Source organism: Anaerotignum sp. (assembly GCF_051877975.1).
Taxonomy (GTDB): domain Bacteria; phylum Bacillota; class Clostridia; order Lachnospirales; family Anaerotignaceae; genus Anaerotignum_A.
Genome location: NZ_JBJEJK010000012.1, coordinates 1 through 57,671, shown reverse-complemented (window position 1 = coordinate 57,671; position 57,671 = coordinate 1). Strand labels below are relative to the sequence as shown.

Annotated in this window: 49 protein-coding genes and 3 tRNA genes; 47 read left to right on the top strand and 5 right to left on the bottom strand. The window is 44.6% G+C overall.

Features of this window, described 5'->3' with window-relative positions; genetic code table 11:
* Positions 1-45 precede the first annotated feature (45 nt).
* The 7 genes from yabP (at position 46) to ACI39P_RS01925 (ending at position 2,246) form a co-directional block, all read left to right on the top strand.
* Positions 46-327, top strand: coding sequence for a sporulation protein YabP (yabP, locus tag ACI39P_RS01955; protein ID WP_439719034.1), 282 nt, complete (start codon positions 46-48; stop codon positions 325-327).
* Positions 328-339: 12 nt separating this feature from the next.
* Complete coding sequence (yabQ, locus tag ACI39P_RS01950) at positions 340-849, top strand: spore cortex biosynthesis protein YabQ (protein WP_439719033.1); 510 nt, start codon at positions 340-342, stop codon at positions 847-849.
* Positions 850-871: 22 nt separating this feature from the next.
* On the top strand, positions 872-1,174 hold the full coding sequence (locus ACI39P_RS01945; protein ID WP_439719032.1) for a septum formation initiator family protein: 303 nt from the start codon (positions 872-874) through the stop codon (positions 1,172-1,174).
* Between the two features lie 77 nt (positions 1,175-1,251).
* Positions 1,252-1,325 (top strand) — tRNA-Met (locus ACI39P_RS01940).
* Positions 1,326-1,345: 20 nt separating this feature from the next.
* Positions 1,346-1,417: transfer RNA gene (locus tag ACI39P_RS01935), tRNA-Glu, on the top strand.
* 124 nt (positions 1,418-1,541) lie between these two features.
* Positions 1,542-1,614: transfer RNA gene (locus ACI39P_RS01930), tRNA-Val, on the top strand.
* Between the two features lie 134 nt (positions 1,615-1,748).
* Positions 1,749-2,246, top strand: a complete 498-nt coding sequence (locus ACI39P_RS01925; RefSeq protein ID WP_439719031.1) for a lysoplasmalogenase family protein — start codon at positions 1,749-1,751, stop codon at positions 2,244-2,246.
* Here ACI39P_RS01925 and ACI39P_RS01920 read toward each other — a convergent pair.
* Entirely contained in the window at positions 2,222-2,968 is a 747-nt protein-coding gene (locus ACI39P_RS01920; RefSeq protein WP_439719030.1) for an acyl-[acyl-carrier-protein] thioesterase, read from the bottom strand. The two genes, ACI39P_RS01925 and ACI39P_RS01920, sit on opposite strands and share 25 nt — an antisense overlap.
* 11 nt (positions 2,969-2,979) lie before the next feature.
* The gene (gene cls, locus ACI39P_RS01915) at positions 2,980-4,449 is read right to left on the bottom strand and encodes a cardiolipin synthase (RefSeq protein WP_439719029.1); all 1,470 of its coding nucleotides are present in this window, start codon (positions 4,447-4,449) and stop codon (positions 2,980-2,982) included.
* A gap of 220 nt (positions 4,450-4,669) precedes the next feature.
* Between cls and ACI39P_RS01910 the strand changes: the two genes are divergently transcribed.
* The 8 genes from ACI39P_RS01910 (at position 4,670) to ACI39P_RS01875 (ending at position 13,148) form a co-directional block, all read left to right on the top strand.
* Entirely contained in the window at positions 4,670-5,143 is a 474-nt protein-coding gene (locus tag ACI39P_RS01910; RefSeq protein WP_439719028.1) for a hypothetical protein, read from the top strand.
* 603 nt (positions 5,144-5,746) lie between these two features.
* Complete coding sequence (locus ACI39P_RS01905; RefSeq protein WP_439719027.1) at positions 5,747-6,619, top strand: radical SAM protein; 873 nt, start codon at positions 5,747-5,749, stop codon at positions 6,617-6,619.
* A 21-nt stretch (positions 6,620-6,640) separates the two neighbouring features.
* Positions 6,641-7,441 carry a hypothetical protein gene (locus tag ACI39P_RS01900; RefSeq protein ID WP_439719026.1) on the top strand — a complete coding sequence of 267 codons (801 nt, stop codon included), beginning with the start codon at positions 6,641-6,643 and terminating at the stop codon, positions 7,439-7,441.
* 81 nt (positions 7,442-7,522) lie between these two features.
* Complete coding sequence (gene spoIID / locus ACI39P_RS01895) at positions 7,523-8,422, top strand: stage II sporulation protein D (RefSeq protein WP_439719025.1); 900 nt, start codon at positions 7,523-7,525, stop codon at positions 8,420-8,422.
* 44 nt (positions 8,423-8,466) lie between these two features.
* Entirely contained in the window at positions 8,467-9,162 is a 696-nt protein-coding gene (locus ACI39P_RS01890) for a peptidoglycan DD-metalloendopeptidase family protein (RefSeq protein WP_439719024.1), read from the top strand.
* Positions 9,163-9,326: 164 nt separating this feature from the next.
* Positions 9,327-9,842 carry an O-acetyl-ADP-ribose deacetylase gene (locus ACI39P_RS01885; protein ID WP_439719023.1) on the top strand — a complete coding sequence of 172 codons (516 nt, stop codon included), beginning with the start codon at positions 9,327-9,329 and terminating at the stop codon, positions 9,840-9,842.
* Positions 9,843-10,434: 592 nt separating this feature from the next.
* Positions 10,435-10,980 carry a ribosome hibernation-promoting factor, HPF/YfiA family gene (gene hpf, locus ACI39P_RS01880; RefSeq protein ID WP_439719022.1) on the top strand — a complete coding sequence of 182 codons (546 nt, stop codon included), beginning with the start codon at positions 10,435-10,437 and terminating at the stop codon, positions 10,978-10,980.
* A 173-nt stretch (positions 10,981-11,153) separates the two neighbouring features.
* Entirely contained in the window at positions 11,154-13,148 is a 1,995-nt protein-coding gene (locus tag ACI39P_RS01875; protein ID WP_439719021.1) for a carbohydrate-binding domain-containing protein, read from the top strand.
* 51 nt (positions 13,149-13,199) lie between these two features.
* Here ACI39P_RS01875 and ACI39P_RS01870 read toward each other — a convergent pair whose 3' ends face one another.
* Positions 13,200-14,537, bottom strand: coding sequence for an MATE family efflux transporter (locus ACI39P_RS01870; protein ID WP_439719020.1), 1,338 nt, complete (start codon positions 14,535-14,537; stop codon positions 13,200-13,202).
* Between the two features lie 187 nt (positions 14,538-14,724).
* Between ACI39P_RS01870 and ACI39P_RS01865 the strand changes: the two genes are divergently transcribed.
* From ACI39P_RS01865 to ACI39P_RS01790, 16 genes are all read left to right on the top strand, one after another.
* Positions 14,725-15,312 (top strand): thymidine kinase, encoded by a 588-nt coding sequence (locus tag ACI39P_RS01865; RefSeq protein WP_439719019.1) that lies wholly within the window; start codon positions 14,725-14,727, stop codon positions 15,310-15,312.
* Positions 15,309-15,872 (top strand): HD domain-containing protein, encoded by a 564-nt coding sequence (locus ACI39P_RS01860; RefSeq protein WP_439719018.1) that lies wholly within the window; start codon positions 15,309-15,311, stop codon positions 15,870-15,872. The genes ACI39P_RS01865 and ACI39P_RS01860 overlap by 4 nt, the downstream gene beginning before the upstream one ends.
* Before the next feature lie 68 nt (positions 15,873-15,940).
* Positions 15,941-17,290: a TrkH family potassium uptake protein gene (locus ACI39P_RS01855; protein WP_439719017.1), complete on the top strand. Its 1,350-nt coding sequence runs from the start codon at positions 15,941-15,943 to the stop codon at positions 17,288-17,290.
* 17 nt (positions 17,291-17,307) lie between these two features.
* Positions 17,308-17,955 carry an NAD-binding protein gene (locus tag ACI39P_RS01850; RefSeq protein WP_439719016.1) on the top strand — a complete coding sequence of 216 codons (648 nt, stop codon included), beginning with the start codon at positions 17,308-17,310 and terminating at the stop codon, positions 17,953-17,955.
* Positions 17,956-18,202: 247 nt separating this feature from the next.
* Positions 18,203-20,797, top strand: a complete 2,595-nt coding sequence (secA, locus tag ACI39P_RS01845) for a preprotein translocase subunit SecA (RefSeq protein WP_439719015.1) — start codon at positions 18,203-18,205, stop codon at positions 20,795-20,797.
* Positions 20,798-20,839: 42 nt separating this feature from the next.
* Positions 20,840-21,460, top strand: a complete 621-nt coding sequence (locus ACI39P_RS01840; protein ID WP_439719014.1) for a C39 family peptidase — start codon at positions 20,840-20,842, stop codon at positions 21,458-21,460.
* A 98-nt stretch (positions 21,461-21,558) separates the two neighbouring features.
* A protein-coding gene (gene prfB, locus ACI39P_RS01835) for a peptide chain release factor 2 (protein ID WP_439719013.1) occupies positions 21,559-22,663 on the top strand; the annotation gives its coding sequence in 2 pieces (ribosomal slippage) (positions 21,559-21,633 and positions 21,635-22,663; 1,104 coding nt in all).
* A gap of 18 nt (positions 22,664-22,681) precedes the next feature.
* Positions 22,682-23,656, top strand: a complete 975-nt coding sequence (locus ACI39P_RS01830) for an RluA family pseudouridine synthase (RefSeq protein WP_439719012.1) — start codon at positions 22,682-22,684, stop codon at positions 23,654-23,656.
* A 24-nt stretch (positions 23,657-23,680) separates the two neighbouring features.
* Positions 23,681-24,415: a sugar phosphate nucleotidyltransferase gene (locus ACI39P_RS01825; protein WP_439719011.1), complete on the top strand. Its 735-nt coding sequence runs from the start codon at positions 23,681-23,683 to the stop codon at positions 24,413-24,415.
* 296 nt (positions 24,416-24,711) lie between these two features.
* Entirely contained in the window at positions 24,712-25,689 is a 978-nt protein-coding gene (prmA, locus tag ACI39P_RS01820) for a 50S ribosomal protein L11 methyltransferase (protein WP_439719010.1), read from the top strand.
* A gap of 5 nt (positions 25,690-25,694) precedes the next feature.
* Positions 25,695-26,420, top strand: coding sequence for a 16S rRNA (uracil(1498)-N(3))-methyltransferase (locus tag ACI39P_RS01815; RefSeq protein WP_439719009.1), 726 nt, complete (start codon positions 25,695-25,697; stop codon positions 26,418-26,420).
* A 14-nt stretch (positions 26,421-26,434) separates the two neighbouring features.
* Entirely contained in the window at positions 26,435-27,583 is a 1,149-nt protein-coding gene (locus tag ACI39P_RS01810) for an aminotransferase class V-fold PLP-dependent enzyme (protein WP_439719008.1), read from the top strand.
* A 319-nt stretch (positions 27,584-27,902) separates the two neighbouring features.
* Positions 27,903-29,078 carry a tRNA uracil 4-sulfurtransferase ThiI gene (gene thiI / locus ACI39P_RS01805; RefSeq protein WP_439719007.1) on the top strand — a complete coding sequence of 392 codons (1,176 nt, stop codon included), beginning with the start codon at positions 27,903-27,905 and terminating at the stop codon, positions 29,076-29,078.
* A gap of 116 nt (positions 29,079-29,194) precedes the next feature.
* Positions 29,195-29,374 (top strand): DUF896 domain-containing protein, encoded by a 180-nt coding sequence (locus ACI39P_RS01800; RefSeq protein ID WP_439719006.1) that lies wholly within the window; start codon positions 29,195-29,197, stop codon positions 29,372-29,374.
* Positions 29,374-29,619 (top strand): hypothetical protein, encoded by a 246-nt coding sequence (locus ACI39P_RS01795; protein WP_439719005.1) that lies wholly within the window; start codon positions 29,374-29,376, stop codon positions 29,617-29,619. The genes ACI39P_RS01800 and ACI39P_RS01795 overlap by 1 nt, the downstream gene beginning before the upstream one ends.
* A 100-nt stretch (positions 29,620-29,719) precedes the next feature.
* Positions 29,720-30,622: a stalk domain-containing protein gene (locus tag ACI39P_RS01790; RefSeq protein ID WP_439719004.1), complete on the top strand. Its 903-nt coding sequence runs from the start codon at positions 29,720-29,722 to the stop codon at positions 30,620-30,622.
* A gap of 48 nt (positions 30,623-30,670) precedes the next feature.
* Here ACI39P_RS01790 and ACI39P_RS01785 read toward each other — a convergent pair whose 3' ends face one another.
* A complete protein-coding gene (locus ACI39P_RS01785; protein ID WP_439719003.1) occupies positions 30,671-31,780 on the bottom strand; it encodes an alanine racemase in 1,110 nt (369 codons plus the stop codon).
* A gap of 198 nt (positions 31,781-31,978) precedes the next feature.
* Between ACI39P_RS01785 and ACI39P_RS01780 the strand changes: the two genes are divergently transcribed.
* From ACI39P_RS01780 to ACI39P_RS01750, 7 genes are all read left to right on the top strand, one after another.
* Positions 31,979-32,788 carry an MBL fold metallo-hydrolase gene (locus ACI39P_RS01780; protein WP_439719002.1) on the top strand — a complete coding sequence of 270 codons (810 nt, stop codon included), beginning with the start codon at positions 31,979-31,981 and terminating at the stop codon, positions 32,786-32,788.
* 12 nt (positions 32,789-32,800) lie between these two features.
* Complete coding sequence (locus ACI39P_RS01775; protein ID WP_439719001.1) at positions 32,801-34,054, top strand: amidohydrolase; 1,254 nt, start codon at positions 32,801-32,803, stop codon at positions 34,052-34,054.
* 154 nt (positions 34,055-34,208) lie between these two features.
* The gene (locus ACI39P_RS01770; protein WP_439719000.1) at positions 34,209-36,605 is read left to right on the top strand and encodes an S-layer homology domain-containing protein; all 2,397 of its coding nucleotides are present in this window, start codon (positions 34,209-34,211) and stop codon (positions 36,603-36,605) included.
* Between the two features lie 210 nt (positions 36,606-36,815).
* On the top strand, positions 36,816-37,634 hold the full coding sequence (locus ACI39P_RS01765; protein WP_439718999.1) for an amino acid ABC transporter substrate-binding protein: 819 nt from the start codon (positions 36,816-36,818) through the stop codon (positions 37,632-37,634).
* Positions 37,635-37,745: 111 nt separating this feature from the next.
* The gene (locus ACI39P_RS01760; protein WP_439718998.1) at positions 37,746-38,396 is read left to right on the top strand and encodes an ABC transporter permease subunit; all 651 of its coding nucleotides are present in this window, start codon (positions 37,746-37,748) and stop codon (positions 38,394-38,396) included.
* A 16-nt stretch (positions 38,397-38,412) separates the two neighbouring features.
* Positions 38,413-39,174 (top strand): ATP-binding cassette domain-containing protein, encoded by a 762-nt coding sequence (locus ACI39P_RS01755; RefSeq protein ID WP_439718997.1) that lies wholly within the window; start codon positions 38,413-38,415, stop codon positions 39,172-39,174.
* A gap of 12 nt (positions 39,175-39,186) precedes the next feature.
* Positions 39,187-40,008 (top strand): hypothetical protein, encoded by an 822-nt coding sequence (locus tag ACI39P_RS01750; protein ID WP_439718996.1) that lies wholly within the window; start codon positions 39,187-39,189, stop codon positions 40,006-40,008.
* A 147-nt stretch (positions 40,009-40,155) separates the two neighbouring features.
* Here ACI39P_RS01750 and ACI39P_RS01745 read toward each other — a convergent pair whose 3' ends face one another.
* Positions 40,156-40,596, bottom strand: a complete 441-nt coding sequence (locus ACI39P_RS01745; RefSeq protein ID WP_439718995.1) for a hypothetical protein — start codon at positions 40,594-40,596, stop codon at positions 40,156-40,158.
* Positions 40,597-40,942: 346 nt separating this feature from the next.
* Between ACI39P_RS01745 and ACI39P_RS01740 the strand changes: the two genes are divergently transcribed.
* The 9 genes from ACI39P_RS01740 to ACI39P_RS01700 all read left to right on the top strand — a co-directional run bounded on the left by ACI39P_RS01740 (position 40,943) and on the right by ACI39P_RS01700 (position 57,323).
* Positions 40,943-42,082, top strand: coding sequence for a hypothetical protein (locus tag ACI39P_RS01740; protein ID WP_439718994.1), 1,140 nt, complete (start codon positions 40,943-40,945; stop codon positions 42,080-42,082).
* 71 nt (positions 42,083-42,153) lie between these two features.
* Positions 42,154-43,131 (top strand): DUF6017 domain-containing protein, encoded by a 978-nt coding sequence (locus ACI39P_RS01735; protein ID WP_439718993.1) that lies wholly within the window; start codon positions 42,154-42,156, stop codon positions 43,129-43,131.
* Positions 43,132-43,188: 57 nt separating this feature from the next.
* A complete protein-coding gene (locus tag ACI39P_RS01730) occupies positions 43,189-44,004 on the top strand; it encodes an AAA family ATPase (RefSeq protein ID WP_439718992.1) in 816 nt (271 codons plus the stop codon).
* Complete coding sequence (locus ACI39P_RS01725) at positions 43,961-44,893, top strand: ParB/RepB/Spo0J family partition protein (RefSeq protein WP_439718991.1); 933 nt, start codon at positions 43,961-43,963, stop codon at positions 44,891-44,893. Before ACI39P_RS01730 ends, ACI39P_RS01725 begins: the two co-directional genes overlap by 44 nt.
* A gap of 112 nt (positions 44,894-45,005) precedes the next feature.
* Positions 45,006-45,647: a YodL domain-containing protein gene (locus ACI39P_RS01720; protein WP_439718990.1), complete on the top strand. Its 642-nt coding sequence runs from the start codon at positions 45,006-45,008 to the stop codon at positions 45,645-45,647.
* A 12-nt stretch (positions 45,648-45,659) separates the two neighbouring features.
* A complete protein-coding gene (locus ACI39P_RS01715) occupies positions 45,660-53,594 on the top strand; it encodes a helicase-related protein (protein WP_439718989.1) in 7,935 nt (2,644 codons plus the stop codon).
* Positions 53,595-54,040: 446 nt separating this feature from the next.
* Complete coding sequence (locus ACI39P_RS01710) at positions 54,041-54,619, top strand: type III toxin-antitoxin system ToxN/AbiQ family toxin (RefSeq protein WP_439718988.1); 579 nt, start codon at positions 54,041-54,043, stop codon at positions 54,617-54,619.
* A gap of 53 nt (positions 54,620-54,672) precedes the next feature.
* Positions 54,673-56,670: a DEAD/DEAH box helicase gene (locus ACI39P_RS01705; protein ID WP_439718987.1), complete on the top strand. Its 1,998-nt coding sequence runs from the start codon at positions 54,673-54,675 to the stop codon at positions 56,668-56,670.
* A complete protein-coding gene (locus ACI39P_RS01700; protein WP_439718986.1) occupies positions 56,667-57,323 on the top strand; it encodes a hypothetical protein in 657 nt (218 codons plus the stop codon). The genes ACI39P_RS01705 and ACI39P_RS01700 overlap by 4 nt, the downstream gene beginning before the upstream one ends.
* The last annotated feature ends 348 nt before the right edge of the window (positions 57,324-57,671 follow it).

Here is a 57,671-nt window from a genome sequence, read left to right as displayed (position 1 = left end):
TTTCTTTTCTGTCCGCATATCCTTGGAACAGAGGGGGCGTTTTTTATGGCAGAAGAGAAAAAAAGAATAAGCAGACATACATTGAATATGGAGGAGCGGGAAAAGGTGCGCATTGGCGGGGTGTTGGAAGTGCTGTCCTTTGATGAAGAAGGCATTATGATGGAGACGACCTGCGGTCTTTTGATGCTGAAAGGGGCGGGCATGCATATCGGCAAGCTGGATTTGGATGCGGGGGATGTGGTGATAGACGGCAGCATCGACAGCATCACTTATTCTGACGGCACGCTGGCAGAAAAACATTCTATTTTAGGCAAGCTGTTTCGATAAGGGGCGGGTGTTATGATCCTTTCATTACATGCACAGGCGAGCCTGTTTCTGCTGACCATTTTTATGGGCGGCGCCATGGGCTTGCTGTATGATGGGCTGCGGGTTTTCCGCCATGCCCTGCATCATAAGCCCTTTTGGGTACAGCTGGAGGATGGATTGTTTTGGTTGTTGGCGGTGTTTTTGGTGTTCAGTATTATGCTCCAAGCCAGTGCAGGGGAAATTCGCTTTTTTACTATCCTGGGGCTGTTCGGCGGCATGGGGCTTTATTTCCTGACCCTTAGCCGATTTGTTATTGCCGTCAGCGATCAGATCATTCGTTTGGTAAAATATACGGCAGGTCTTTTCTGGCGCATTGTTACCACGCCCTTTCGTCTGTTATATCTCCTTTTTCATCGTCCTCTGGAAAAATTTGGTCGGTTTTGCGGTAAACAACAGAAAAAACTATTGCAATCCTGTAAAATTTGTGTGAAAATGAAATTACATCATCTCCGACTGGATTGGAGAATGCTCCGCAGAAAATAAGAACATGGCAGGGAGTTTTTTTATGAAGCAGAAAAAAAGAACCAAAAAATCCAGAAAAGCATCCAGCCTTTTTTTGCGGGTGTTCTTGTTTGCATTTATTGTCGCAGTTTCTGTAGGCATTGGCAGGCAGTTTATCCATTATCAGGAATTGCAGGAGGAACTCACCATCGTTACGGCGGAGATTGAAAAAGAACAGCAAAAGCAGATGGAATTTGAAACCCGCAGGGAATATTACACCAGTGACAGCTATATTGAGCAGGTGGCACGGGAACAGCTGGGCATGGTGAAGCCAAACGAGATCCTCTACATCAACCGCAGCGAATAAGCAAATTTTTGTAATATTTTTGCGAAAAAGCCTTGACAAAATCTGAATGAAACGTTATACTGACTAAGTCAGCTTGTGGCGGAGTAGCTCAGTTGGCTAGAGCATGCGGTTCATACCCGCAGTGTCGGGGGTTCAAATCCCTCCTCCGCTACTCTACTACTTACTACTTAAGGCCCGTTGGTCAAGCGGTCAAGACGCGGCCCTCTCACGGCTGAAACAGGGGTTCGATTCCCCTACGGGTCATCCGTGGAATTTCAACTTGATACGTTAAAGATATGGAAGTTTAGCTTATGCCGTGCATTTCGCAGAAATGTAGCCCTCTAGGGTGGAGGAGAGCATTTGCCGGAATTGAATAGGTTAAAAACATGGAAGTTTAGCTCAGCTGGGAGAGCATCTGCCTTACAAGCAGAGGGTCACAGGTTCGAGCCCTGTAACTTCCATTTTTTATGCTCAAAAACAGGGCTCATCCGTTCGAGTCCCCCGAAGGTGGAATCACCTCCGAGACATTCCATTTTTTTATTTCTGAAACAAAAAACCACCTTTTGGGAAGGATACCCGAAGAGGTGGTTTTTTTATGATGGATGGGCTTCGGTTTTTGTGGATCATTTTTTGCTTTTTGCTTTCTTTTTGGAATGGGCTGCCCATTGCAGCTCTGTTTACCCTATGGGGAGATTTTTTTCTTCTTTTTACGGATATTTATACCATAGGAGTTTCCTTTTTTCTTTTTGTTCAGCTGGCATATCTCTGCAATCTGCAAGGGCGTGTTTTTCCTTGGCGGGCGTTGGTTTTTCTTCCTATGGGGATAGTTCTTTCATTGCTTTTTCTTGGAATTTTATATACAGTGTTGTTTTTTTGCCATTTTTTCTTGGCTCTTCAAAAAGAAAAGGCACAGCCTTCGGTTTCCCGAAAGCTGTACCTCTTAGGTCTTGTGTTATTTATCTGCTGCGATATTGCCGTGGCGTGGGGATATTTTTTCACGCCTATCCCTTGGCTGATCTGGCTTTTTTATGCCCCCAGCCAGCTTTTGCTGGCGCTGACTGCCAAGACTTACGCCCAGAAGGTGATGACCTGAGAAACAACGGTTTCCCCCTCATATAGGAAGGATTCCACTTCCTTGCCGCCTTCTGTATCTTTCAGAAAGGTCTTTACGGTCACAGTATCCCCCCGCAGGCATTCCTTGCGGTAAACGATGCGGATATCCTTCAATGCCATATCCTCATAGATTTCATCGGGGATATCATCCATGACCCATTCCAAATATTTCACATTATTGGCGTGACCATTGGTATCGGTATCCCGTCGGGTCACGATGATATCTCTGGTACAGATCAGTTCTCCGGAAGGGTCTTTAGGCATCAGAAATTTTTCTCCTTCAATGGCAGATTCCTGCCCGGCGTGGTATTTTTCTGCCATGCCCTCGGGTACATTCGTAGGTCTGCGCTTTGCCAGATCCATAAAGACCCAGCGGGAAACACCATCCAGCAGTTTGTTGCCTGCTTCATCAAAAACAAAAAAACTTCTGTTTGCCTGAAAACGGGCAAATTTATCATTCCATGTCTGCAAGGTGATTTTCTCACCGTATTTAGGCATACGATACAGCTTCAGATGCCAGTTCAAAACAGACCAGAACCAGTTATGTTCCAAAGTGTAATCGATGGTATAGCCCAATATATCAGAATGGGTGATAGCCATTTCCTGCAGACTGGAAAGCAGGGCAGCCGGAGTCATGCAGCTGTTGCTGTCAATCTGGAAAAAGCGAACCTTCCGTTCTTCTTCATATCCAATTCTATCCATGGTTTTCCTCCTTATAACATAGGCGAAATCAGCCTTGCGATGGATTCATGCACCCGGAACCACCATCTTCTGCGGTGATACCATTCCTTTGTGATCTCTACACAGGAGTGCAGGTCGTTCCTGAAATCATCTTCCAATATTTTTGTCATTTCTTCATCATACATAAATGCATTGACTTCAAAATTCAGATCAAAACTGCGGATATCCATATTTGCGGAACCCACAGAAGCCACTGTGCCGTCGATGGTCAATACCTTCGCATGGATAAAGCCTTTTTCATATTGATAAACCTTTACGCCGGCCTCCAGCAGTTCTCCCAAATAGGACATGCTGGCCCAATAAACGAAGAAATGATCGGGATTGCCGGGGATGATGATACGTACATCCAGCCCGGAAAGGGCAGCCACCCGCAATGCTTCGAAAATGCCGTCATCAGGCACAAAATAAGGGGTCGTCAGGTAGATATGGCTTTCCGCTTCGTTTATCATTTTAAAATAACCGTTTCGGATATTTTTCCATTGGGTATCGGGCCCGCTGGAAACGATCTGCGTCCGTATGCCGTCGAATTGCAGCCGTTTGGGGAAGTATTTCTCATTCAGCTGGATGATACCATTTTTGGCTGTGAAATTCCAGTCCTTGATAAAACGCATCTGCATCTGGTCGATGGCATCTCCCTGAAAGCGCAGATGCGTATCCCGCCAGGGGCCGTAGCGTTTCACGATCCCCAGGTATTCATCGCCTACATTAAAACCGCCGATATAGCCGATTTCCCCGTCGATGATGGCCAGCTTGCGGTGGTTGCGATAATTCAGCCGCACCACAAAGCGAGGCAGGAAAGCCGCTGTATAGCCCCCTGCAGCATGGAGCTTGTCGAAGAAATGCTTTGGCAGGCGGGAATTGCCGATGCCATCATATAAAACCCGGACCTCGACCCCTTCTGCGGCTTTTTTTGCCAGTTCTTCCGTCAGGCGGGTTCCCAGCCGGTCGCCCCGCCAAATATAATATTCCAGATGGATGAACTTTTTGGCATTGCGGATATCTTGCACCAGGGATTCAAATTTTTCTTTTCCGTTGTTCAAATATTCCACTTGGTTGTTGAAGGTCATCCAGTTGCCGCTGTTCAGATGGAGATGGGCAAGGTCGGTGACATAATCTGCTTCCACCAGTTTTCCTTTGTTTTCAATGAATTTCTTTTGCTGCTGCACCTTTTCCGCGGAATGAACATCATGGAAAAGATATTTATAGTAAACTTCCTGATCGTATTTTTCTTTTTCCCGAAACATTTTTTCTCGCTTGCTGTTTCTGCCGAAAATCATGTAGGCAATGAAGCCTAGGATTGGTATGAACAGCAGCACCAGAAGCCAGGCCCATGTGCTGGCGGGGTTTCTGCGTTCAAAGAATACGACAAGACCGGAAAGGATGACATTGATGATCAGAACAATCAGGGCAAACAGGGTGATCCCAAGAAATACACCATCCATAGATATCCTCCTTTCTCCGAAATTACGGTAACAAATCTATATTCTAGTAGTATACTATATCTTTCCAGTGGGTTGCAACTGCTCCTTTTATGAAAAAAATCGAAAAAAATCGAGATTTTCTCTTCCCTAAAGTGAAAATCGATGGTAAAATAGTAAGACCGTGAAAAATTACGGCAAAATGTTTATCATTTTGCGTGCTAGTGATAAAGGAGGAAATATTTTGAACGTTTCTGATATTATGATCATCGTCATCGTTGTTTTGGCGCTGCTTTGTGCAGGGATGTATTACCTGAACAAAAGAGGCATGAAGAAAATGATTCAGGCGCAGGATTTTATTGACCAGAACCGCACCACAGTGCAGATCTTCGTCATCGATAAGAGACAGGAAAAACCCTCTTCTTCCAATATGCCCAAGGCTGTTTTTGAACAGATGCCCAAGACGGCAAAGATGCGCAAAACAAACTTGGTGCGTGCTAAAGTAGGCCCGCAGATCGTTACATTGATGTGCGATAAGCCTGTTTATGAAGTAATCCCCGTAAAGAAAACCATAAAAGTGGATTTGGCTGGTATGTATATCGTGGGTATCACAGGGATGAATCTGGAAGATAAAAAGAAAAAGACTCTCTCTGAAAAAGTTGTGACAAGCGCAAACCGTACTATGAAAAAGCAGAGCGAAAAGAAAAAAGAAAAATAAGCAAAATAAGAAAAAATAAGCAAAGAAAAGCCCCTTCGATCGAAGGGGCTTTTTTTCGGCTATATTCGACTATAAAAGAAGAGGGGCGGCGTGGGGGGATTTGGAAAACCTGCGGTTTTTGTTCCTTATGTCTGTTGCCGTATATTTGCGTACGCTTATGTGCAATGCGGCAAATAAATTTCCTGCCTGACATATATTATTTTCCGGCTGCAAAAAAAGAGGCGACAGAGCAAAGCCCTGCCACCATGTTTTTTTAATAAAGCCAATGATGTCGCTTTGGAAAGATTTGGAGAATGGGTGTGTGCCTGCCGAAGCAGTTCCGCTTCCTTCCGCCGAATCACCGCCCTTTGGCACCGCCAACAGCAGACGAAAAGGAACAGCCGGCCGAGCAGCCACCCCTCTGCATCTCGCGAAGGAAATGTCTCTGTTTGATGAACAAAGGCTATATTAACGTAAAAATACAGGGTATATTATAGACAAATTTCGACGACTTGTCAATTAGAAAGAAATAGGTATTGATAAATTCGCCTATTGACCTGTATAATAGAAAAGATAGCTCCTGATGAGGAGTGTGGAAAACAATATTTGGAAGGAGAGATACCCATGAGATATGAAGGTACTGTTTACAGACCCCCCAGTGAAGCAGGCAGTCTGATCATCCAGCTGACCATTGGCTGTGCCAGAAATACCTGCACATTTTGCAATATGTATAAGGATAAAAAATTCCGCATCCGCCCCTTGGAAGAAGTGGTGGAGGATCTGGAAATGGCAAGAAAATACTATAGCCGCATTCAGGTGCGCCGTATTTTCCTGGCGGATGGGGATGCCCTGATCGTAAAGACAGAGGATCTGCTGTATATCATCGACAAATGTAAGGAGATTTTCCCTGAGGTGGAACGGATTTCCGTATATGGCGCCCCCAAGGATATCCTGCATAAAACGCCGGAAGAGCTGCGCCGTTTAAAGGAAGCAGGCTTGGATATGGTCTATATGGGCTTGGAATCTGGTGCGGATGAAGTGCTGAAATTTGTGAAAAAAGGCGTAACTTCCGATGAAATGATTGAAGCGGGTCAGAAAGTAAGAGCGGCCGGTATGATCGTTTCTATCACAGTTATTTCTGGTTTGGGCGGCAAAAAGCTCTGGAGAGAGCACGCCTTGGGCAGTGCCCGGGTCATTTCCGCTATCAAGCCTGAATATGTTGGTTTCCTGACACTGATGATCGAACCCGGTACAGAAATGTACGATCAGTATAACAGAGGGGAAATCGAATTGCTGACACCCCATGAAGTGTTGGATGAAACAGAACTGTTTATCCGCAGCGTGGATGCGGAAGGCACTGTGTTCCGTTCCAATCATGCCTCTAACTATATTCCTTTGGGCGGCACGCTGAACGGGGAAAGAGATAAGATTTTGGAGCAGATTGAAACGAGCAGACAGAGAAGCAAATTCCGCCCTGATGTTTTCAGAGGCATCTAAAGTTTTAAGGAGTATGGTAGTATGGCGTGGCTGGGTTTTGTCACATTGATAATAATATATTGGTGTCTTTTCCTGGTTGTGACCACGGGCCGATGGGGCTGGGGAATTTTGACAGGCTGGCTTTTGCCCATCCTTGCCATGGCCATCAGCTTTCAGGAAGGGATGCGGGTTAATGGGCTGATGGTGCTCATTTGCTTTATCTTGTTCCTGCTCTGCCGCAAAGGGCTGACAGAAATCCGCGGCTGGAATATCAAACAACGGAAAAGGCATCCGGTGTTGTTCTGCGTTTTGTATATTGTCATTTTCCTGCTGATGTTTTACAGTGTGGCGCAGGCGCAGATTCAGGGTTATATCCTGAATATTCAGGGCTGGGGCAGTGAAAATATGCCTTACCTGCGTATGCTGCTGACGATCCTTCCCCTGCTGGCGCTGAATTATTTTTATACAGAACAGGTCTATACAGGCATCGACCGGTTCAGACAGAAGAAATGGGAATTGATTTTGCTTTCCTGCCGCTGTTTCGTTTCCCATGAAAGCGGTGCGGAAAAGATTGCCAAACAGGGGCATTATCTGGAGGGCATCAATAATGGTGTGACTTACCATTTCCAGCTGACGAAGCGCACCTTCCAAATGCTGAAAAAAGAAAAGACTCTGCGGCTGCAGATTGGAACAGGTCTTTTCGGCGGTTTGTATATCACAGAATTGGAAAATCCCGATTTCTTCAAACGTGTCCGCCGTATGGATCGGAAATATGCCAAAGGCGGTATCTTTTTCTTCCTGCTGGTAGTGGCATTGGGTGTGTGGCTGTTCTGGTTCCGATGAATAAAAATTTTAGCCTTAGACGAAAGTCTAGGGCTTTTTTATTTTCATTCTTCATATCCTAAACAGAAGGGATGTGGCTGTATGAAAAAACTCCTTGGCGTGGTGCTTTTATATATCATATTGGCGGTACTGCTCCTGCCCCTTTTGGTGACGGCTCTTTGCGGTGGTTTTCGCAGGGAATTGCCCCAACAGGCGAAGGCTCTCTATGGCTTGGCAGACCTGGCCCCCTTGGATTCAGAGCTGGAGGAATACGTGGCAGGGGTGGTGGCGGCGGAAATGCCGGCGGCTTTTCCGGAGGAAGCCCTGAAAGCCCAGGCTGTTGCCGCTCGCACCTATCAGGTGCGGCAGATGCAGGCGGCAGGCAGCGATGCTGTCCTTTATGATGTGGGACAGGCTTATATCACCCCGGAGGAACAAAAGCAAAAATGGGGGGAGAATTATGCTTTTTATGCCGGGAAAATACGCAATGCTGTCCGTGCCACAGCGGGGGAGATCATGGTTTATGAAGGAGAACCCATTCTGGCGGCCTTCCATGCCCAAAGTGCGGGAAAGACGGAGGATGCGGAAAATGTCTGGAACAGTTCTGTGCCTTATCTGAAAAGCGTGGACAGCAGCGGGGACAGAAACGCTCCGGATAACGAAACAACAGTGACTTTTTCTGTAAAAGAGATTTCAGAGAAATTGGGATGCGAAGCCAAAGAAATTTCTGTTCTCGGCCGTACGGATGCCGGCTATGTGACGGAGGTACGGGCGGGGGGCAAGGTTTTTACGGGAAGAGAACTGAGGGAGGTTCTTGGGCTCCGCAGTACAAATTTTACGGTGGAAAAGAAAGGGGATATGTTTCTGTTTACCGTATTGGGCTATGGACATGGGGCTGGGATGAGCCAGTACGGTGCCGCTTTTTTCGCAGAAGAAGGCATGGAATATCATGAAATTTTGCGGCATTATTATACGGACATTGATTTTCGAAAGATTGCATAAAAGCTTTCCGGGCTGGCAACAATAGCATCGGAGGTGCTATTGACATGAAAAAGAACGAGGAAAAAACAGCCAGAAGGATGCAGACCATTGCAATCTGCGGTTGCCTGTGTCTGCTGGCAGTGGGGGCAGGGGTAACGTATCGTGCCCTGGACAGCAGGCCTGTGGAATCAGCGGATTTCGCAGAAGCGGAACAGCCTGTGACGGCGGTGCAGACCCCTGCCATCGATACAGCGCTCTTAAACCGGAACAAGCAGAGCGATGACCCCGGCGAAGCCCCCGATGCAGAGGAAAACACACCGGTAAAGCAGACAGAAGAAAAAACTGCGAAGCCTGTATTTGCTTACCCTGTGGAAGGGGAAATTCTGCTGCCCTATAGTATGGATCATGCTATTTATGACCCTACGTTGGATCAGTACCGAACCAATGCAAGCATCAGCCTGTCTGCGGAAGAGGGGACAGCGGTGAAAGCAGCGGCGGATGGTGTTGTAAAAGAAGTTAAAGAGGATACAGAATCGGGCATGACCATCGTGATCGAGCATGCGGAAAACTGGCTGACTACATACGGTCAGCTGGAAAAAACCGTAAAAGTGAAAGAAGGCGAATCCGTAAAACAGGGGCAGACCATTGGTTCTGTTGCTGCCCCTACAAAATATGGTGTGGCGCTGGGCAGTCATTTGGAATTTGCCATGGAACAGAATGGCGAACCAAAAGATCCTGCGGAAAATTTAAAGGAAAATTGACCGGGAAAGAAGTCTGGGGAAAAGAATTTCTGATCAGACTTCTTTTTCTTATGGAAAAAAGAAGTTTAAAAACCTGTTTTTTCTGAAAAATTGCTTTACGAAATTTCGGAAAGAGGATAAAATAATAGGACAAGGGTAATCCTATTTAGACAGGGGGTTGAAGTATGAAACGTTTGTCTATCGTAAAAGGTGATATCGTAAAAGCAAAAACGGATGCCATTGTCAATGCGGCCAATACGTCTCTTTTGGGCGGCGGCGGTGTGGATGGTGCCATTCATCGTGCCGCAGGGCCGGAGCTGCTGGCAGAATGTGAAACATTGCATGGCTGCCCCACTGGCGAGGCAAAGATTACAAAGGGCTATAAGCTGAAAGCAAAATATGTCATCCATACGCCCGGGCCCATCTGGCGGGGCGGCAAATGGGGAGAAGAGGAGCTTTTGGCAAACTGCTATAAAAATTCCCTTGCCCTGGCAAAGGAAAACGGCGTAAAATCTATTGCTTTCCCTTCCATCAGCACGGGGGTCTATCGTTTTCCCGTGGATCAGGCGGCAAGAATTGCTGTGGGAGAGATCCTCAATTTCCTGAAAAATGATGATTCCATAGAACAGATCGTCTTGGTCTGCTTTGATGACAGAACCAAAGAAGCTTATCTGGATGCTTTGGCGGAGCTGACAGCATAAAAAATCATACAAAAAAAATCGAATCTCGAACCAAAAAATGTTCGAGATTTTTTATTTATACAATCCTGTGTTTATTTTATGTAAACCAATATGCGATATAGCTATGAATTTCCCATTGTGGAAAAAGTGGAGAACTCCCCTGTTTTATCCACAATGGAAATGCCCAGAACACAAGTTTTCCACAAAGTTGTTCACATTATCCACAGTTTTCGTGGGGAAAAATTGTCGAAAAAAGAAGAATGGATGTATTTTTTTCAGTTTTCTGAAAAGCCCGAAAATTCGATGTTTTTAATTTTGAGAAAAATCCACAGAAATGAATAAATTGGATTATGGTAACTAAAAAATAAAAAACCAACAAAATTTTTTATTGGTATTGTAGCAAGAATTTTTCCGGAAATCCACGGATATTTTTTTCAAAAGAAAAAAGGAATTTGAAAAATTATGGAGAATAATAAGAGTAAACAGAAATAAACATCTGTGACAGAGAGAAAAAAGCTCTCACTTTATTTTTGAATCCAATCGGCTTAGCCGGTTCGATATATTTGACAGATCCTCCTTAAGAGATGAGAGGATCACGAAGGGAGTTGTTTTTATGCGTTACAACATTATTGGTAAGAACATTGATGTATGGGAAAAAACAAAAGAAATGGTTGAAAAGAAGATGGGGCGTATTGCAAAACTGTTCCCGGAGGATACAGAAGCGACCATCACACTGAGTTTGGAAAAACTGGTTTCTACAATTGAAGTAACCATTCCTATGAATAAAAGATATGTACGTGCCGAAGTGCAGGATCCGGATATGACAGCTGCTATGGATAAAGCTGTAGATATTCTGGAAGGCCAGGTAGTGCGTTATAAAAAACGGATGCGTACCAAAGTAAGAAGCGGCGCTGATGCTTATGCAGCAGAATATGCAGCAATTCTGGTTCCCGAGGAAGATTTGGATGATGAACCCATGGTGAAGATCGAAAAAGTAAAACATTTCGAAGTAAAGCCTATGGATGCGGAAGAAGCTGTTATGGAAATGGAACTGGTAGGGCATAGCTTCTTTGTATTCCGTAATGGGGAAACGGATGAAGTAAACGTTGTTTATAAGAGAAAGAACGGTACATACGGTCTGATCGAACCTGAATATTGATAAAAGGGAAAGATAGTTTCGGGAAGATATTCTGAAAAGTTGATTTGTGAAGCAGAGAAAGGAAGGGATGCGAAAGCATCCCTTTTTTAATGAAAAAAGCATGTTTGCTTTAATGGAATTTTAATCTTAAGTTCTTATCATAGAACATAATGTTAAAATAAGGAGGCGTTTATATGAAAAAAAGAGCGTTGGCGGCGTTGACTGTTCTGTGTGTTGCTTCTTCACAGACAGTCTTTGCAGCCACAACAGAAACAACGGTTTCCCTTTCTGATGATAAAATCCTGGTAAACGGAAAAGAGATCACAGAAGATGAAACCAGCAAAATTTATCTGGATTACAAAAACGAAACCCACAGCGATGTGCCGGAGGAACTGGCTGACTTGGAAAACAGAGTCATTACCATTACGGATGCAGGCACTTATATTTTCAGCGGCACGGCAACGGATGCCCAGATCGCCGTTCGGGCGGAAGACTCCGATGCGGTGCGTGTTGTTCTGAATGGGGTGGATCTTACCTGCCGTACCGCGGCGGCCATTCAGGTGTATTCCGGTTCTGACCCTAGAACAGAAGGGGAGTATGGTGTGACCATCGAAATCGCTGATGGCAGTGAAAATGTGGTGAATGGTTCCCATACAAAGAAGACCGATGAAGATGATATCAAACACGATGCAGCCATCAGCTCTAACATTTCTCTGGGCTTTGAAGGCAATGGTGATTTGACCGTCAATGGCGATATCGAAGGCATTGAAGTGAAATATGGCCACCTGACTTTTAACGGCGGCAATATCACCATTCATTCCAACGATGACCCCATCAATGGTTCTGAGGATGGTTATGCGGTAGTTACCATCAATGACGGCTATATTTTCAGCTCTGTCACCAGTGACCCTCAGTATGAAGGGGATGGTCTGGATTCCAATGGCTACATTAAAATCAACGGCGGCACAGCCATCAATCTGGCGCACCCTTACAGCATGGACAGCGGCATCGACTCTGACTGTGGTTCTTATATCAACGGTGGCGTCGTTGTCGGCGCGGGCAATATGTATGACCCCATTGAAGAGGATTCCGAACAGCTGTATATGCTGCTGCAGTTCTCTGAAAGTACAGACGACCTGCTGGTAGTGACAGATGTAAACGATGTCCCTGTATTTGCTTACGATTTCCCTTACAGCTATACCTACATCGCTTTCAGCACACCGGAACTGAAGGAAGGTACCTATCATGTTTATATGGGCGGCGAAATTGAAGGCGTAGAAAAGGATGGCCTGTATACAGAAATTACTTCCTACACAGGCGGCACACAGCTGCACCACGGCGGTGCTGTCACGACGACAAATGACCGTGGATTTGGCGGACAGAGACCCGAAGGGATGGAACGCCCCGATGGTATGCAGAAGGAACAGAAACCTGCGGATTTTGAAGAAATGATACGGGAAGAATTTGAAAGACGCGGCGAAGAAATGCCTGCAGATTTCATGGAAAAATTGGAAAAGGGAGAAATGCCCGAAGGACGGGAGCCCGGCGGTATGGGCGGCGGCCCCAGACAGATGGAATCCTCTTCCGATACGATCACAGAAGAATTCCGTTTGAGCAAAGACAGCAAAACCTTTACAAATGTTTCTTCTGTTATCAATCGTTCTGAGTTTACAGACGTGGCAAAAGATTCCTGGTATTATAATGCAGTAACTTCTGCTGCTTCCAAGGGTATCCTGACCGGCGCAACAGAAACAACCTTCGCACCCGCCTCCACCATGACCCGCGGCGAAGTGCTGGAAGCAATCTATGGGCTGGCTGGCAAACCTGCCGCAGGGGAAGCAACCTTCTCTGATATCGATGCAAGTGCTTCTTACTATGGGGCAGCGGCATGGGCAGAAAAGAACGGTATCCTGGCAAATATCGCGGAAGATAAGCTGGCCCCGGAAACAAAAGTGACCAGAGGAGAACTGGTACAGATGTTGTATAATTATCTGGGCGATGGAGCAGAGGGCAGAGTGCCGGCTGCTGCATATACAGATACAGATCAGCTGACAGGGGAAACTGCGGAATACGCCTTTGCATGGGCATTGGATGCAGGGGTGATCTCCAGCAATCAGAATAGCCTGCGCCCTGCTGTGTATGTGACAAAAGCAGAAGCGGCAACGATGCTGGTCAATGCAGGAAAATAAATACAAAAATACAAAGAAAAAAGGTACTCAGAAATGAGTACCTTTTTTGCGTCAGATGGATTTCTTTTCCCAAGGCTTCAGACGATAGAAGCTGAAGGAAAGGAGACAGGACAAAGACCAGCCGAAGGGCCATGCCATCCAGATGCCCGTTGCACCAAAGCCAAGGCCTTTTGCGAAAACAAAGGCGAGGGCAACACGCAGCAGCAGGTCGGTAAAGGTGGTAGTCATGAAATAAAGCATGGCACTGCCACCCCGCAGGACGCCATCGCACATGACTTTGATAGTCACTACAAAATAGAAGGGTGTTACGATATGCAGGAAGGCGATACCCGCTTGAATGGCTGCCTGGCTTTCCGCTTTCATGAACAGACCCATGGCCCCATGGCTGCCAAAGAAATAGAACAGGAAGAACGGCACACAGACCAGAACCCCTAACAAAGCCCCGGCACGGAACCCTTCTCCCACACGCTCTTTTTTTCCGGCGCCCAGATTTTGTGCGGTAAAGGAGGAGAGCCCGTTGGAAAGGGTCGTCATGCAGGTAACCGCAAAGGTGTTCAGCTTGATGGCGGCGGAATAGCCGGCAATGACGGCGGAGCCGAAGCTGTTGACCAACGACTGGACGAACAGATTTCCGACAGAAACAAAGCATTGCTGCAAAATGCTGGGAATGGCCACAATGGCGATTTGTTTCAGCATGTCAGCGGAGAATTTTTTATAAGGCTCTTTGGTCTGCAACTGTTTCAGGCGATGGAGCAGGGCGATGAGAGCCAGGATGGAAGCGACTCCCTGGGCTGTGAAGGTGGCCCATGCTACGCCGGCTACGCCCATTTGCAGAATCACTACAAAGAAGATATCCAGCGCGATATTTGCCACGGAGGAGCCGATCAGAAAATACAGCGGCGTGCGGCTGTCCCCCAGGGAAGTAAAGATACCGGTGCAGATATTATAAAGAAACAGGAATAAAAAGCCCAATATGTAAATTCTCAGATACAGCGACGCATCGGAAAAAACATTTTCGGGGGTCTGGATCAGGGAAAGGAGCCCATTTCCCAGAAGAAGCCCCAGAGCGGTCATGATAATGCTGACGCCGATGCAGGCAAAAAAGATGGTGCAGACCGCCGTCTTTAACTTGCCATATTGCTTGCCGCCAAAGAGGCGGGAAACTACAACAGCACAGCCGATATTGCTGCCCATTGCTACTGCCATGAAGATCATCGTGATAGGATAGGAAGCACCTACGGCGGCCAAAGCATCTTCCCCAATAAACCGCCCCGCAATGATACTGTCAGCAATATTATACATCTGCTGGAAGATCACGCTTAAAAGCATGGGGATGGAAAAGGCCCACAGCATTTTTCGGCTGTTCCCTTGTGTCAGATCTGTAATCAATTTGGTCATCTCCTTAGTAAATCAAACTTATCTTTTGTTACACAGCCAGTATACTCCTTTCTTTTCAGAAAAGTAAGCAAAATGCAAGAGAAATTTTGGAAAGTGTTCCCCTCGCCAAAGGATAAGGTTTATGATATCATGTAAGACAGTGAAAAAGTATGATTTTTATTTTAAAGGAGCTTATAAAATGGCAAAATTATATTTTAGATATGGCGTTATGGGCAGTTCCAAATCTGCACAGGCACTGATTACAAAATTCAATTACGAAGAACAGGGGATGCGGGTCTGGCTCATCAAACCTGCGGCAGATACCCGCTACGGGGAGGAACTGGTGCATTCCCGCATTGGGCTGGAACAGCCGGCAGACAGCATTTCGGAGGATATGGATCTGTATCAGATTTTTCGGGACAGAGAACGGGAGTTTTATGATGTCATCATTGCCGATGAAGCCCAGTTTCTGACCCCTGCCCATGTGGAACAGCTGAGGGATATTGTGGATCACTATAATGTGCCCGTATTTTGTTTTGGGCTCAGAACGGATTTTCGTACCAAGCTGTTCCCCGGCAGTGCAAGGCTATTTGAATTGGCGGATTCCATTTCTGAATTAAAGACCGTCTGCACCTGCGGCGGCAAGGCAACGGTAAATGCCCGCATCGATGCTGTGGGAAATATCATCACCGAAGGGGAACAATTCTTCCTGGGAGGCAATGAAAGCTATCGCCCCATGTGCTATAAATGCTGGAAAAAAGCGCAGGAAAAGGAGACAGAGGAATGACAGACAGAGAGATTCTTGATTTTCTGCACATCGCGGAGCATTTAAAAGATCAAACCAGACATTGCTGCTCCAGCAAAAGACGGCCGGAAAGCGTGGCGGAACATAGCTGGCGGGTTTCGCTGATGGCCATGCTTTTGGAGGATGAGATAGAGAATGTGGATTTTGATAAGATCATCCGCATGTGTATCATCCACGATTTGGGGGAGGCCATTACCGGCGATATCCCCTCTTTCTGGAAAACGAAAGCCGATTCTGACCATGAGGATAATGTGATTTTTCAGTTGATGGATACCCTGCCGGAACCCCAGCGCAGCCGTTTTGGGGCATTGTTTGAAGAAATGCACGCACAGGAAACCAGAGAAGCAAAGATTTATAAAGCATTGGATAAAATGGAGGCTGTCATCCAGCACAATGAATCCCCACTGGATACCTGGCTGCCCTTGGAATATGAACTGAACCAGACCTACGGGATGGAAAATGCCAAATGCGAGCCCCGTCTGGAAAGTCTGCGGCGGCTGGCAGCTTTAGATACGCTGGAAAAATTGAAAAAGGGTGAATAACTCTTTCCGGAAAGAAAAAGATAGAACAAAAGAAATTTGCTTTCAATGCATCCCGGGAGGGATATGTTATGCGAAAAAAATGGAATATGAAGAAACTGCAGCTTTCCAATGTGCAGATTGTCGCATTAGGCTTTGGCTTAGTTATCCTGCTGGGAACCCTCTTACTTTTGCTGCCGTTTGCTTCGAAAGTACCCACCACCTTCACAGAAGCCTTTTTTACGGCTGTTTCCGCCACCTGTGTAACAGGGTTGGTATTGGTGGATACCGCGACCCATTGGTCGCTGTTTGGGCAAATCGTGATTCTATTGCTGATTCAGATCGGCGGGCTGGGGTTTATGACCATCGCCCTGCGCTTCATGCTGTTGCTGCGGCGGCGGGTGGGGCTGCGGTATCGGGAAGTGATGGTGGACAGTATCAATTCCACCCGGCTGGGCGGTATTTTGAATTTGACAAAGGAAATTGTGGCAGGCACCGTGTTTTTTGAAGGCGTCGGCGCTATCTTGCTTTCTTTGCGGTTTATTCCGGAGTATGGCTTTGCGAAAGGGGTATATTTTGGTGTGTTCCATGCCATTTCCGCTTTTTGCAACGGCGGCTTCGACCTGATGGGGGAGAAGGGAGAATTTTCTTCTTTGGTCTGGTATAGTGATGACCTGCTTGTGAATCTCACCATTATGGCTCTGATTATCATTGGCGGAGCAGGATTTTTGGTTTGGGATGATATTTACCGGAAGAAAAGAGACTGGCGGCGATATCATCTGCAGACCAAAGTAGTTCTGGCTGTCAGCGGCATTTTGCTCTTTGGCGGCGGGGCGGCATTTTTGCTGTTGGAATGGAATAATCTGGGAGCGGATATGCCCTTTGGCGAAAAGGTGCTGACAGCTCTGTTTCAATCCTGTACGGCAAGAACGGCAGGCTTCAATACCATAGACACAGGAGCCCTGAGCGAGGGCAGCAAGATCCTGACCATGTTTCTGATGTTTATCGGCGGCAGCCCTGGTTCTACGGCGGGGGGCATCAAGACCACGACCATCGCTGTATTGCTGCTGTATACCTTTGCCTCTGTGCGGCATGAACAGGAGGCTCATTTTTTTGGGCGCAGCCTGGAGGCAGATGTGCTGCAAAAAGCAGTGACAGTATTTCTGTTCAATTTGCTTTTTGTGTTTGTGGGGACATTGCTGATATGTGGATTCCAGCCGGAAATCACGGCAACAGATATCTTTTTTGAAACCTTCTCTGCCATGGGAACGGTGGGCATGTCCACGGGAATCACCAGGGCACTGCGCCCCATTTCCAGATATATCATCATCTTTTTGATGTATTGCGGCAGGGTGGGCAGTGTATCCTTTGCCATTGCAGTGCTGGAAAAGAAAGCAAGACCCCCTGTGACTTTCCCAAAAGAAAAGATAACCATTGGATAATGAGATGAGGTGAAAAAATGAAATCATTTTTAATCATAGGCATGGGCTCTTTTGGGCATCATCTGTGCCGCTGTCTGGCCCGTCAGAAATGTGAGATCATGGTGGTGGATAAGACAGGAGAAGCTATTGAGGATATGCTTTCTTTGGTGGTCAGTGCTAAAATCGGTGACTGTACTAAGCCGGAGGTACTGGAATCTTTTGGTGTGGAAAGCTTTGATACCTGTTTTGTCTGTATGGGTTCCAATTTTCAGAATAGCCTGCAGATCACCAGTATGCTGAAAGAAATGGGAGCGAAGCGGGTGCTGAGCAAGGCTGATGAGGATATCCATGCCAAGTTCCTTCTGCGCAATGGGGCGGATGCGATCATCTATCCGGAAAAGCATATTGCGGAACGGATTGCCATTGAGGAAGCTTCCGACAGTATTTTTGAATGTCTCGATCTGGGGGAAGGATATTATATCATGGAGATTGCCCCCAGAAAGGAATGGCTCGGGAAGAGCATCAAAGAACTGAAATTCCGCAATGTGTATCATCTGAATATTATGGCGGTCAAGAAGGAAGATGCCATCACGATGATGCCGGATCTGGATTATGTATTTTGTGAAGAAGAGCATATTCTGGTGTTGGGAATGGAAGAAGATATTTTAAAAGCTGCGGAAAAATAAGGTAAGGATGAAACAAAATGCTGATTTTTCCGTCTGAAAGGCGAGGAATTTCAGGGTTTTTGTTTGGAAGGAAGGCTGAGGGGCTGTGATTTCCATTCAATTCTTTAAAAGTTTGTTAAGAACCCCCGAAATAAACAAGTTTTTCTTGTGTACGGGGGTATTCTTCTGTTATACTATAATAATGTAAAAGTGTGCCTATGTATTTTTGATGGGATGCACGATTAAAAGGAAAAATGAGGTGAACCAAATGGGTTTCTTGGAAAAGATATTTGGGAACTACAGTGAAAAAGAAATTAAAAAGATCAAACCGATCGTGGCAAAAATCGAAGCACTGGGTCCCCAGTATGAAAATCTTTCTGATGAAGAACTGAGAGGAAAAACGCAGGAATTCAAAGATCGTTTGGCAAAAGGCGAAACTTTGGATGATATCCTGCCGGAAGCATATGCAGTGGTCAGAGAAGCGGCTTCCCGGCCCCATGTGCTGAATATGAAGCATTTCCCCGTACAGCTGATGGGCGGTATCGTCATGCATCAGGGGCGTATCGCGGAAATGAGAACAGGGGAAGGGAAAACATTGGTAGCAACTTTGCCTGCATATTTGAATGCTTTGGAAGGCAAAGGCGTCCATGTTGTTACTGTCAACGATTATTTGGCTCAGCGTGACTCCCAGTGGATGGGGGAAGTGTTCCGTTTCCTGGGGCTGACGGTTGGCTGTATCCTGAACGGCATGGATAACAACGAACGCCGTGCGGCCTATGCCTGCGATATTACTTATGGTACCAACAATGAATTTGGGTTCGATTACCTGCGTGACAACATGGTAGTCAGAAAAGAAAACATGGTGCAGAGAGAACTGCACTATGCCATCATCGACGAAGTCGACTCTGTTCTGATCGACGAAGCCAGAACACCATTGATCATTTCCGGCAGCGGTTCCAAGTCTACCGACCTGTACCGTGTAGCGGATCTGTTCGTAAAGAGGCTGACAAAAGGCCGTATCCTGAATGAAGAAGAAGCTATGAATGCTCTGCTGAAGGAAGAAATTCAGGAGGAAGGCGACTATATTCTGGATGAAAAGGCAAAATCTGTTGTGCTGACCCAGGAAGGCGTTGCCAAGGCGGAAAAATATTTCTCTATCGAAAACTTGTCCGACCCCGAAAATCTGGAGCTGCAGCACTATATCAACAATGCCCTGAAAGCCAACTACAACATGCATCTGGATAAGGATTATGTGATCCACGAAGGCGAAATCGTTATTGTAGACGAATTTACAGGCCGTATGATGCCCGGCAGAAGATATTCCGACGGTCTGCATCAGGCCATTGAAGCCAAGGAAAATGTGCAGGTGCGCCGGGAAAGCAAAACACTGGCAACCATTACCTTCCAGAATTACTTCAATAAATACGCAAAGAAATGCGGTATGACCGGTACAGCCAAAACGGAAGAAGAAGAATTCCGGAATATTTATGGCATGGACGTTGTGGAGATCCCCACAAACCGCCCTGTCCAGAGAAAAGACCTGCAGGATGTGGTTTACCGTACAGAAATGGGCAAATTCCGTGCAGTTGTACGGGATATTGCAGAAGCCCATGCCAAGGGACAGCCTGTACTGGTGGGTACCGTTACCATTGATAAATCCGAAGCTCTGAGCAAGATGCTGAAAATGGAAGGCATCAAACATCAGGTGCTGAATGCGAAATACCATGCCCAGGAAGCGGAAATCGTTGCACTGGCAGGCCAGATGGGGGCAGTTACCATCGCCACAAACATGGCCGGCCGTGGTACCGATATCAAGCTGGGGGAAGGCGTGGCAGAGTTGGGTGGTCTGAAGATCATCGGTACAGAACGTCATGAATCCAGACGTATCGATAACCAGCTGCGTGGCCGTGCCGGCCGTCAGGGTGACCCTGGGGAATCCCGGTTCTATATCTCTCTGGAAGATGACCTGATGCGTCTGTTTGGTTCCGAAAAGACCATGAAGGTGGTCGATGCTATGGGGATGACGGAAGATGAACCCATCGAAGCAGGGATGCTGACAAAGGCCATCGAAAATGCCCAGAAGAAAGTGGAAGGCAACAACTTCGCCATCCGTAAACATCTGCTGGAATATGACCAGGTGATGAATGAACAGAGAGAGATCATCTACGGCGAAAGAAAACGTGTGCTTTATGGCGAAAACCTGCGGGACAGCATCATTGCTATGATCGGCGCTGTTGTTGGCCGTACCGTAGATGCGCATATCAGCGATGAGCAGCTTCCTGAAGAATGGGATATGAATGCCTTTAGTGAAAGCCTGGCAGCGATCATTCCCGTTGGCAAGGTCAACATCAAGGAAGATGCCATGGCGCAGATGACAAAGGATAAGCTGAAAGAAAGCCTGACAAAGCTGGGAATTCAGCTGTATGAAATGAAGGAAAAAGAAATTGCCCAGGGTCAGCCTGAAGGCGAAGAACGGATGCGAGAACTGGAAAGAGTGGTCATGCTCCGTGTCATCGACCAGAAATGGATGGATCATATCGACGATATGGACCAGATGAGACAGGGCATCGGGCTCCATGCTTATGCCCAGAGAGACCCTCTGACAGAATATAAATTTGCCGCTTACGATATGTTTGAGGAAATGAGCGATCATATCCAGGAAGATACTTTGAAGATCCTGTATCGTGTGCGTATCCAGACAGAAGTGAAACGGGAAGAAGTACAGAAGCCCATGTTCACAAATAAGGATGATTCCGCTGTGAAACAGCCTAAAAAACGCACCGATGAAAAGATTGGCAGAAATGACCCTTGCCCCTGCGGCAGCGGCAAGAAATATAAACAGTGCTGCGGTCGCAACGCCTGATTGTTTTAAATCACTACTTTCAGAAAAGAAAGAAGGGATAAAATGGGAGAGAAGAAGCAATTTCGATTGCCCATGGAGTTTCCTTTTTATACCCAACAGATGACACCGGATAACTGGGAATTGGAACAGTTCCCTTCCTTTGCAGAGGCGGATCGCTGGACATTCCGCAGCTGCGGCATCGCCTCTCTGCGGATGGTGCTGGGTGGTTTCGGGAAAAACCCGGAACGCCATGGCCCCATGATTGCAAAGGGTGTGGCGGCAGGTGCTTATAAAGAAGGCATCGGCTGGATCCATTGGGGGCTGGCGAAGCTGGCGGCGGAATATGGCATTTATGGCGAAGCCCTGCGGGAAAAAACAACGGAAGACTTGAAACAGGAATTGGACAATGGTCATCCTTGTATCATTTCTATTGCGCCCTTTTTCCAAGGGGGCAAGCCCAAGCCCGATGGCAGCGGTGTTTATGGCAAGAGCGGGCATCTCATCCCTGTTTTCGGCTATGAAACGGAGGATGGGGAGCTGACAGCCTTTCTGGTGCATCATCCCTCCGCCTTTGCGGAGAAAAATATACCCCAATGGTGGGTGCCCATAGAGGATTTTACGGCATCCTTCAGCGGGAATTTCATCAGATTTTCAACGGAAGCTTTTTCCGAGGAAGATAAATAACGAAGTTGAGCCTCGGCCGCAGAGGTATCCCATTTATACCTATGCTGCCGAAGCTGACGAAAAAATAATTTTCTTTATAAAGAAGGAGATGATTTTGCATGTTCGAGTTAGAACAGATCCGTCTGGGCCTTTCTGCTTACGACGAAAAATTAGAGGAAATGGGGGCTTCACTTTGACGTCGCTGGCGCCAAGGAGAAGATAACCGAATTAGAAGAGCTTTCTGCCGACCCTGATTTCTGGAATGATCTGGAAAAGAGCCAGAAAACACTGCAGAAGCTGAAAGCATTGAAAAACAAGGTCGGAAAATATGAAGACCTGGTGACAAAATACGAGGATATCCTGACATTGATTGAAATGGGCATCGAAGAACAGGATGACAGCGTATACGAAGAAGTCAAAGAAATGAACGATTCTTTCCTTGCGGAATATGAAGCCCTTCGCATTGCAACGATGCTGGATGGCGAATATGACCGCAACAATGCCATCGTGACGCTCCACGCGGGCACAGGCGGCACAGAAGCCTGCGACTGGACCAATATGCTGTTCCGCATGTATTCCAGATGGGCTGCGAAAGAGGGCTTTGAAGTGGAAGTGCTGGATATGCTGGATGGGGATGAAGCAGGGCTGAAATCCGTTACCATTCAGGTAAATGGGGAAAATGCCTATGGCTATCTGAAATCCGAAAAGGGCATCCACCGTCTGGTGCGTGTTTCTCCTTTCGACAGTGCCGGCAGACGGCAGACGTCCTTTGCTTCCTGCGATGTTATGCCTGAAATCGAAGATGATACAGAAATCGAGATCAAACCAGACGATATCCGTATCGATACCTACAGAGCCAGCGGTGCCGGCGGTCAGCATATCAACAAAACATCCTCTGCTGTCCGTATCACCCACTTCCCTACAGGCGTTGTGGTATCCTGTCAGGAAGAACGAAGCCAGTTTGCCAATAAGGACAAAGCCTTCAAGATGCTGAGAAGTAAGCTGCTGGCCTTGAAGCTGGAAGAACAGATGCAGAAGCTGGCGGAAATCCGTGGGGATGTGAAGGAGATCGGCTGGGGCAGCCAGATCCGTTCCTATGTATTTATGCCCTACACTTTGGTAAAGGATCATCGTACCGGTGAGGAAACGGGTAAGGTGGATGCAGTGATGGATGGTGAAATCGATAATTTTATCAGTGCATATCTGGCGTGGATCCACAGCTAATTCTCCGGAGGGAAAGCCTTGAAAGAGATCAGAATCACCAAAAATGAGGAAAATCAAAGGCTGGACAAGTTCCTGCTGAAATATATGAACAAGGCCTCCAAGGGCTTTTTGTATAAGATGCTGCGGAAAAAACGCATCAAATACAACGGTGGAAAAGCGGAGGGAAACGAACTGCTGCAAGCAGGCGATACCCTCCAGCTTTATCTGGCGGAGGAGACCATTCAATCTTTTATGGAAGAAAAGACCGTTGCCCAGGCGAAGCGCCATTTTGCCATTGTCTATGAAGATGATGATATTCTGGTGGTTTCCAAGCCGGCGGGGCTTCTGACGCATCCGGAAAAAAGCAGTGATAAGGACACTTTGATCGACCAAATTTTGTATTATCTTTATCAGAAAGGGCAATATTTGCCTGAGGCAGACAGCAGCTTCACCCCTGCCCTTTGCAACCGACTGGACAGAAATACCAGCGGCATTGTGATTGCGGGGAAAACGCTGAAAGGCGTGCAGTCGGTGAATGAGGCCATCCGCAGCCATAAGCTGGATAAATATTATCTGACATTGGTTGCAGGGGAGATTCGGGAAGCCGGCGAAATCACAGCCTATCTGACAAAAGAGGAAGAGAAAAACCAAGTTCGCATTTCCAAACGGGAGGGCAGCGGGAAAAAGACGGTGACAAAATATCGTCCCCTTGCCTGTGCAAAGGGCTATACCCTGCTGGAGATCCACCTGATTACAGGAAAGACCCACCAGATCCGTGCCCATATGCAGTCCATTGGACATCCTGTGGTAGGCGACAGAAAATATGGCTCGGAACACTCCAATCAGAAGTTCCGGGAAGAATATGCCCTTTCCAATCAGTTCCTCCATGCCATTCGTGTGGAATGGAAGGAAAAGAATGGTCCCTTGGGCTATCTGTATGGAAAGGAAATGACGGCTCCTTTGCCGAAAGCATTGCAGGATATTTGTGATGGCCTTTTCGGGAAGGATGGATGAGAAACACATGAAGGAGGAGAGAAGATGAAAGCCATTATTTTGGCGGCGGGCTATGCCACGAGATTATACCCTCTGACACTGCATACGCCGAAGGCTTTGCTCCCCATTGGCAGGAAACCAATCATTGATCATATCGTAGAACAGATGGATACTATCGAAGAACTGGACGAGATTTATGTTGTCTCCAATGATAAATTCGCCAGGGATTTCGAGGATTGGGCAAAAACAGCCAAAAGCTGTGCCCCCATCCGGGTATTGAACGACGGCACTACAGATGACTCTAATAAGAGAGGCGCTATCGGCGATATTTCTTTCGTCATCGAGGAAATGAACATCGATGATGACCTGATGGTCATTGCCGGCGATAATTTTTTTACATATTCCCTGAGAGAATATGTGGATTATTTTCATAAAAAAGACCGCGACTGTGTTTGTGTAAAGGTTTGGGAGGATGAAGCGGCTCTTTCCCAGTTTGGCATTGCCCTGCTGGATGAAAAGGGCAAAGTGCTGGATATTGAAGAAAAACCCGCAAAACCCAAGTCTAATACAGTAGTATTTGCCGCATACCTCTATAAGAAGGAAACGGTTCCTTTGATTGCCGAATATCTGGCGGCAGGCAACAAGCCGGATGCTCCCGGGAACTTCCCGGCATGGCTGTATCGCAGAAAGGAAGTTTATGCTTACACCTTCGAAGGGGAATGCTATGATATCGGCACACCTGAAAGCTATCGCGAAGTATGCGAGCTCTACGACAAATAATATAAAGCCGTCTACCAATTTTTCGGACGGCTTTTTCCTGTTTTTATATCATGACGTAAGAAGCTGGAGGAAATGCCTGGGGCATGCAGTTTCCAGCATGATATGAAGCAGGCTTTGCCTGCAAAGGAGAGGACTTCGCTGTGAAATGGCGATCAAACGCTGAAAGCGGCTGTTCCGCAGAATTTGTCTGTGGATGTTGTATATTCAGGAAGGAGAAAGCGGCGATGGCAGAAAGGCTTTTTGCCATGGGCGGTTTCTCTTTCCTCAGATTTATTTTTGGGAGGGAGACGATCCAAATGGAATGGATTGAAGTATTTGTATCTACCAGCCAGATGGGGCTGGAACCCGTGGAAGGGGTGCTGTATCAGTGTGGCCTGACAGGCCTGATGATCCATGATACCTCTGATTTTGCGGAATTTCTGGAAAACCCTAACAGAGAGTGGGACTATGTGGCCGATGAACTGGTAGAAGAAAAAAATCAACTGGAAACAGGGATTACCTTTTTTCTGAGAGATAACCTCTATGGCAGAGAACAGCTGGCCCAGATCAAAGGCGCCCTGGCGGCGGTGAAGGAATCTGAAAGGGAACTGGATTTGGGTTCTCTGGAGCTGACCATGAAAAATGTGCAGGAGGAGGATTGGGCCAATAACTGGAAGAAATATTTCAAGCCCTTCCCTGTGGGCGAAAAGATTATGATCAAGCCTTCCTGGGAAGAACTGACGGAGGAAACGGATAAGATTATCCTGAAAATCGACCCCGGTCATATTTTTGGTACAGGTACCCATGAAACTACACAGCTTTGCATGGAGCTGATTGAAAAATATGTAAAAAAAGACGACATGGTGTTGGATATTGGCTGCGGCAGCGGTATCCTTTCTATTGCTTCTCTGTTGCTGGACGCAAAAGAGGCAGACGCCGTGGATATCGATCCCAATGCCATCAATGTTGCCTATGAAAACAGCGACAGGAATGATATTCCCAGAGAAAAATATCACGTTTGTGCCGGGAATATTTTGGAGGATGCAGAATTGCATCAGAAATACAGCGGCAAAAAATACGATATGGTTGAGGCTAATATTGTGGCGGATATCATCATTGCCCTGACAAAACAGGTGCCTGATTATATCAAGGACGGCGGCATCTTCCTTTCCAGCGGTATCATCACCGAACGGAAAGAGGACGTTCTGGCGGCACTGGAAGCGGGCGGCTTCAAAGTAGAAGATGTTCGTGAGAAAAAAGGCTGGGTGGCGATTGCCTCCAAGTACGAGGGGTGAGAAGAGTGCCCAAATTTTTCTTTAATAAAAATGATATCAGCCGTGGACAGGTGCAGCTGTTTGGGGAAGATGAAAAGCATATCAAGACCGTTTTGCGGGCAAGGGTAGGGGAGGAATTGACCCTCTGCGATGGGGAAGGCATGGATTATCAATGCCGCATCGCATCCATGGAACGAGGGGTTTTGCTGGATATCCTTTCTAAGGAAATCTGTGAAACAGAGCCTAAGACAAAAATCACCCTTTATCAGGGCTTGCCCAAGGCAGATAAAATGGAGCTTATCATCCAGAAATGCGTGGAGCTGGGGGTAGACCGCATTGTGGCGGTCAGCACAGAACGCGCCATCGTAAAGCTGGATAAAAAAGAAAGCAAGAAGCTGGAACGCTGGCAGAAGATTGCCGAAGCCGCCGCAAAGCAGAGCGGCAGGGGCAAGATTCCCCAGATTGGTCAGCAGGTGTTGAAATTCAAGGAGGCTGTAGCGGAAGCCAAGGAACTGGATGGTGCCATCATCCCCTATGAAAAGGAACAGGAGACTGGTATCCGTCAATTTGTACAGGGCTTTCAGGGCGAAAGCATCGGCGTTTTCATTGGCCCCGAGGGCGGCTTCGCTGAAGAAGAAATCGCGCTGGCCCGGGAAAACGGAATCATGCCCATTACCTTGGGGAAACGTATCCTGCGGACGGAAACAGCGGGGATGACAACAGCAGCCATCCTTTTATATGAATTAGATTGAGGAGGTAAATCAGGATGATTTATTTTGATAATGCCGCCACCACAAGAGCTTTGCCTGCCGTGGCGGAAAAAATGAGCAGTATGCTCTGCGAACAATATGGCAACCCTGCCTCTGTCAGCGCCATGGGTCTGGCAGTGGAAAAGGAAATCAGAAATGCGGCGGAGATCATCGCCCGCGGCATCCATTGTAAATATGAAGAAGTATTTTTTACCAGCGGCGGCACAGAAGGTGATAACTGGGCCATCTATGGCACCGCAGAAGGCTATAAAAGACAGGGTCAGCATTTTATTACAACGGAAATCGAACACCCTGCCGTAAAAAATCCCATGAAACACTTGGAAGAGCAGGGATGCGAAGTTACCTTCTTAAGGGTAGATAGAAAAGGACATATTTCTCTGGAAGAACTGGCAAATGCCATCCGCCCCGATACGGTTCTGGTGAGCATCATTTTGGTCAATAATGAAACAGGTACCATTCAGGATGTCGCAGCCATCGGTAAGCTGATTAAGGAAAAGAACCCCAACTGTCTGTTCCATGTGGATGCGGTGCAGGCCTTCGGCAAATACCCCATTGATGTGGAAAAAATGAAAATCGACCTCTTGACCATGAGCGGTCATAAGATTCATGGCCCCAAGGGCGTTGGGATGCTGTATATGAGAAAAGGCCTGAAGGTGAAACCTCTGATGCTGGGCGGCGGTCAGCAGAGAGGTCAGCGTCCCGGTACGGAAAACGGCCCCGGCGCAGCTGCTCTGGGCGTGGCCTGTGATGAAGCTTTCAAGGCCATGAAGGAAAGCATTGAGCATGTGAGAGAAGTGAAAAAAGTCCTGCTGGAAGGTATCCTTGCTATGCCCGATACCCAGCTGAACGGGGATTCTCTGGAGAATGCCAGCCCGTATGTGCTGAATGTGACATTTAAAGGACTGCGGAGCGAGGTATTGCTCCATGCCTTGGAAAGCAAGGGCATTGTGGTTTCCGCCGGCTCTGCTTGCGATAGTAAGAAAAAGGTGGGCAGCCCAGTGCTGACAGCTATGGGCCTGCCATTCAATGAAATCGAAGGGGCGATTCGCTTCAGCTTCTGCCGGTATAATACGGTGGAGGAGGCGAAAGAGTGCTTGAAAGCGTTGGAAGAATTGGTTCCCTTCTTCCGCAAGTATAATAGATAAGGGCATCTGCCGATGCCCTACGAAAAAATCTCAGACGCTAAAGCGTCTTCAAGCTTTTTTCGTGTTTGACAGATGCCAAACAGACGCGAGCCTGCAAGCAGGCGACGCCCTGTTTTCCTCGGCGAAAAGCGCGGTTTCCGCCTGCGGATTCCAGTTGGAAAACGCTTCGTTTTTCAAGCCTTTCCGCTGCACGAAAATTTGGAAAGTTGAAAATCAAATTTCTTGAAATTTGATTTTCGTATAAAAGTTTTTGATGCCCTTTTTTCAAAAAGGGCACAGGGTGCGGGACAGCGTCCCGCAGAAAAAAGGAGAGAAAATAATGGCAGAAAAGGTTTTGATCGTAAAATACGGCGAGATTGCCATGCGCGGCAATAATAAATATATCTTCATCAACCGCCTGATCTCTGCAATCCGTAAAAATCTGGACCCCTACGGCAACTACTATGTTGTCCGTGACCCTGGTCGCCTGATTGTGGAAGACCGCGGCGGAGAATTGGACTATGACCTGACGATTTCTAAGCTGGAAACCATCTTTGGTCTGCATTCCATTTGCCCTGGCGTTCGTCTGGATGACGCAGAATTTGAGACAATCTGCAAGGAATCTCTGGCGCATATGCAGGAATTCTACGGGGAAAAAGAAATGACATTTAAGGTAAATACCCGCCGTGCCAATAAAAAATTCCCCATGCATTCCATGGAGCTGAGCATGGAAGTGGGCGCATATATTCTGGAACATATGCCGAATATGAAGGTAGACGTGAAAAACCCTGATGTAACACTGAATATCGAGATCAGAAACAGCGTGTACCTCCATTCCAAAATCATCCGCACCTATGGCGGCCTGCCCTATGGCAGCAACGGCAAGGCGGTCAGCCTTCTTTCCGGCGGTATCGACAGCCCTGTGGCAACTTGGATGATGGCAAAACGGGGCGTGGAAGTGGAAGGCGTATATTTCCATAGCCCTCCCTATACCAGTGAATGGGCGAAGGAAAAGGTCATCGACTTGGCGAAGAGAATTGCAGATTTCACAGGGGAATTCCGTTTGTATGTGGTTCCTTTTACAGAACTGCAGCTCTATCTTTTGGACAACACAGCCCATGATAGACTGACCATCCATCTGAAACGTGCCATGATGCGGGCGGCGGAAATGATCGCCCATAAAGACGGCGCTCTGGCCTTGGTAACAGGGGAAAGCGTGGGTCAGGTAGCCAGCCAGACCATGCAGGGCATTCAGGTCATCAATGCGGTTTGTGACCTGCCGGTGCTGCGTCCTTTGGCAGGGATGGATAAGGCGGAAATCATCCAGCGGGCAGAGCAGATTGGCACCTTTGAAATTTCCATTCGCCCCTATGAGGACTGCTGTACGGTTTTCGTTGCAAAACACCCTGTAACGAAGCCCCGTCTGAACTATATCGAAAAAGCGGAGCATAAGCTGACAGAGCTGGACAGATTGCTGGAAGAAGCGGTGGCAAATGCGGAAATCATTGATTTGTAAGAAAATATTGTGTTTTCTGCTAATGGGTTTGCTTTTCAGCGGATGCGGGCAGAAGGGCGAATTCCTGCCCGAAGCGGAAAATGACACGATTTTTACAGTGATAGGAGAATAGAAAAATGGAAGAACAGACACCTTTGACAAAACGGATCAACGAACTGGCGAGAAAAGCGAAAACCGTTGGACTAACGGAGGAAGAAAAGATTGAACAGAACCTGCTGCGCCAGGAATTTCTGATTAAATTCCGTGCCAATTTCAAAGCGCAGTTGGATAAAATCGAATTTGTGGATGAACAGTGATGAGAAAACTGCTGATATGTTTTGACATATCGGCAGTTTTTTCTTTTTCTGCTTTTGACTCTGCTATCGACCCCTTTACGGGCTATCGGTACTATGGGGTCAATGCAGCAACTGCCCAGTGGATTCGCGAGAATGGTTATGAATATGACGGCCTGACGTTTAACATTTATCATGTCAGCCCCCATGAAACGGATAATGCCGAGGAGTTTGTGACGGAAGTCTGCTACCCTATCAGAAAAAAATAAAAAATTTTCAAGAATCGGGAACTTTCCCAAACTGCCTCCGTCTGATGATATGTAACACAAAAAAAGAAACTAACACTACATCATCTAGGAGGAAATAAACATGAAAAAAAATTTGACAAAAGTAATGGCAATGGGTATGGTATTGACTATGCTGGGCACGGCAACAGCATTTGCAGAAGAAGCAACACTGATTTCCGCAGCAGAAAACACATCGATCGAAACCATCATGGCAGAAGCGCAGGCAGCGGCTTTCATCAGCCAGAGCGGTAAGGTGGTTTCTGTGGAAGCATCTGTTACAGAAGGGGTTTCCATTGTGGAAATCGACAACGAACAGGGCGGCCTGCGTTTTGCGGTAAGCAGCAACAGCATCATCGTGAACAGAGAAGATGGTTCCTACCTGACAGCGGCAGACCTGACAGAAGGCATGGAAGTTGCAGTTGTGTATGATGCCAACGGCCCCATGGGCATGAGCATGCCTCCTTACCTGGGCAATGTGACAGCAGTAGTTGCCAATGCCGATGCAGGCTTCTTCACAGTAGGCCACTTCGATGAAGAATTGACGGATATGAAAAATATGCTGAAACTGAATATTGATGAGAATACAATGATTCAGAATCTGCAGGGCGCAAGAATCAGACTGACAGCGGAAGATGTAAAAAATCAGGATGCACTGGTATTCTATGGTGCAACAACAAGAAGTATCCCCGCCCAGACAACACCTTCCTTTGTGCTGCTGCTGACAACAGCGGAAGTACCCACAGGGAAAGCAGAAGTGGAAACGGCAGAAATGGTTCCCCTGAGAGAAACAGCAGAAGCCAATGGCTACAAAGTAAAATGGCAGGGCAAAAACAAACCTATTCTGCTGGAAAAAGAAGGTGTTTCTCTGGAAATCACAGTAGGCAGTGATACCTATGTGATGGATGGCGATATGGTGATGCAGGCTTCTATGCCCAGCGAACTGAAGAACGGCGTGACATTTGTTTCCAGCGAAATTTTTAAATAATTGACATGACAAAAGGGAGTCCCGGTTGGGACTCCCTTTCTTTTGGTATCAGCCTTTTTTTCTGCTGTTTTCTCTTACGTCTACTTCGATGAAATCAACAACCTCATCGCCCCGTACGCAGGTATACCAGCTGGTATTATTTGCGGAGGAGCAGGAATGGTTGGGGATGATTTCTACTTTATCGCCAATCTTCAGATTGCATGCGCCTTCTGCTTTTACTTTCGCAACTTCTTCGGAAAGGCCGACAATGGTCAGTTCGGGATGGCCAACCACATAGCCGAAGCCTTTGATGGCAGAATTGCCATGGGCCCCCTGATCCAAACCTAAGCATTTAGAGCCGGCATCGAAAAGATAGAAGCCTTCGGAAGGGTTGGAAACGACTGTTGCCAGCACCCGCAGGGAGCAGGCATCCTCTCCGCAGGTACCCAGTGCCATCTGGATATTGTCGAAGAAGGTGTAGTTGCCGGGGTGGCTGACATTGATCGTTTTATCTTTTACTGCGATTTCAAAGGTAGGTGTGGAACCGGAAGAAACGATTTCGCAGGGGAAACCGGCAGCAGCCAATGCATCTGCAGCCCGTTTCATGGTATCCTTTTCCAACTGTGCCACTGCTTCCAGGGCTTCTCTTGTGGTGCAGCCATAAACCTGACCGGGGTGAGTGGAGATACCGCGGAATTTCAGGTTTTTCAAAGGAGCCAGTGCTTTTACAAAGTCAACAACTTTTTCAGCGGGCATACCGAAACGGTGGAAGTCCATATCTACAATGACGGTATAGGAAACAGTCACGCCTGCTTTTTCCGCTTCTGCGTTCAGGATTTCAGCGGCGGGAACGGTATCCAGACGGATGATCAGTTCTGTATCCTTGGCGATGGGCATCAATCTCTGAAGGTTTACGGGGTTTGCTGTAGGGTAAGCGTACATGATGTGTTTTGCCCCCAGCTTATGAACCATTTCGCATTCATCCAGTGTGCCGCACAGGAAGCCTGCTGCGCCGGCATCCATCTGCATTTTTGCCAGAGTGGAGCTTTTGTGGGTTTTGATCATGGGCCACATTTCTTTGCCGTTGGCATCGCAAAGAGCCTGCCAGGAGTTAATATTGTTTTCCAGTGCATCCATATTCAACAGGATTGCGGGTGTCTGTAATTCGTGTTTTTTCATGGAAAATCCCTCCTAAAAATAAATGTCCTTTTTTGCATACATTACAGAAAAGAAACCATTCTGTCAATTGGCAGAATCACGATTGCAAAGGTGCTTTTTCTATGCTATGGTGGAGAAAAGCCTGAAAAAATCAGAGAAAAAATGACAGGATAAAAATAAAATAAATTTTATCGGCATTTCAAAAATGGAGTGATAGAAGTGAGACTAACGATATTGATGGATAATCATACAGAAATTGATGTGTATTATTTGGGGGAGCCTGCTGTATCCTATTGGCTGGAAGCAGAAGGGAAATGCTTTTTGTTTGATACGGGCTATTCTGATGCTTTTTTGAAGAATGCCAGAGATATGGGCATTGATGTGGCAAAAGCGGAGGCGATTTTGCTTTCCCATTCCCATAACGACCATACGGGGGGATTGCAGCCCTTATTGGCAGTGGATTTCCCAAAGAAGCCCAAGCTGCTTGCCCATCCCGATGCCCTTTTGCCCCATGAATGGAATGGCATGGATATTGGCAGCCCTGTTTCTGAGGGGAAACTGGCGGAAAAATTTGAGTTGCATTTGACAAAAGAGCCTGTCTGGCTGACGGAAAAATTGGTCTGGCTGGGGGAAATTCCCCATACAGTGGATTTTGAGCCTGCCTATGCCATCGGTACGGTAGAAAAGGACGGGAAGAAAGAAGCAGACCATATTCCCGATGATACGGCACTGGCTTATGTGGGAGAAAAGGGGCTTACCATCATCACAGGCTGTTCCCATGCGGGTATCTGCAATATTATCGCCTATGCCAAGAAGCTGACCGGGGTGGAACAGGTGCAGAGCATATTGGGCGGATTTCATTTATTTGATTTGGATGAGCGGGCAAAGGAAACCATCGCTTATTTAAAGGAAGAAAACATTCTGAAATTGTACCCCTGTCACTGCACCTCTTTTGCGGTGCGGGCAGCCTTGCATGCGGAAAGCCCTGTGACGGAAGTGGCTGTCGGGACGGCGCTGGAATGGAAGTGAGAGGATATTTTTATGGAAAAGACTGTACTTTTTGATTTTATAGACGGAGCAAAAGAAAAAATCATTGCAAGAGGACGGAAATTTTTTGACTGCCCTGAACTGGGCTTCAAAGAATTCCAAACCATGGAGATGATTTGCGAAGAGCTGGAAAAATGGGGTGTTCCCTACGAAAAAGGCATTGCCATGACAGGGGTGAAAGCCACCATCGGCAAAGGCTGCGGCTACCACATTGGCGTTGTGGCGGATATAGATGCCCTTCCGGGAAAGGACGGCGGCTGTATCCATTCCTGCGGACACAGCATACAGACCACTTTGGCACTGACGGTGCTGGAAGCATTGGTGCAAACAAACTTCTTGGAAGAAACGGAGGGCTGTGTGACCTTCTTTTTCACCCCGGCAGAGGAATTTATTGATTTTTCCTACCGAGACGGGCTGATAAAGGAAGGAAAGTTGGAATTTCGTTCCGGTAAGCAGAATATGATTGCCTTAGGCTGTTTTGATGATGTGGACTGCATCCTTTCTGCCCATGCCAATGGGGACAGGGAAACAAAATTTGATGTTGGTTCCGCCTTGGCGGGCTTTCTGGCGAAAAAAGCGGTGTTTCAGGGGAAATCTTCCCATTCCGGAGCGGCGCCCCACCTGGGCAGAAATACCCTCCACGGGGCAATGCTGACCATGCAGGCAATTTCTTTCCTGAAGGAGCAGTTTCCGCCGGAAGCGGGGCTTCGTCTGCATCCTGTGCTGACGGAAACCGGGGGTGATGTGAATCAGATTCCCGGGGAAACGATCCTGGAAACCTATATCCGTGCCAACGACAGGGAGAGCCTTTTTGCCGCAGAAAAAAGATTTGATGCCTGTGTGGGTCACTGCGCTGCGGCTTTGGAACTGGGCTGGGAAATCAAGACCACGGCAGGCTATCTGCCGCTGCGTCAAAGTGACAGGCTGAATGAAACGGTGAAGGAAAATATGCTTCTGCTTTGTGAAGAAAAGGATATCGTGAAAAACCCTGTTTCCGGTGCGTCGGGGGATGTGGGGGACTTGGGGAGTCTTTTGCCTGCGGTGCAGTTTGGATTTTCCGGTATCGAGGGAAGATTCCACAGCAGTGATTTTATCATCAGGGAGGAAGAGAATTGTTATATCCGGGCGGCGAAGGTTTTGGCGGGTACCATTTTTGACCTGCTGACTCAACCGGAAAAACAGGTATATCCGGAAAATTTTTCTGAGAAAAAGGAACAATACCTTTCCCTTCTGCGTCAAAATCAGTAAATATTTCCCGAAAAAAGAGGATTTTGCCGGGATTCGAAGAAATATTAAGGAAAACGAAAGAACTTTTTTTCCTTGATTGTGATACAATGAAGATAGGAAAGCCTGTCTTATCGGAGAAGAAAAAGAGAGGGACTTTTGAAAAGGGGGTAGAAAAATGAAAAAGCTGATTACTTTTGCAACAGCGGCCAGCCTTTTGCTGGGCAGCATGGGTGTCACAGCTTATGGCGCTGCTTTTGTGGATATCGATACAGTTACCTGGTCCGGCTTCAAGCCATTTCTGAACCAGGCGGCAGAATTGGGGCTGATGAGCGGCTATGAAGAAAACGGCAAACGTTACTGCAAGCCTAGAAATAACGTTACTTACTGCGAAACGGTGCAGCTGATGTATTCCATCATGAAGGCATACAGCAAGCAGGATGTAAACGATGCTACGGTGACAAAATGGAAGCCTGTCATCAGTGCCTACAATATTCCGGAATGGGCTTATAAAGCAACAGCCTATGGCTTGGAAAACAGCATTTTGACCACAGCAGAGCTGAATAAGCTGCAGGATGGCACCAAATACGCCAATCGTGAGGATGTAGGTGTGATTTTTGGCAAAGCCCTGGATACAGTCAATGGGTATGATATCAAATCCGGCGTAACGCTGGTTTATGATGATGCCTCTCAGGTTTCTGCGGCAGCGGTGCCTTATCTGGAGCTACTGTACAGAGCCAATTTGATGGTGGGGGATTCTGATAATAAATTCAACCCCAAAAATAATATCACCCGTGCGGAAATGGCGGTGCTTTCTGTAAAATCTTATAATAAACTGGTGGAAAATAAAACGGATTCTTCCGAATCAAAGACTGCAAGCACGGCTACTGGCACAGTCACCAGCAGCATGGTGATGCAGAACGGAGACCTTTTTATTACCCTGAGTACTAGCAACGGCACCAACTTGAGCCTTTTTGGCACAAAGGGGGATGTAACAGCAAAATATGATGGCAGCAAAATCAGTTTTGCGGATATCGGTACTGGGGATACAGTGAAGGTGACTTATGAAGGGCAGTATATGAGTGCCATCGAAGTGACAAATTCCAAAAAAGGCATCAATAAGACAACAGAAAAGACATTTGAATTGGTAGATGTCAGCGATTCCAAGGTTACGGTAAAAGATGGCTCCAGTGAAACGAAATATTATCTGGATGACGATGTGGAAGTGAAGCTGGATGGAAAAAAATCCACCATCAGCAAATTGCAGAAAGCATTGGAAGATGCAAACTATGATGTTACCCTGACATTGGATCAGGAGGAATATGTTCTGGAAATCGTTGCGTCGATGAATGAGAATAATCCGACAAATGGGCTGGTAACAGATGTGGATGATGATAAAATCACGATCAAAGCCGGCTCTAAGGAATATACGTATACGCTGGCGGATGATGTGGAAATCGAGTATGACGGCAAAAGCATGACCTTCAGTAAATTCGAAAAGAATTACGATGAATATAGCTATATGGTTTCCCTGAAGCTGGATAAAAATAATGAGGTGGATGAAATCATTATTGAATCCATGGAGGATGAATATAATGGTACACTGACCTTCCTTAACAGCAACCGCATCGAATTTGAAGCCGGCGGCGATACCTATGAGTATGATCTGGCGGATGATGTAACAGTAAAAGTGGATGGCAAGAAGAGCACGGTTTCTGCCCTGCGGGAAAGCTACAGAGACGGCAAAGGATATGTAGTTTCCGTAGATGTGGATCGGAATGATGAAGTAACGGAAATCATTGCGACTTCCAAATATGCAGGCAACAGCACGGGGGAATTGTCTGAACTGGATAAAGATGAGCTCACTATTGTTTCCGATGATACCAAATATACATACGACTTGGCAGATGACGTAGATGTGACCATCAATGGCAAAAGCAAAGATTTGGAAGACCTGATGGATTATGTGAAAAACTATACATTTACAGTGAAGCTGAGCTTTGATAGCAAAGGGGATGTTTGCGAAATTGAAGCAACCTTGGCAGAAGCAAAAGACGGGTATCTGAGAGACCTGGTGGAAGATGCAAAGACCATTACTGTGACAGCGGCAGGCATGAACCTGAAACTGGACTTGGCAAGCAGCGTGAAGGTTACGCTGGATGGCGATGAAGTCACCCTGACCAAGCTGAACAGCGAATTGGATTATGTGTATGGGGATTCCCGCATTTATGTGGAACTGACATATAACAGCAGCGGCGCTGTTAAAGAGGTCACTGCGTTTTGGGAAGATTACTACGGTGAACTGGTAGAAGTGGATACAAAAAATGACGAGGTCACTGTAAAGATCGGCAGCAAAAAAGAAACCTTTGAGATTGGCAGCAAAGCAGAATTTGTTTATAAGCTGGCCTCTACTGTGGATGAAGATGATTATAAGAAGAATCTGAAATACGATGATGATCTGGACGGTCTGCAGGATTTCCTGGATGACTGCGATGATGCAAAGGACGATTGCATGGCAGCGCTGACGAAGGATTCCAAAGGCAAGATCGTAAGGATTCGTGCGATAGCAGAATAAACAATAAAAAAAACTTTCCGGGAGGTGCGGTGTGTTCCGCGCCTCTTGTCTTTGTGGGGCGGGAGAAATTGTTTAAATTGCACAAAAGAATTTGTAAAATCTGCGGAAAGCTTGGCTTTACTTTAGTATGGTAGTGTGATAATATGATGAAGAACGAAGGGAGACCTTCCGCATACCATAAATAGGAAAAGAAAAAGGGGACGATACAAGATGAAAAAATATTTAGCACTGTTTTTAACAATGATTATGGGCGTTTCCATGCTGGCTGGCTGCGGCGGCTCTGAAGAAGCTGCACCTGCAGAGGATGCAGCTGCAGAAAGAACCACCTTTACCGTTGGTTTCGATGCAGAATATCCTCCTTACGGCTACAGAACAGAGGATGGCGATTATGCCGGCTTCGACCTGGACTTGGCTGCTGAGGTTTGTGCAAGAAACGGCTGGGAACTGATCAAACAGCCCATTGACTGGAACGCAAAAGATATGGAACTGAACAGCGGCGCGATCGACTGTATCTGGAACGGCTTCACAATGAACGGCAGAGAAGAGGAATACACATTCTCCGAACCCTACGTTGACAACAGCATCGTTTATGTCGTAAGAGCAGATTCCGATATCCAGACAGAAGCAGATCTGGCAGGCAAGCATGTTATCACACAGGCTGGCTCCTCCGCTCTGACAGCACTGCAGGATGAATCCAAAGCAGACGTTGTTGCTACCTTTGCATCTCTGGATGAAATCGCTGATTATAACACAGCATTTATGAACCTGGAAGCAGGCACAAATGATGCCATTGCGGTTGATATCGGTGTGGCACAGTATCAGCTGACTACAAAATCCGACAAATTCAGAATGCTGGAAGAACCTCTGTCCACAGAACAGTATGCAATCGGCTTCAAGCTGGGCAACGAAGAACTGAGAGACCAGGTTCAGGCTACACTGAATGAAATGGTGGAAGATGGCACATTTATGGAAATCGCCTCCAAATATGCAGATTACAATTTGGATCAGATGGTTTGCCTGGGCAAATAATTGAAAATACGAAAATACAATGTAAAAATGGTAAAGACGGCGGGGAATCCTGCCGCCTTTTCCTGCGTTTATCCCCTTTTGTAAAAATAGTATCAGGAAAGGAAAGTTATTATGAGTTTTGCAACGATCATGCAGCAGCTGATCGGCGGTATGGGGGCATCCCTGCTGATTTTTGTTTTGACGCTGCTGTTTTCCATGCCTCTGGGGCTGTTGGTAGCCTTTGGGCGCATGTCTAAAATCAAGCCCCTGCAGTATATCATTAAGGTTTTCATTGCCATCCTGCGTGGGACACCTTTGATGCTGCAGCTTTTGGTGGTACATTTTGCGCCTTTCTATCTTTTTGGGATTGCTTTGCCCCGATGGTATCGCTTTGGGGCGGTCATCATCGGTTTTTCCATCAACTATGCTGCTTACTTTGCGGAAATTTACCGTTCCGGTATCGAATCCATCCCTGTGGGGCAGTATGAAGCGGCATCTGTATTGGGGTACAATAAAAATCAGACATTTTTTAAGATTATTTTCCCCCAGATGGTAAAGCGTGTTCTGCCTCCTGTTACCAACGAAGTCATTACATTGGTAAAGGATACTTCTTTGGCCTTTGTTTTGACCTATGAAGAAATGTTTACCGTTGCAAAGCAGATTGCGGCAGCGCAGACGAATATGATGCCCTTGTTCGTTGCCGGTGTGTTCTATTTCATCTTCAATGCCGTTGTTGCTTTTGTAATGGAACGGATTGAAAAGAAACTGAGTTATTATCGTTAAGAAAGGAGGGCCACTGATGAAAGTATTGGAAATCAATCATTGCAATAAAAGCTTCGGTGAAAACGAAGTGTTAAAGGATATCTCCCTTTCCGTAGAGGAAGGGCAGGTTGTTTCTATTATCGGGCCTTCCGGTTCCGGGAAATCCACACTGCTGCGCTGTGCTACTATGCTGGAAACCATGGATGGCGGCGACCTGATCTATCTGGGCGATTATGCAGCTAAGGCAGATGGGGAAGGTAAGGCTGTTTACAGCGATAAGGAAACCTTGAAGGGCATCAAACAGCATTTTGGTCTGGTATTCCAGAATTTTAATCTGTTTCCCCATTATTCCGTGATGAGAAATATCACAGAGCCTCCCATTTTGATTGGCAAGCGCCCCAAGGAGGAAGTCTATGCCGAGGCAAGAGAATTGCTGAAAAAAATGGGTCTCTCTGATAAAGAGAATGCCTACCCCTGTGAACTTTCCGGCGGGCAGCAGCAGCGGGTTTCCATTGCCCGTGCATTGGCCATGAAGCCGAAAATTTTGTTCTTTGATGAGCCTACTTCCGCTCTCGACCCGGAACTGACAGGGGAGATTTTGAAGGTTATCAAGGATCTGGCGGCGGAACATATGACCATGGTTATCGTGACCCATGAAATGGCCTTTGCAAGGGATGTTTCCAACCATATCATCTTTATGGACGGCGGCGTCATCGTGGAAGAGGGCGACCCGAAAGAACTTATCAATAACCCCAAACAGGAACGTACCAAAGCATTCCTGAGCCGTTTCCAGCAGTAAGGAAGTGGTAGGATGGAATTGAAATTTATCAAAACCAGCCCAACGGAAAATATGACCCTTCTCATCCAGAGCCCTGTGCCCAGAAAACAGCAGCTTGCCACGGCAGAAAAGCTGATCGCTTACGGCAGCGTCTATGCGGAACAGGCGGGATATATCGAAGAACCTGAAAACCCCTTAGCGGAAAAACGTCTGCAAATGATGGCGGGGGAATTTTGTGGAAATGCTTCCCTTTCCCTGGCGGCGTGGCTGGCGAAGGAAAAAGGCCTGCCTGTGGGCGAAAAAACAGAGATCGTGCTGGAGGTTTCCGGGGCGGATGACCTTGTCCGCTGTGAAATCCAGCGAGAAGAAAAGGGCTTTTTCGGCAGAGTGGCTATGCCCCTGCCCAAGGCTGTGGAAAAGAGAACTTTTCTATTGGATGGCGAAAGCCTGGAATTGGATACGGTTATATTTGCAGGCATTACTCATATCATTGTCCCCGCGTCCCTCTGGGGCGAGGAGCGGGCGGCAAGAGCAGAACAGGCGGCGAAGGCGTGGGCAGGCGAGATGCCTGAGGCCTTCGGCATCCTTTTGTTCGATGCGGAAAAAAAACAATTGACTCCCCTTGTTTCTGTGGAAGATGTCAGCCTGATTTGGGAAAGAGGCTGCGGCAGCGGCACCTCTGCCATCGGCGTTTATCTGGCGGAAAAAACAGGAAAATCTGTTTCGGTCAGCTTGAAGCAGCCCGGCGGTAGCATGGGCGTGGAAGCGGAATATGTAAATGGAAAAATCCAAGCCCTTTTTATCACGGGGCATGTTTCTATTGTGGCAGAAGGCACAGCATATTTATCAGAATAAGAAAAGCAGGTGGCTTTAGAGGAGTCCCGCTAAGAAAATAAAATGTTTTCTTAGCGGGACATCCTGGCAGTGCAGCTTAAGAAATCAATAAATCCAAAAAGTATGTTTTCTTAAGCCGCCACTACATTCCACCTGCTTTTTTGGTGCTTAATTGACAGAGAACGAAACATCGTCCAGATTCAGAGACTGCTCCCCGTTGGCTGTTACGCGGAATTCGATCCTTGCGTTGGTGGCGTTCGCGGGCGCCTGGGCGGTGATGAAGCGGTAGTACGCAAAGTTTCGGTTATCCGTAGGGATATCTTGGGCACGAATCAGGATGCAGCTGCTGTCTGTAGTGAAGCTGTCATCGGTGGAGAAGGTTACGCAGGCTTCCAGCTGTACCTGTGCGCCATTACCCCGCGCAAAGAAGCTCAGCTCGAAGAAGCAGCCGCCTTCGATGGAGATATCCTGAGAAAGGACAGCTTTATTAAAGAGTAAGGCAGAAAAATTCCCGGAGTGGACATCGCCCTGATCATCGTCTGGTTCTACCAGATCGCTGTTGTTGATATTCCAGCCTGTGGGAACCCCTTTGCTGTCAAAGGATTCCATACCGCCATTGGTGGTCAGTTCTCCTTTGGAGATGCATTTGCAGGAGCAAACGCCGGTAGCCCCTGTAGCCCCGGTAGAGACACTCTTTTATACACAACAGACATAAACCTTTAAATATCAATACTTTTAGATAAAGAATAAAAACAAAAATCTATAATCACAGCGAAAGCACTGTTTGAAAATTTATCAAATGGTGCTTTTATTTTGATAAAAAGAACTAAAACTTTTCTGATTTGACGGGGTTTTATAGTATAATGAAAAGAAATATCTGGACAATCAGAAAAAACTTTATATAGTTAGAGTTGGTTATTCCGTTATAGTTTAAGAGTATTGAGGAGGAGAAGAAATGAAGGGAATTATAATTGGTTTTATAATTTGTCTTGGCATTGTTTGTTTAGCACCTATATTTATTTCTATACCTATTCCAGTGGAGCATTCGTTGATAACATATTATACATTGGCTATTGCGGCGTTTTCATTGATTGCTACAATAATGATTGCTGTTCTTGTGTATTGGGCACAGAAGCAAGATGAAGAGACAAAAAGCCAAAAGCATATTAAGAGAGCAAAGGCATTAATGTCTGCGGAAATTGAAGCGGCCTTGGACAGTATGATTTTTATGACTGAAGAATTTTCTTGTGGTTTTATTGGGAAAAGTACGCGTGAATTATTCCAGGCAAATGCAGCGGAACTTCAGGAATGTTTGACACAGGATCAGTTTAGACATCTTTCTTCTATAGTCCAGTTTATTGATTCTTGGGTAAACGAAGATGAAAAAGATGAGTGGGAAGGTTATCATTTAATATTACGAGATTGGGTAACATATTTAATGTGTAGTAGATATAAAGAGTTTTATCCAATGGTAGAAAACTACCATGAGTTACTTAATAAACGAACTATAGATTTATTAAATGCCCTGAATGATAAAGAAGAAGTATATATAGATGATCTTTATACGATTCACTCGATTATGGGCAATGAGGTTTTTCAATATGACCCAAAGACAAAAGTATATGTTGTGGACGATGGGATGGATGTAGTTTTGACGGGAACTCTTGGGAGTAATTGGTATGATGAAATTGCTGTGAAAGACGGATACGAGAAAAGTAAAAAATACGTTGGTCATTACAAGAATTATAAAAGAGATGGTGAAGGGATTACTTTTGATGCGGAAGGAAATAAGATGGAGGAAGGATTATGGCAGGAAGATAAATTGATTGATGGAACAGAGTTTAATTTGATTTTTCTTGATAACGATGAAGAAGATGATGATTATATAAGTTCTTATGGCATGGTACTAGATATGTCAAGGACTATTTTAAGTTCCCATATTGAAGAGTTTGGTATAGACTGCTTTTATATGATAGACAGAAAAGTATATGGAAATAAGGTGTTAGAATATTTCAATAAACGCACACTGGAGTCTTTTTTGAAAGAACATAATACAGATTTATGGAATATGTATAAAGAAATTGAAAACTTTTAATCATTCAATAATATAAACGGGCAAAGGCATTTTCTGCTTTTGCCTATTTTATTGAGGAAAGGAGGGGGAGAATGAAACAGATAGTTTTTGATTATCATTATGGTTTAGAAGCTGAGCAGTATGCCTTTTTTCGGATACCAAAAGTCTTGATGAGTGATCCGCTGTTTAGAACATTATCACTGGATGCAAAAGTGTTATACGGTATGATGATGGACAGGTTGGTTCTATCGACTAAGAATGGATGGAAGGATGATGCAGGAAGGATTTACATTTATTTCACAATAGAGGATATTTGTGAAAGTTTTAATTGTGGGAAGGACAAAGCTGTAAAAGCACTGAAAGAGTTGGAGAAAGATGCTGGTTTGATCGAGAGAAAGAAACAAGGGCAGGGAAAGCCGGCTATGATCTTTGTGAAGAATTTTACAAGGGTATTGGAAGAAGGAGAAAAAATTGCTATCCCAGACTTCGGAAAAGTCGAAGCCAAGAATACGGAAAGTCAGAAGTCAAGAGTTCGGAAAATCAGAAGTCTTGAATACGATAAATCAGAAGTCAAGAATACGGAAAATCAGAATTCTAGTTTTCTGGAAAATAGAAATCTAGAGCTCGGAAAAACCGAAGGAAATAATACTGAAAATAAAAATACTGACACTATTAAAAAATCTATCCATCAATCAGCAAAAGGAGGGATGGATGTGATAGATGGATTCAGAGAGCAAGTGAAGGAGCAAATTTCTTACGATCATTTGATGCAGCTGCATCCATACAATAACGATGTTGGAGAAATTGTGGAGCTGATTGTTGAAGTCCTTTGTACACAGGAAGAGTTTATGAAAATTGGACGGAAGCAGGTTTATACATCCTTGGTGCAGGATCGCATGAACCAGTTAGATTATATGCACATCGAATATATTCTGGAGTGTATGGAGAATTCTCCATCGGACATTAAAAATATCAAAGCCTATTTGCTGGAAGCCCTTTTCAATGCTCCGGTGACGATAGGCAATTATTATAAAGCAAAAGTAAATCATGATTTTCATGGAAGTGGGTAAGTAACAGAACGAAGGAGGTTCTGTTTTTTTATTGCAAGAAAGAGGAGAGTGCTGTAAATGAAAACGATAGCGATTGCGAATCAAAAGGGCGGAGTTGGAAAAACGACCACAACGGTAAATCTTGGCATAGGTCTTGCCCGTCAGGGAAACAAGGTATTGCTGATAGACTGTGATGCCCAGGGAAGCCTGACAGAAAGTTTGGGTTTTATTCCTGCCGATGAGATTTCGACTACACTTTCGGATGTGTTCAGCAAAGTGATTTCTGATGAACTGATTGATCCTGCATTCGGGATTTTGCACCATGAAGAAAAGATTGACCTGATGCCGTCAAATATTGAACTTTCTGGTGTAGAGGTAACACTGGTAAATATGATGAGCAGAGAACTGGTGTTGCGTCAGTATATCAATCAGGTAAAAGAAAACTATGACTATGTTCTGATTGACTGTATGCCTTCTTTGGGAATGCTAACGATCAATGCGTTAGCTACGGCAGATAGTGTAATCATTCCTGTAGAAGCCCAGTACTTACCTACCAGAGGATTGCAGCAGCTCATTAAGACCATTGGCAAGGTGAAACGTCAGATCAATCCAAATCTTCAAATTGACGGCATTTTGATGACAATGGTAGACAACCGAACAAATTTCTGTAAGGAAATCGCTTCGTTGATCCGAGAAAGCTATGGGAAAAATATTTCTGTATTTACCAGCCAGATTCCAGCATCGATCAGAGTAGCAGAAGCAAGTGTTTTGGGAAAAAGCATTTATGAATATGACAAAAACGGCAATGCGGCTTTAGCCTATGAAAAATTTACGAAGGAGGTGTTAGGTAATGAAAAGTCCCGCAAAAGATATAAAAATGACCTCGTACGATGACTTGTTCAACATGGGGTCGCAGCCTGTGGAAGAAAGTGTGGATAAAATCGTATATCTTCCTCTTTCAGAATTACATACACCTCGGAACCATCCTTTCAAAGTCATTGATGATGCAGGGATGCAGGAGATGGCGGAGAGCGTGAAGCAGAGCGGCGTATTATCCCCTGGCATTGTGCGACCAATGGAAAATGGAGGATATGAACTGCTGGCGGGGAACAGGCGAAAAAGAGCATCTGAACTGGCGGGATTAGATCAGATGCCGATTATCATTAAAAATCTGACGGATGATGAAGCAATTATTCTGATGGTGGATTCAAACCTTCAGAGAGAAGAACTGCTGCCTAGTGAAAAGGCTTTTGCGTATAAGCTGAAGCTGGATGCTATGAAACGACAGGGAGTGAGAACAGATTTAACTTCGTCCCCATTGGGGACAAAGTTGCGGTCAGATGAAGAGCTGTCACAACAAGTTGGTGAAAGCAGAAATCAGATTCAACGCTATATCCGTTTGACAGAACTTACTCCTGACCTTCTGGAACTGGTCGATGAAAAGAAAATCGCTTTTCGTCCTGCGGTAGAACTATCCTATCTAACTAAGGAAGAACAGCAGATTTTGTATGATGTGATTGATACGGATGAAGTATTCCCTTCCATTAAACAGGCGCAGGATTTACGGCATTACAGTAAGGAAGGTCGTTTCAATGAGGATGTTGTGACGGTTATCCTAAATCAGGAAAAACCGATAGAACATAAAATCACTTTGGATGGAAATTGGGTGCGAAAAAGGTTCCCAAAAACTATGACACCACAGCAAATCAAAGATCGTATCAATAAGGCATTGGATTTGCTTGAGAAAACGGAAAGGCAAAAGCAGCAGAGAGAAGCAAGATGACCACTGATATGGCGGCTTTTTTATTGGAGGAAAACATAAAACGAAATGAATTACCATTGTTTTGTTTTGCAACACTATAGGAAACAAATATAGGAAGGAAAAGGTGATACAAATGAGCAATTTCAATCCTCAAATCATAAAAGGCGTATTGGCGTTTCCGAATGAAGAAGGAAACCGAGAAATTCGGTTTATCGATGCTAAATACAATACCTATTTTTCTGTGACGGATGGAGCCAATATTATCCTGAATACATTTGAAGGTGAACAGCGGATTTTGTCCTGTGAATACATAGATGATTATCATGCGCAGATTGGGAATGCAGTATATCATATCTGCCAGTTTGCGGAGAACATGGAACGGGCGGGGGCGATATATGCACCGGAGCACCCCAGAGAAGGGGATAAAGTAGATACCTATGAAATTTATCAGATCAAAAATCTGGAGCTAACGCCTTATGCTTTTCGTTCCTATGACTCTGCGAAGAAGTATTTTCAAGCATCAGATTATCAGAAGGTATATCAGGCCATGCTTTCACCCAAAGAAGAATTGGAAGATTTATTTATAAAACATAACAGGGATGAAAGACCTTTTGGAAGAAGGATGCACTCTTTATCTGTCAGTGATGTGGTCGTTCTGAATCGGAATGGAGAGAAAAAAGCATTTTACATTGATGATTTTGGATTCAAGAAAGTACCAAAGTTTTTAGGAAAAGAGAAGAAGAAAAAAGTGATCATAGGAAAAGAAAGAGGATAAGGAGGGATATTTTTGGCATCGAAACTCAAAGATATTATTCCCTTGGCAGAGCAGACTACCAGAAGTTTGACGAACAATCCTCAGAACTGGACAGCATTTCTCAGAACGGCGGGAAATAACTATAAGTATTCCTTTCATGACCAGGTACTGATCCATGCCCAGAGGCCAAATGCCACAGCCTGCGCTCCCATTGATATGTGGAACAGGCGATTCAGACGCTGGATCAACAAAGGCTCCAAAGGCATTGCCCTGATTGATGACAGCCAGGAAAAACTGCGGCTGCGGTATATATTCGATATAACGGATACATATAGTTATTATGGAAATGAAGTTCGTTTGTGGCAGATGCAGCAGCGTTTTCAGGAAGGTGTTGCAGAAACCCTCACGAATAGTTTTGGCACAGTAGATGGAAGTGATATTCCATCTATTTTGCTTTCTACGGCAAAAAATGCTGCCGATGACCATTTTACAGATTATCTGGAAAATCTGATGGATGTGAAAGAGTGTAGTTTTCTGGAAGATTTGGATGGATTGAGCGTACAGGTCGCCTTTCGTCAGATGTTGGAGAGTTCTATTGGCTATATGCTGCTGACCCGTTGCGGCTACGATGCTTCTGAATATCTAAGCCGTGATGATTTTATGCAGATCTTCAATTTCAATACGGTGGAAACGATTACGGTTTTGGGGACGGCTTCCAGTGATATTTCCGAGATGGTACTGCGAGAGATCGAAAGCACCGTGAAAGGGATGCTGCGGGAAGAAAAAAGAACTGGTAAAAAATTTGCAGAAAATGAAATCACCGTAGATAATGAAGTTGAAAGAGCAGAAGAAAAGAATGAAACAGAAAGGGGCGTCGAGTATGGACATCACTTACAGGCAGATGGGCGATTACCAGCTGCCGGAACTGACACTGACAGCAGACCAGCCGAGCATCGGGAAATATGGGCAGATGCGGAAAACATATCTGAAGAACCACAAGAAAGCATACTACTCAACCCTGATCCTGACAGGGAAACTGATGGAACATCTGGCGGAAATCGAGCAGACAGCCCAGAAACGGGTGGAAGAAGTGACGAAACAGATGGCCCAGCAGGAAGGTCTGACCGAGAAAATGAAAGCTACGGATCAGATGAAATGGGTAGGATTGATGAACAATATCCGTCAGGCCGCAGAGGAGCAGACACTCAGCGACCTGATTTACAGCTAAATCCTTCTCTTAAGGGCGGTAATGAAGAAAAAACATTGCCGCCCTTTCTCAATGAAGAATTGCTGAACGAACTGTTTTGCAGTGAACAGCATCTGAAGGTGAAACGCAGCGATGTGATCCAGTATTTCGGAGAACATACGGATATGGATCAGCGGGCAGAGTATATGAAGGGCATTTATGGTGATGCCTATACAGAACTACTCGTTTTGGATGGACAGCGAGTAGGTTATAAAAAAGAAGAAAAGGGACTTCTGACTTGGAAGGGCAGTTATTTGTCCAGAGAGGAAGAATCCCTTTTTTCGTGGGGTATCGTACAGGAATATGTTGCAAATCTGATCGAAAGGAATCTGTATTTTCCTGCACAGCCTTTACCAGTGTTGAAACCAGTGGTGGAGCAGATGTCCTTATTCGGTGTGGAAGCGGAGGAACAGGAAAAGCAGAGAAAAGAGCCACCTAAACTTACATTTACTCTGTCACAGCAGGTCATTGATGAAGTGCTGACCAGCGGTAGCAATAAGCGTAATACCCGACTGCGTATCTGTGCATGGTTTCAGAAAAACAAAGGGCTGGAAAGAGATGCAGCATTCTTGCGGGAAGAATTCGGAAATGACGGCAAAGGCTTCATCATTGGCGAAGAAAGAGTGACAGCCAGATATGATTTTGACGGTATTCGTATTGCAAGAGGTGTGAGCGTTGAACGATCCGATGAAAGTTCTTTGTTGACATGGAAACAGGTAGCAACCCGTATCCAAGAATTGCTGGATATGGGTCAGTTCATGCCGCAGGAGGAACTGGATCAGGTGAGAGAATGGGAACTGCGTGATGTGGCAGAAAAGATAAATCTATTGTACCGTGACGAATTTCGGAATGTGCCTGATGAATACAAAATCGTTTCCCCTTATGGTATTAGTTACGATAAATTCATAGATGAAGTTTCAGAGAAACTGAAAGATGATGACTGGGTGGAAGAAGTAGCGAAAAATATTAGTGATGTAACGATGATGCTGCCAAATTATCCGCCCTCTTTTCGAATCATCCATGAGCCGGAAGATGTCCATGAACGGGTTTTGGATTTATGCTATGTGCCTTTGCCTTTTCGAGCACAGGATAGTTTTACTTTTGCAGAGGAAAGAAAATTTATTTCTGATGATGAAATTGACGCTGTTTTTATCCGCAGAGGCAGTGGTATAGAAGGTGGGAAATACCGGATTTATACTTATTTTTCAAACGATCATACAGAAAAAGAAAAGGCAGACTTCTTGAAAGATGAATTTGGTACTGGCGGTATGGCTGCTATGGGGGACAATATAGACCATAGCAGTAAGGGTTTTGAATATAGCCGTGGAGCCATTGGGCGTCCTTACGATAAAGTCAAACTGACATGGCCGCAGGTAGCGAAACGTATCGATAAGCTGATTTCAGAAAATCGCTACATGAGCCAGTCTGAATTAGAATATTACCCTGAGTATGAAAAAAGAATGCTGGCTGCAAGGATTCGCTCTTTTTATGAAAGAGTACCGCAGGATACACCAAAACCGTATTCGATGGATATGGGGTGGAATAATACGATTGATGTTATCAGTAAGTTGTTGGATGATCAGGAACAAGTGCAGAAGTTGATTTCCGATATGACAGCGGTGCTGGATAATATCGCCGACTTCGATAAGGACTATGCAAGGAAAAAAGAGATACTTGAAGTGCTGATTTCCTATGACAATGGCACTTATGCTCTAATCGGCACCAGAAATGAAAGTCCATATCCTGTTCCCGAAGAAAAGATAGAGCAGAAGGAAGAAAAACTTTCTTTGCCTGAAATTTCTGTTCCCAAGAAAGAGGAACCAGCGGAGCAACAACCAGAAGGCGAGAAAATCAATTATCGTATTACAAATGATGCCTTGGGTGTTGGTAGTGACAGGGAAAAATGCAGAAATAATATCGAAGCCATCCGTACTCTGCGTCAGATCGAGCAGGAAAATCGCCTTGCTACATCGGAAGAACAGGAGATACTTTCCAAGTACATTGGCTGGGGTGGTCTACCGCAGGTGTTTGAAGAAAACAATTCCTCCTGGACGAATGAGTACCGTGAATTACAGGGACTTCTTACGCCCGAAGAATATGGTTCTGCAAGAGGTTCTGTTCTGAATGCCCATTACACTTCTCCCGTTGTGATCCGTGCCATGTATCAGGCAATAGAAAACATGGGATTTCGCAGAGGGAATATTCTGGAGCCTGCCTGTGGTACGGGCAATTTCTTCGGTATGCTGCCTGAGAGTATGCAGGAAAGCAAGCTGTATGGCATGGAACTGGACAGCATTACAGGCAGGATCGCAAAACAACTTTATCAGAAAAACAATATCGCTGTTTGCGGATTTGAGGAAACAAATCTCCCAGACAGCTTTTTTGATGTGGCGGTGGGGAATGTTCCCTTTGGCAACTATAAAGTGTCAGATCGGAAATATGATAAGCATAATTACCTGATCCATGACTATTTCTTTGCCAAGACTATTGATAAGGTGCGTCCAGGGGGCGTGATTGCCTTTGTAACGAGCAAAGGAACCATGGATAAGAAGAATTCCTCGGTTCGAAAATACATCGCTCAGAGAGCTGATCTACTGGGTGCAATCCGTTTGCCCAATACGGCGTTTCAGGCGAATGCAGGGACAGAGGTAACGGCAGACATTCTTTTCCTGCAAAAGCGTGACCGTATCATCGATATCGAGCCTGATTGGGTACATCTGGGGCAGAATGAAAATGGTATTCCCATGAACCAGTATTTCCTTGACCATCCAGAAATGGTTCTTGGGGAAATGGAATATCACGAAGGGCTATATGGCGGTAAAAAGGTGACCACTTGTAACCCGTTCCCTGACGCTGATCTGGGAGAACAGCTGACAGAAGCAATTACTCATATTCAGGGAGAAGTCAATGAGTACGAATTTGACGAAATTCTGGATGAGGAGCAGGATCAGTCTATTCCCGCAGACCCGACCATCCGAAACTTTAGTTATGCTTTAGTAGATGGCGACATCTATTATCGTGAAAACAGCCGCATGTATCCTGCCAATGTTTCTGCAACGGCAGAAAGCCGCATTCGAGGGATGATCGGTATCCGTGACAGTGTCAGAAGGTTGATCGAATATCAGACGGAGGAATATCCTGATAAGGATATTTTGGAAGAACAAAAAACGCTGAATAAACTGTATGATGCTTTTTCCAAGCAATATGGTTTGCTGAACAGTCGTGGTAACAACATGGCTTTCTCTCAGGACAGTAGCTATCCTTTGCTTTGCTCTCTGGAAATCTTGGACGAGCAGGGAAATCTGAAACGGAAAGCAGATATGTTTTCCAAACGTACCATCAAGCCGAATGTAAAAGTGGACAGAGTTGATACAGCCAGTGAAGCATTGGCGGTTTCTCTTGCAGAACGGGCCTGTGTGGATATGGGCTTTATGTCCAGTCTGACAGGCAGAGCCGAGGAAACATTATTCTCCGAACTGACTGGCGTTGTATTCCGAGATTATGATGGCTTTTCCAAAGAGGTATATACTTATCGCACAGCAGATGATTTTCTTTCTGGTAATGTACGCCAGAAATTGAAGAAATATCAGCAGATGGCGGAATTATTTTCGACAGATCCGCAGTTGGCTGATGTGCTGAAAGGAAATATTGAAGCATTACAGCAGGTACAGCCGGAAGATTTGAAAGCCAGTGAGATTAGTGTAAGGTTGGGTTCTACTTGGCTGCCTGCAGATGTGGCACAGCAGTTTACATACGAACTTCTGGATACACCTTACTATGCCAGACAGCAGATCAAAGTGTTGTATTCCAAGCATACAGGCGAATGGAATGTTACTGCGAAAAGCTATGACAGAACCAATGTCAAAAGCGAAAACACCTATGGTACAAAGTGCATCAATGCCTATAAGATCATCGAAGATACGCTAAACCAGAGGGACGTTCGTATCTTTGATAAAATCGTTGATGCGGATGGCAATGAAAGGCGTGTGCTGAACAAAAAAGAAACTGCCATTGCACAGAGCAAGCAAGAACTCATCAAACAGGCATTCAAGGACTGGGTATGGAAAGATGCCGACCGAAGAGAACGATTGGTAACACTGTATAATGAGCGTTTCAATTCCATTCGTCCCCGTGAATATGACGGTAGTCATATTCGGTTTTCCGGCATCAACCCAGAAATCACTCTCAGAAAGCATCAGATCAATGCCATCGCCCACATCATGTATGGCGGTAATACACTGCTTGCTCACGAAGTAGGGGCGGGCAAAACCTTTGAGATGGTGGCTGCAGCCATGGAGAGTAAGCGCCTGGGACTGTGTGCGAAAACTTTGGTAGTAGTACCAAATCATATCACAGAACAGTTTGGTGCCGAATGGCTGCAATTATATCCTGCGGCAAATATCCTTGTTGCAACAAAGAAGGATTTTGAAACAAAGAACCGCAGGAAATTCTGCGGTAGGATTGCCACAGGGGAATATGATGCAGTCATTATCGGACATAGCCAGTTGGAGAAGATTCCTGTCAGCATAGAGCGACAGCAGCATATCTTGGAAAGTCAGATTAATGAGATTGTCGAAGGTATCCGAGAAGCAAAGGCAGCGAGAAGCGAAAACTATACCATCAAACAGATGGAGAAAACAAGGAAATCTCTGGAGGCAAAATTGAAGAAACTGAATGACCAGAGCAAAAAGGATAATATTGTTACTTTTGAGGAGTTGGGCGTTGACCGCCTGATGGTGGATGAAGCACATTATTTCAAAAATTTGTTCCTTGTGACAAAGATGCGTAATGTTAGCGGTATTGCCCAGACAGAAGCACAGAAATCCTCTGATCTGTTTATGAAATGCCGTTATCTGGATGAACTGACAGGCGGCAAAGGCATTGTGTTTGCCACGGGTACACCTATTTCAAATTCTATGGTAGAACTTTATACCATGCAGAGGTATTTGCAGTATGGCACATTGGCACAGATGGAATTACAGCATTTTGACGCATGGGCATCGACCTTCGGGGAAACCACAACAGCTATCGAACTGGCTCCGGAAGGGACAGGCTATCGTGCGAAAACAAGATTTTCCAAGTTTTATAACCTGCCTGAACTGATGTCCATGTTCAAATGTGTGGCGGATATTCAGACGGCGGATATGCTGAATTTACCCGTTCCAAAGGCGAACTTCCATGTGGAGGTTATCAAGCCGACAGAAATTCAGCAGGAAATGGTGGCATCCCTGGCAGAGCGGGCAGAGGAAATCAGAACTGGCAATGTCGATCCTACTGTTGATAATATGCTGAAAATCACAAATGACGGCAGAAAACTAGCACTGGATCAGAGGCTCATCAATCCAATGCTGCCTGATGATGAAACCTGTAAATTGGCTGTCTGTGCTAACAATGTGTTTCGTATCTGGGAGGAAACAAAAGAGCAGAGGGCAACTCAGTTGGTGTTCTGCGATCTTTCCACGCCCAGTACCAAAGGTATAATCGGTATGAAAGAAATTGAAGATGGTTCTTTTGAAATGGACTATTCTCAGTTTTCCAATGCCTATGATGATTTGAAGAAGAAACTGTTGGAAAAAGGTGTACCGGAGGAAGAGATCGCCTTCATCCATGAAGCCAATACAGAAGCCCAGAAAAAAGAAATGTTTGCCAAGGTACGCCGTGGAGATATTCGTATTTTGATGGGTAGTACCCAGAAGATGGGGGCAGGTACAAATGTGCAGGATCACCTGATTGCACTCCATGATTTGGATTGTCCATGGAGACCTGCTGATCTGCAGCAGCGACAAGGGCGAATTGTCCGTCAGGGAAATCAGAACCCAGAAGTAGATATTTTCCGTTATGTAACAGAAGGTACTTTCGATAGCTATCTGTATCAGTTGGTGGAAAATAAGCAGAAATTCATTGCACAGATCATGACCAGCAAAGCGCCTGTCAGAGCAGCAGAAGATGTGGATGAAACGGCATTGTCCTATGCAGAAATCAAAGCCCTTGCCACAGGGAATCCTCTTATCATCGAAAAGAGTAATCTGGAAATGGAAGTAGGCAAATTAAACCTTCTGAAAAGCAGCCACATGAGCCAACAGTTTGATTTGGAGGATAAGATTCTGAAATACTTTCCGCAGGAGATTAGAAAACTGCGGGAGAGAGTGGCTGGTTACGAAAAAGATCTGGCTACTTTGCAGGAAAACACACTGCAGGATAAAGAGAAGTTTTCTCCGATGGAGATCATGGGCATTACATACACCGAAAAGGCAGATGCAGGGAAGGCCATCATCGGTGCCTGCCACCTGATACAGAATGAAGGCCCGAAAGAAATTGGTTCCTATCGTGGGTTCAAAATAGAACTTTCCTATTCCATTCTTGCCGGTGAGTTTCGGATAGATCTAAAAGGAGCATTGTCCCATGGCGTTGCATTAGGCAGTGATATTCATGGTAACATCACCAGAATTGATAATCTGTTGGCTTCTCTGGAGAATAAATGTGAAACTGTAAAACAGACTTTGGAAAGTACTATTCAACAGCGAGAAAATACCAAAGCAGAATTAGGGAAACCATTTGCTATGGAAGAAGAACTGAAAGAAAAGAATAAGCGATTGGCAGAACTGAACGTTTTATTGAATCTGGATGAAAAGGATGCAGTGATTTTGGATGGTGGTAATATTTATGAGGAAGAACTCGAAAGAAAAAAGAAAAAGTCTGTGGATTTAGACTGTGTAAGATAGTTTTATCGCCAATGTCTATATATTAAAAGTGATTTTTTGTAGTAGCTGTTTTCAAAAATTAAAGTGAAAATTGAAAATTTGAGTTGTTTTAGTTTTTCACTTATTATTCGAATAATACTTTTGTTTCTTGAATAAATTTTAAAAAAGTGATATTATTTTAAACAAAAATATGATAGTGAAATGATTTTGAAAAAGTTTTTTAGACTGTGAGAAATTCAAAAAATAACCTTCTTTGGAACATATAAAATATTGACTTTTGTTTTGGTTTGACATATTATAATAGTAGAAAGGTCTCCATTAACCTCATAGCTTTAAGTTATGGAAGAGATGAGCATTAAAGAAGGTCTCCATTAACCTTCGGTATATAATCCGTAAAGAGATGAACATTAACGAGTGGGAAGTGAATATAGCTTCCCACATTTTTTTTGCCAAGGAGTAAATGATGCATGTTTACATTAGATGGAAAGTTGAAATTTATAACTATTGATCAAGAATATTTGAAAGCATTAAATGCTCAATGTTCTGAGGTATATTATAAAGCGAAAGGTTACGAAAGTAAGCCGTATGTGGGGATTTTAATTAATGAAGGAAATAGGCAGTATGTGATTCCTTTGTCCTCTGCAAAAGACAAGCATAAATCCTGGAAAAATGTAAATCAAGAATGCTATCTTGTATATGAATATGTTTCAAAAACTAAAATGGGTACAAATGATATTTGGGTACAGGAAACAGCAGGAGATGATGTAAAACATATTTTATCAATAATAGACATTAAAAAAATGATTCCGGTTAAAAAGGGTGTTTATAATATTGTTAATATAAACAAAGATACCTCTGATTCCGAAGATGTTGCAAAATATAAGGATTTGCTGAACAAAGAGTATGTTTTTTGTTTGAAGATAATAAATGATTTGATAGCAAAAGCAAACAAACTTTATGATGGTCAAATGAGGTCCGGAAAAGTCAAAAAGTTTTGTTGTGATTTTAAAGCATTGGAGCAGGTTTGTAATACATATAAAATATAAAAATATTTGTTGATTTAAAAGATGAATTAACCCACAGGCAAAAGGAGATAGAGATGGATAACAGTTTGTTTTATATCAATTTTGATCCTAATGAAGAGCAGAGAGAATTTATCGATAATATCAAGCAAACTACAGCAGATAGTATAGATCCTATTTATGTTTTAAGGAAACCTGTTATTGAAAAAAAGATGGATTATGACTATGATGATGGTTTTGCTGTTTTAATCCCAAAACATAAAATTATGTTTATTGGTTTTGGAAACGATGAAGATCTATTCGATGAATATGTGGATGACTTTATAGAAGATGTTGGGAGTATAGTTAAAAAGTATGATTTTATCAGTTTAATAGGTCGTGCAAGAAAATGGAGAAATGAGTATACGGTTAAGATTAGTGAGGAAGAACGCAGAAAAAACAGTTTTGCTCAGATACTTGAGAAAAATCAATTGTCAGATGCAGAGATGATACGAAAGGGAGAAATCCTTATTACATTAGCTGTAGGAAGTATAAATGATGCTAAGCGGTTAGGTGAGGCTGTTCCGGAAAATATTTTGGACCATATAAAACGAAAAATAATATTGTTTGATGGAGAACAAACGAAGTTTATTTTTGATGAACCTAGAAAGAAAAGAATTACAATTCAGGGATTGGCAGGAACAGGAAAAACAGAATTATTGCTTCATAAGATTAAAGAATTATATATATCTTCGGATGAAAATAAAATTGTTTTTACATGCCATAATGAAATTCTTGCCGACAGTTTGCGTAAACGAGTTCCTGAGTTTTTTGATTTTATGAAAGTTGAAGAACAGATTAAGTGGAATGAAAGACTTTGGGTTATGCGAAGCTGGGGATCTGAAAAGGACTATAATTCTGGCGTGTACAGTTATATATGTAATTATTATAATATTCCGTTCAGACGATATTCATATAACACAACATTTGATGAAATCTGTACAATAGCTTTAGAGAAGATTAATCAGATTGAGAATTTTGAATGCTGCTTTGATTATATATTAATTGATGAAAGCCAGGATTTTTCGGAGAGCTTTTTTCAATTATGCGAGAAAGTGGCAAAGCAATGTGTTTATGTGGCTGGGGATATCTTCCAAGATATTTTTAAAAGTCAATTGCTAAGTATTGTTAATCCAGATTTTCTGTTAAATAAATGTTATAGAACCGATCCAAGAACTTTAATGGGCGCTCATGCAATTGGTATGGGATTATTTGAAGAAAAACTTCGTTGGTTAAAAGATGAAGAATGGGAATCTTGTGGATATGAAATAAAAAGAACCAATACAAATGTTGAACTTCATAGAAAACCGTTAAAGAGAATTGAAGATGTTGAACTAAAAAATGGGATTGAGATTGTTCAAGTTAGTCAAGAGTCCTATATAAAACAGGTGTTATTTATTCTTGAAAAAATAAAAGAAGAAAATCCCACTGTTACTCCAGATGATATTGGAATTATGTTTTTGGAAAATGTGAAAGACAATTACAATTTAGCATCTTCTTTACAGACAATAGTGAAAGAAGAACTCGGCTGGGATGTAAATATCGGATATGAAACAAGAGAAAAACGAAAAGGAACTTTGTTTATTAGTAATAGAAATAATGTAAAGGGATTAGAGTTTCCCTTTGTTATTTGCATTATGAGAAGAACCTTGACAAATGATTTTCAGCGTAGAAATTCTATCTATATGATGTTAACGAGATCTTTTTTGACATCGTATTTTCTTATACCTGCAGAAAACCAAAATATTGACGGGATTTTAAAAGGTATCGATTTTGTTAACGAGAAAGGATTCTTGAACATTAAAGAACCATCTGAAAAAGAAAAAGAAGAATTATATAATGCGATTATTAATAGAACGAATGTTCATAAATCTCAGTATGATCTAGTTGAAGAAATTCTGGATGAGTTAGACATAAAAGGAGAAGAAAGAAAAAGATTGCATAAATTGGTTGAAACATCATATAAAGAAGAAGTAGATGAGACAAAACTTTCTACTATAATCCAGATAAATTATGAATTAATGGAGAAAGCATGAGCAAAGAATTAAGTTACAATATGAGCAAAACCATCTTAGAAATGGCACAGAAACCATTGAGAAGTAGAGAAGAAGCAGTATTGTTGCTACTTTATACAGTTAGGATGTTTGATGCAGAAGAATTTTTGCATAGGCAAGGGAAAGAGAAGGTAGTGGTTTATGTCGATAAAATGAATCGAATTTTCTATATATTAGAAAATAAGATTTTTTCTATGCAATTCCCATTTTGTATAGAACTTAATAATGGAAAACTTAATAAAATATATGACTTAAAGTCGGGATTGGATATAGACTCAATATTAGTATCAATACTCATTAGAATATTTGAGAAACTTAATGCAGATTCATGTTCTTTAGAAAATTTTTTTGATGAACTTTTGGGTGAAAACGAAATGCTCAAAAATATTGATACTGAGCAATTATGGATTATATTGAAGTTTATTTTAACCTATGATTTAGGGTATCTAAGATATGATTATGATGAAAAGCATTGCAATGGAAAAATGCATCCGCTCAATCATTTGGATATATGTTTGGATGATTGTTCAGCTTATAAGATTGGTCTGGAAAAAGCCATTGATTATGCAATGCTCAAAGACATATTAGATACCACAACAAGTTGTTCTTTTCTTAAAAAAGATGATAAGAGTTAAAGAAAAGAGGGATTGGATGAGTTCAATTGTATACTGGCTTTCCCCTTTGGCTATAGTAAAATAGCACAGTAGTTATTAAACCTGCTACATTTTAGGTTACAAAAAGACCTCGTGATGAGGTCTTTTTGTTTTTTGGTAAGCAACGAAATTCGGAACAAGTTATGTTGTTATAGCAAGTTATGTTGTTATAGCAAGCATAGCATTTTGCATGCAAAATACGTTTATTAAGGGTGTTCCCTTGATCCCCCTGCAGATAGACTGTTTAAAAGGAATAGTATACTAAAAAGAATGGTAGTGTTAGAGCCCACCTAAAATAGCCACACAGAGCCCAGCAGATTTAACCAATAT

Coding starts and splice junctions, on each gene's coding strand:
- ACI39P_RS01840 (WP_439719014.1), top strand. CDS start 20,840: ATGGGAGAGAAGAAGCAATTTCGATTGCCCATGGAGTTTCCTTTTTAT.
- ACI39P_RS01900 (WP_439719026.1), top strand. CDS start 6,641: ATGGCGTGGCTGGGTTTTGTCACATTGATAATAATATATTGGTGTCTT.
- ACI39P_RS01775 (WP_439719001.1), top strand. CDS start 32,801: ATGGAAAAGACTGTACTTTTTGATTTTATAGACGGAGCAAAAGAAAAA.
- ACI39P_RS01875 (WP_439719021.1), top strand. CDS start 11,154: ATGAAAAAAAGAGCGTTGGCGGCGTTGACTGTTCTGTGTGTTGCTTCT.
- ACI39P_RS01730 (WP_439718992.1), top strand. CDS start 43,189: ATGAAAACGATAGCGATTGCGAATCAAAAGGGCGGAGTTGGAAAAACG.
- ACI39P_RS01855 (WP_439719017.1), top strand. CDS start 15,941: ATGCGAAAAAAATGGAATATGAAGAAACTGCAGCTTTCCAATGTGCAG.
- ACI39P_RS01810 (WP_439719008.1), top strand. CDS start 26,435: ATGATTTATTTTGATAATGCCGCCACCACAAGAGCTTTGCCTGCCGTG.
- ACI39P_RS01765 (WP_439718999.1), top strand. CDS start 36,816: ATGAAAAAATATTTAGCACTGTTTTTAACAATGATTATGGGCGTTTCC.
- ACI39P_RS01760 (WP_439718998.1), top strand. CDS start 37,746: ATGAGTTTTGCAACGATCATGCAGCAGCTGATCGGCGGTATGGGGGCA.
- secA (WP_439719015.1), top strand. CDS start 18,203: ATGGGTTTCTTGGAAAAGATATTTGGGAACTACAGTGAAAAAGAAATT.
- ACI39P_RS01790 (WP_439719004.1), top strand. CDS start 29,720: ATGAAAAAAAATTTGACAAAAGTAATGGCAATGGGTATGGTATTGACT.
- ACI39P_RS01920 (WP_439719030.1), bottom strand. CDS start 2,968: ATGGATAGAATTGGATATGAAGAAGAACGGAAGGTTCGCTTTTTCCAG.
- thiI (WP_439719007.1), top strand. CDS start 27,903: ATGGCAGAAAAGGTTTTGATCGTAAAATACGGCGAGATTGCCATGCGC.
- ACI39P_RS01925 (WP_439719031.1), top strand. CDS start 1,749: ATGATGGATGGGCTTCGGTTTTTGTGGATCATTTTTTGCTTTTTGCTT.
- ACI39P_RS01800 (WP_439719006.1), top strand. CDS start 29,195: ATGGAAGAACAGACACCTTTGACAAAACGGATCAACGAACTGGCGAGA.
- ACI39P_RS01850 (WP_439719016.1), top strand. CDS start 17,308: ATGAAATCATTTTTAATCATAGGCATGGGCTCTTTTGGGCATCATCTG.
- ACI39P_RS01890 (WP_439719024.1), top strand. CDS start 8,467: ATGAAAAAGAACGAGGAAAAAACAGCCAGAAGGATGCAGACCATTGCA.
- ACI39P_RS01740 (WP_439718994.1), top strand. CDS start 40,943: ATGAAGGGAATTATAATTGGTTTTATAATTTGTCTTGGCATTGTTTGT.
- ACI39P_RS01785 (WP_439719003.1), bottom strand. CDS start 31,780: ATGAAAAAACACGAATTACAGACACCCGCAATCCTGTTGAATATGGAT.
- ACI39P_RS01945 (WP_439719032.1), top strand. CDS start 872: ATGAAGCAGAAAAAAAGAACCAAAAAATCCAGAAAAGCATCCAGCCTT.
- ACI39P_RS01750 (WP_439718996.1), top strand. CDS start 39,187: ATGGAATTGAAATTTATCAAAACCAGCCCAACGGAAAATATGACCCTT.
- ACI39P_RS01720 (WP_439718990.1), top strand. CDS start 45,006: ATGAGCAATTTCAATCCTCAAATCATAAAAGGCGTATTGGCGTTTCCG.
- ACI39P_RS01725 (WP_439718991.1), top strand. CDS start 43,961: ATGAAAAGTCCCGCAAAAGATATAAAAATGACCTCGTACGATGACTTG.
- hpf (WP_439719022.1), top strand. CDS start 10,435: ATGCGTTACAACATTATTGGTAAGAACATTGATGTATGGGAAAAAACA.
- yabP (WP_439719034.1), top strand. CDS start 46: ATGGCAGAAGAGAAAAAAAGAATAAGCAGACATACATTGAATATGGAG.
- ACI39P_RS01705 (WP_439718987.1), top strand. CDS start 54,673: ATGGATAACAGTTTGTTTTATATCAATTTTGATCCTAATGAAGAGCAG.
- ACI39P_RS01700 (WP_439718986.1), top strand. CDS start 56,667: ATGAGCAAAGAATTAAGTTACAATATGAGCAAAACCATCTTAGAAATG.
- ACI39P_RS01735 (WP_439718993.1), top strand. CDS start 42,154: ATGAAACAGATAGTTTTTGATTATCATTATGGTTTAGAAGCTGAGCAG.
- ACI39P_RS01770 (WP_439719000.1), top strand. CDS start 34,209: ATGAAAAAGCTGATTACTTTTGCAACAGCGGCCAGCCTTTTGCTGGGC.
- ACI39P_RS01865 (WP_439719019.1), top strand. CDS start 14,725: ATGGCAAAATTATATTTTAGATATGGCGTTATGGGCAGTTCCAAATCT.
- ACI39P_RS01755 (WP_439718997.1), top strand. CDS start 38,413: ATGAAAGTATTGGAAATCAATCATTGCAATAAAAGCTTCGGTGAAAAC.
- yabQ (WP_439719033.1), top strand. CDS start 340: ATGATCCTTTCATTACATGCACAGGCGAGCCTGTTTCTGCTGACCATT.
- cls (WP_439719029.1), bottom strand. CDS start 4,449: ATGGATGGTGTATTTCTTGGGATCACCCTGTTTGCCCTGATTGTTCTG.
- ACI39P_RS01745 (WP_439718995.1), bottom strand. CDS start 40,596: ATGGAATCCTTTGACAGCAAAGGGGTTCCCACAGGCTGGAATATCAAC.
- ACI39P_RS01795 (WP_439719005.1), top strand. CDS start 29,374: ATGAGAAAACTGCTGATATGTTTTGACATATCGGCAGTTTTTTCTTTT.
- ACI39P_RS01885 (WP_439719023.1), top strand. CDS start 9,327: ATGAAACGTTTGTCTATCGTAAAAGGTGATATCGTAAAAGCAAAAACG.
- ACI39P_RS01905 (WP_439719027.1), top strand. CDS start 5,747: ATGAGATATGAAGGTACTGTTTACAGACCCCCCAGTGAAGCAGGCAGT.
- ACI39P_RS01860 (WP_439719018.1), top strand. CDS start 15,309: ATGACAGACAGAGAGATTCTTGATTTTCTGCACATCGCGGAGCATTTA.
- ACI39P_RS01710 (WP_439718988.1), top strand. CDS start 54,041: ATGTTTACATTAGATGGAAAGTTGAAATTTATAACTATTGATCAAGAA.
- prmA (WP_439719010.1), top strand. CDS start 24,712: ATGGAATGGATTGAAGTATTTGTATCTACCAGCCAGATGGGGCTGGAA.
- spoIID (WP_439719025.1), top strand. CDS start 7,523: ATGAAAAAACTCCTTGGCGTGGTGCTTTTATATATCATATTGGCGGTA.
- ACI39P_RS01825 (WP_439719011.1), top strand. CDS start 23,681: ATGAAAGCCATTATTTTGGCGGCGGGCTATGCCACGAGATTATACCCT.